A 48,237-nucleotide genomic window follows, 5' to 3' on the forward strand; every position below is an offset into this window, starting at 1 on the left:
CAGGCTGTTGAAAAACGTTATCGAGGCAGCCGAGACAAGGAAATACCCCGAGGGCACAAGAAACAGGCGAAAAAGCGGAGTTTAGTGAACTAAATGAGCATTTGACTCGCTCCGCTCGCCCCTTCGGGGCCGTGCTAAAGCACGTTCAGCCTTTGGCTGTGAGCCTGTTTTTGACACGGTATTCGGCAACGCAGATAGATTTTCAACAACCTGTTAGCGCAGGGCGTCGATACCGACGGGTATACCGCCAAACTCCTCCATGGCATCCAGCACGGCATCCCAGAAATAGTTCAGCGAGGCACGGTCACACAGCAGATGGAAGCAGGGCAGCGGCTCGCTGCCCAGATTGGCGACGATGACATTGATGCGGGCGGCTGAGGTTTGCGCCACGCTGCCGGGTGGGAAAGCCTCGGCGCGCAGGTCGACGCCACAGAGTTTGGCCATCACCTCGGCCACATGGTTGCCGGTGAGCAGCAGCCAGGCGTGGCTGTCCTGACGGGGCAACAGGTACACCGATTCATCGGACAGGCTCCAGGCGGATTCTTCTGCGCGAATGCGCTGGCCCAGATCACCGAGACTGCCGAGCAGGAAGTACTCCGTCTGCGACAGCCGCAGAATGGCGCTGCCATCGCTCTGCCCCAGCGCCTGATTAGGCGCCTGTGGCAGCTGATACTGGCGTGCATTCAGGTAATCCGCCGCCTGACGGCCACGCAGGCCCACCCGGGCCAGCGGGGTCAGGTCCAGCAGGGCGCACTGGCCCAGCTGCTGGCGCTCCTGCTGCGGGTCGTTATAGCAGGTAATGATTTCGGTACTGGCAAAGGCCTGCCGTTGTGCCTGCGGGTAACGGTACGCCAGCGGGCTGACGTCCATCACCGTGCTGGCGAAGGAGAACGAGGCGAGCGCCGCAGCGCTGGTCATCTGGCTCATGCTTATTGCTCCTGACGCAGGTTGCTGGGGTCGTAGAACGGCAGGCTGACCACCTCGGCCTGCACGGTCTGACCGCCTTCGACACGAATGGGGATCTGGCTGCCGGGCTCGCTCTGTCTTACCGAGGCATAGGCCAGACCGATGATGGCATCCACCGTGGCGGAGTATTCACAGGAGGTGACATTGCCGCTGATGTCGTCGCCCTCCAGCACCAGATGGCCTTCCAGCGGTTTGGCGCTGCCACTGGGCAGGCGGAAACCGACCAGTTTGCGTTTCAGCGGCTGGGCTTCGAGGATGTCGATGGAGCGCTTGCCGACAAAGAACGGTTTCTTGCGGCTGATGGCCCAGCCCATGTCGATCTCTGCCGGATGGGTCATGCCATCGGTATCCTGACTGATGATGACGTGGCCTTTTTCCAGACGCAGCAGGCGCTGGGTTTCCACCCCGAACGGGCGGATGCCTTCATCGGCACCGGCGGCCATCAACGCCTGCCACAGGTGGGCGCCGTAACGGGCCGGAACGTGAATCTCATACCCCAGCTCGCCGACAAAGCCGACGCGCAGCAGGCGTGCGGGCACACCGGCCACTGTGCCGCTGCGTACCGCCAGATAGGGGAAGCCTTCCGGGCTCAGGTCGATATCGTCACAGAGTTTGCTCAGCACCCGGCGGGCATAGGGCCCAGCCAGATTGACCGCGGCCAGCGCGGCGGTGACGTTAGTGATATCCACATCCAGCCGCCACTGGGCATTCCATTTCAGCATCTGTTGATAAATACGGTCGACGCCGCTGGTGGTGGCGGAGACATAGAAGTGGTTGTCGGCAAAACGGGCGCATACCCCGTCATCAATGACGACGCCCTGCTCGTTGGTCATCAGCGCATAGCGCGAGCGTCCTACCGGCTGTTTGGCAAAGTTGAAGGTATACAGCCGCTCCAGCAGTTCTGCCGCGTCGGGGCCGCGCACGTCCAGTCCACCGAGGGTGGAGACATCAATCAGGCCGACCTTTTCACGTACATGGCGGGCTTCCTCCTGCATCAGTTGATCGCGGGACGCAGTGGAGGAGGCCGGGGCATAGTACGCCGGGCGTTGCCAGATCCCGGCGGGCATCATTCTGGCACCGGCCTGCTGGTGCAGACGGTGCATGGCGGTTTGACGGTACGGGTCAAAGGCGCGTCCGGCGACGTGCGCCAGTTTCTCCGCGACAAAGGGCGGACGGGCCGTGGTGACGCCGGTTTCACTGACGCTGCGCTGGGTCGAGGCGGCCACCAGACGGGCGGTAGGGAGCGCCGAGTGGCGCCCCTGCGACGGGCCCATGCCGACGGTGGAGAAACGTTTGACCAGCTGCACGTCGCGATAGCCGTGGCGGGTGGCATTGACGATATCGCGCACCTGCAGGTCTTCATCGAAGTCGACAAAATCCTTGCCATCCGGGTGCGGGAAGATCGGCCAGGGGAAGTTGTAACCGCTTTCGCTGGCGGGGGGCTGCTGTTCGGTCGGCGCGACCAGACGCAGGGCGGCACAGCAGGCATGGGCGACCTGCTGGCTGTCCTCCAGTACCTTGTCGAGCTGCTGGTAGCCTTTGACCGAGCCACTGATATGCAGATGTGCGGGCAGGCCACTGATGGTGAAGACGGCCTGAGCATCGTCATAGCTGAGCTTGCCGCCGGCCTGACAGAGCAGCTGATAGACCGGCATATAACCGGCCGACATGCACAGCAGGTCACAGGCGATGCGCTGGCCGCTGCCTGTCACCTGACCCTTGCCACTGATGCGGCGAATATCGGCTGCGACAACACGACCCTGATCCTTACCGGCAATGGCCTCATAGACGGTGCTGCCCTGATGCAGGGGAATCTGACGCTGCTGCAGGGCGGCGGCGAGGGCGGCAAAGCCACTGTCCTGCGCTGCGTCGGCTTCGCTGCGCATATCGACCACGGCCATCACCCTGACGCCCTGCTGGTGCAGGTCGAGGGCGGCCAGATAGCCGTCATCGTTACCGGTCAGCACCACGGCCTGTTGTCCGGGTTTGACGCCATAGAGTTTCATCATGCGCTGGGCGGCACTGGTCAACACCACGCCGGGCAGGTCGTTATTGCGGAAGATCACCGGCTGGTCGAAGGTGCCAGCGGCGACGATGCATTCTCTGGCGCGCACCTTGTACATGCGCTTGCCCTGAATGACCGGCAGGTAGTTGTCGGTGAACCAGGCGTTGCAGGTGGCTTCGGTCAGTACCTGAATATCCGGGTGCTGTTCCACCGCTTCCACCAGCGCACTGCGCAGGCTGGCTGCACGCTCACCGGCGATATCAAAACGGGCCCAGTTGAGGCTGCCACCGAGCAGGCGCTCCTGCTCCACCAGCATGACGCGGGCGCCGTTGTTGGCGGCGGTCAGTGCTGCCTGCAAGCCGGCGGGTCCGGCACCGATCACGACCACGTCAGCAAACAGGTAAGCCTTGTCGTAGTAACCGGGCTTGAAGCCCAAATCGAGCACGCCGAGGCCGGCTTTCTTGCGGATCAGCGGTTCCCACAGCTTCCACGCACCTTTGGGTTTGTAGAACGAGCGGTAGTAGAAGCCCACCGGCATAAACTTCGAGAACTTGCCGAGCAGCGCGTCGCGATCCTTATCAAGGGAGCCGGCATAGTTCTGACCGCTGACCTGCATGTCGGCCTGCAGCTCCTGCAGATCAGCCAGCACGTTGGGCTCATCAGGCAGCTGCACCAGAGTATTGGCATCCTGCCCGGCCATGGTCAGGGCCGCACGCGGGCGGTGATATTTGAACGAGCGTGACAGCAGCCAGCGGTCACTGGCCAGCAGGGCACTGGCAATGCTGTCACCGGCAAAACCCTGATAGGTCTTGCCGTCAAAACGGAAGCTGAGCGGGCGGTTGCGGTCAATCAGAATGCCCATGGGCGCTGGCAGGCGGGTACTGCTCATGCTGTGGTCTCCTTGCTGCCATCGGCGCCGAAGTCGATGCGCTGGGTAAAGATTTCCTTGGGATCAAAGGTGCGGATGATCTCGTCAGTGACGGTATGGCGCTCAGCCAGAAACCAGTAGCTGGAGGCATTGTGCATCCACCATTCAGTGACCAGCCCGGCACGGTTGTCGCTGTTGAACACATAGTCGGCCCATTCGCTGTCGCTGCATTGGCGCGGATCGGGCATGGGTTTGTATTCGCCGCCGTAGGTAAATTCGCTGATGTTGCGTGGCCCGTTCAGAGGGCAGTGCATGATTTTCACGTTCGTTCCCCTTGGATCGAGAGCCGGTTGTCAGTGGCTGGCGGCTGTCGCGCCCATTTCATTGACCTGCTGGAAGGTGGAGAAGCGCGCCAGACTGAAGGGCGCAATCAGCTCCGGCACCTTGCCGCCACTGGCGATCAGCTCGGCCATGGTTTTGCCGCAGATGGGCGTGGCCTTGAAGCCCCAGGTGCCCCAGCCTGCGTCGAGGTAGTAATTGTCCAGCGGTGACAGACCCATGATCGGGCTGTAGTCCGGGGTCATGTCGGTGATACCGGCCCATTGCCGCATCAGTTTGGCATTGGCCATGAAGGGGAACATTTCGATGGCATGGGCCAGCAGGCTTTCCTTCAGATCAAGGGTGGAGCGGGTGTTGTACAGCGGGTAGGGGTCAGAGCCGCCACCGATGACGATTTCACCGCGGCTGGTCTGCTGCACGTAGCAATGCAGGGCCGAGGAGCTGACCAGCGGATCAAGGAAGGGTTTGAACGGCTGGGTCACCATGGCCTGCAGCGGGTAGGTATGAATGGGCGCGCGAATCCCCAGTTTGTTCAGCAGCAGCGAACTGGAGCCTGCCACTGCCTGCACCGCACAGCCACAGCGGACGGTGCCGCGGTTGGTCCTGATGGCGGTGACGTGGTTGTTCTCCACCACGAAATCCTGCACTTCGGTCAGCTGATGGATTTCCACGCCGCGTTTGGCCGCCTGCTTGGCATAGCCCCAGGCCACGGCATCGTGACGGGCGGTCGCACCGTCGATATGCCACAGCCCGGCCAGCACCGGCAAATGGCCGGGGTCGAGATTGAGAGTCGGCACCAGCTCCCTGATCTGCTGGCGGTCGATCATCTCGGTACGGCCACCGAAGTGCTTGTTGACCTCGGCCCGCTGGCGAAAGGCCCGCACCGTGGCATCGGTATGGGCCAGCGTGAGCTGACCACGCTCGGAATACATGATGTTGAAGTCGAACTCGTTGGACAGATCACGGAACAGCTTTACCGACTCGGCGTAGAAGCGCACCCCTTCCGAGGTCAGATAGTTGGAGCGGATAACGGCGGTGTTGCGTGCAGTGTTGCCGCCCCCGAGATAGGCCTTTTCCAGCACCGCGATGTTGGTCACCCCGTGGTACTTCGACAGGTAATAGGCGGTCGCCAGCGCATGGCCGCCCCCGCCGATGATGACCACATCGTAACTGGGCTTGAGTTCCTTCGGTGCCGGCAGATCCACTTCTGCCGGATACTCCGAGGACAGGCCGTATTTCAGGAGACTAAAAGGCATCTTGGCATCCTCACGCGCCGGTCTGTCCGGCTGTTGGTGCGGGTGAAAGCGAATGACGGGATAAATGATCAGGCGCCAGCCCCTGTTGCAGCAGGGTGGCGGTGACGGTATTGCGCATCAGCATGGCAATGGTCATCGGCCCGACGCCGCCGGGGACGGGGGTGATGGCAGCGGCAACCTGCACGGCGCTGTCGAAATCGACATCACCGACCAGCCGTGAGCGGCCATCTTCTTCAATGCGGTTGATACCGACATCAATCACCACTGCGCCGGGTTTGAGCCAGTCGGCACCGATCATGCGCGGGCGGCCGACTGCCGCGACGACAATATCGGCCTGACGGCACAGGGCGGCGGCATTGACGCTGCGGGAATGCAGTACGGTGACGCTGCAGTGGGCCTGCAGCAGCAGGGCGGCCATGGGTTTGCCGACAATATTGGAGCGACCGACTACCACCGCGTGCTTGCCGGACAGGTCGCCGCAATGGTCGTGCAGCAGGCGCATGCAGCCCGCAGGGGTGCAGGGCGCCAGCACCTCACGGCCCTGACTCAGACCACCGACGTTCTCGCTGTGAAAACCATCGACATCCTTGCGCGGGTCGATGGCCTGCAGCACTTTGTTTTCGTCGATATGCGCAGGCAGGGGCAGCTGTACCAGAATGCCGTTGACCTGCGCTTCCTGATTGAGCTGCTGCACCAGATCCAGCACCTCCTGCTCACTACTGTCCGCCAGCAGGCGGTACTCAAAGGAGTTGATGCCGACTTCGTTGGCGCGCAGCACCTTGTTGCGCACATAGACATGGCTGGCCGGATCTTCGCCGACCAGCACCACCGCCAGACCAGGCGTCAGCTGCTGTGCCTGCAGGGCGAGCACATCGGCACGTACTTCTGCCAGCACCTGTGCCGCCGCGGCCTTGCCGTCGATCAGCCGGGCGCCGGGCAGCGTTTGGCTGAGCCCGCTCATCGGAAGATCACCGTTTTGTCCTGATTGAGGAAGACGCGGTGTTCGAGGTGGTATTTGACCGCCTTCGACAGCGCCACGGTTTCGGTATCGCGGCCGACAGCGACCAGATCATCCGGCTGGTAGGAGTGGTCAACGCGCTGTACTTCCTGCTCGATGATGGGGCCTTCGTCCAGATCGGAGGTGACATAGTGCGCGGTGGCGCCGATCAGTTTTACGCCGCGCTCGAACGCCTGATGGTAAGGCTTGGCCCCTTTGAAACCGGGCAGGAAAGAGTGGTGAATGTTGATGGCGCGTCCTTCCAGCTGCTTGCACAGATCGTCGGACAGAATCTGCATATAGCGCGCCAGTACGATCAGCTCGGCGCCGGTTTCATCGATCAGGCGCAGCAGTTCTGCTTCCTGACGGGCCTTGCTGTCTTTAGTGACGGGCAGGTAGATAAAGCGGATGCCCTCGCGCTCGGCCATGGGCCGCAGGTCAAGATGGTTGGAGACCACGGCGACGATTTCCATGTCCATCTCACCCTTGTGGAAGCGGTAGAGCAGATCGGCCAGACAGTGGTCGTACTTGCTGACCATGATCAGCACCTTCATGGGTTTGGCGGTGCTGAACAGCTGCCAGTCCATTGCAAAGCGGGCTGCCACATCCTCAAAGCCCTGCTCGACGCTGGCCAGATCGGCGCTGGCATCGCTGTTGAAGCGAAACACTGCCCGCATGAAGAAGCGACCGTTACCCTCGTCATCGTACTGCGCCATCTCACTGATATAGCAACCCTGGTCGGCCAGGTAAGACGCCACGGCGGCGACAATACCGGACGTAGCCGGGCAGCTGATTTTTATAACGTATTGATTCTGTGCGTGTTGCATAACGAGTCCTCGGGTCAGTGGGCAGCTGGCGCAGGGCGGGGTTATGGGGTGATGTCTAACACTGGTAAAAGCACTCTTCAGATATGAAGAATTTTTAATATCAGGAATATTGTTTTCCTGGTGAGGGATTTTATAAGCGAAGAAGGCGGCAAGCGTCCAGCCTTTTTAGGAATTTATTTTTCCTGTTAAGAATTTTTTATAAGCCGAAGTTGGCAGGTAAAAAGAGTCGTTGAGATATGAAAAACGGCTGCAGAGGCAGCGCCTGCAACCGAAACAGCCCGCGGCTGTCCCGGTGAAGTGGCGCTGCAAGCTGGTGGCGATGATGGGGGCTGTATTCGGGAAAGCGAGACAGGTGAGCAGCGGCTTATGGCCGCTCAGGCACTTTCTCTGGCGACCAGTTCAAAGCCGAGGTCAAAGGCGGTCTGCTCGGGTGTTTGCCCTTCGGCCAGCTGCAGGAACAGCTCGGCAGCGCGTTTGCCGATGGCATAACGCGGGGTGGCGATGCTGGTCAGCGATGGCACCGTCCAGGCGGAGGCGGCCAGATCGTTGAAGCCGACAATGGCCAGCTGTTCAGGCACCCGGATGCCGTGGCGCTGACAGTAAAACAGGGCGCCCTGCGCCAGGTCATCGTTACAGCAGAACACGGCATCCAGATCGGGCGCCTGTTCCAGCATCTGTGCCAGCAGTTCGGCGCCGAGGCCCACACTGGAAGAATCCGGGACATAATATTCGCGGCGAGGGTCGTAGCGGTCAGCCTGCTTGAGACTGTCCTGATAACCCTGCCAGCGTTTCAGTACGCGCGAGTCACCCTGCACTGCCATAAAACCAATGCGCTGATAGCCGCGCTGCAGCAGGTAGTTGGTCATCGCCAGCCCGCATTCGTACTGGGAGAAACCGACGCAGGGGCGCTGGCCCTGTTCATCCATTTCCATCATGTACACCACCGGGCAGCCGGCGTTGGCCAGCAGGCGCTCGACTTCAGCGGTATGTTCAAAGCCGGTGACCAGAATGCCGTCAGGGTTGTGGGTCAGGTAGGCCGACAGCAGGCGCTCTTCCTCTTCCTTTGAGTAGCGCGAGTTGCCGATCAGTACCTGATAGCCGCGTGGGTGCAGGGTCTCGTAGATGCCGCTGAGAGTGTCAACAAAGACCTCGTTGGACAGCGACGGCACCAGTACCACCACCGTGTGCGAGCGTGCCGACGCCAGGGCGCGGGCGGCGTAGTTCGGGCGATAGCCCAGCTCCTGCACCGCTTCATCGATACGCTGGCGCAGAACTTCCGAGACCTTTTCCGGTGTGCGCAGGGCGCGGGAGATGGTAATGGCACTGACGCCTACGCGTTCGGCCACATCATTGAGGGTGACTTTGCCAACCGCACTGCGCTTGGCTCTTGCCGGTGTTTTCATGGTTATTGTCCGGTCCTTGCTGGCTTACCCGGCGGCTGCCGTGCTGGCAGGTCTGATCAGGCGGGGTGATCAGACGGCAGGGTAGTCATGATTGGCGAGCTGCGCAGATGATAATTTTTCTTGTTGCAGTGCCGTTATTAAAACACCCGGGGCGTTGTCCTCTGCCGGGCCTGAATATCACGAGCTGTGTCAGGCGACATCTTACCCCGGCGTGCAGCAACGTGCCGGGGAAATGCAAATCCTTCATTCGCAGGCCGTCGCAGCTGCATCATTATTGTGCGAAGAGGGCGCCTCGTAGCTGTATCGCACAAAAAGTAGGCTTGACAGTCGCCATGTTACCGCTAACATTGGCGCCTATCCAACCAAAAACAACTAAGGTGGAAACCCCGGGAAGCGCCCTTGATAAACGCTCCTCAGCACAGGCTGAGCCGCGTGGTTCGTGGCTTTGATGACACTGGCTTCCCAGTCGCACGGCAATCTAAACCCTTGCCGATTTTTTAGCAAGAAGGATGTTAGCGCTAACATGAAGCACCCTGTGATTGTCGTGATGGGCGTGTCTGGATGCGGCAAAAGCCTGATTGGGCAACGGCTGGCTGACCGCCTGGGTTTGTCTTTCGTCGAAGGGGATGCCTATCACCCCCAGTGCAACGTCGACAAGATGAGCCAGGGGATTCCCCTGACAGATGAAGACCGCCGTGACTGGCTGGCATTGCTGGCTGACAAGCTGGCGGCGGCTGATAGTCAGGGGACGGGGCTGGTGCTGTCATGTTCGTCTCTGAAAGGTATTTATCGCGACCAGTTACGGTCGGGATGTGCATCCCTGCAGTTTGTCTATCTGCAGGGTAGCTACAGCACTATCAAGCAACGGATGGCTGCGCGGCAGGGGCATTTCATGCCGACGTCTCTGCTCGACAGTCAGTTTGGCACACTGGAAGAGCCATTGGAGGAGCCGGGTGTGGCCGTCTGTGACGTGCGCCAGAGCCCGGATGACCTGGTGAGTGATGCCATGGCAAAACTCAGTCTCTGAGTCACTTGTTGTCCTGGCGCCTGCTCCGGCAAGCGCCGCTGCGGCCGAATGAGTGAATGAATGAGGATAAAGATAAGATGACAGCCCTCATCAACCGTGTTGAAAAGCTGATCGAGTATCTGATGGCTGCCGCGCTGGCAGTGATGTTCGTCGCGGTTTTCGGCAACGTGATCCTGCGTTATGTGTTTGGTTCCGGCATTGCAGCGTCGGAAGAGCTTTCCCGTCTGCTGTTCGTCTGGCTGATTTTCCTCGGCGCGGTGCTGGCCACCGGGCGCCATATCCATATTGGTTTTGATCTGGCCCAGCGGGCACTGCCTGCACCGCTGCGCAAGCTATGCATGATCGTCAGCCACGGGCTGATGCTCTATGCCCTGTGGCTGTTCTGGCAGGGGAGCTGGCATCAGTACCAGATCGGCTGGCGCATTACCTCTACCGTGATGAAGTATCCGCTGGCACTGATGGCCGGTGCAGGGCTGGTCGCTGCGCTGGGCATGGCGCTGTATATCTTCGCCAATCTGATGCGCGCCCTGACCGGTAGTAGAAAGGCCTATATTCCCGGTGAAAGCCACCCCTTCCATGCTGACGAGGAGACGCATTAATGACTCTGGGTCTGTTCCTTGTCGCCCTGATGGGCTTCATGGCTCTGGGGATGCCCATTGCCTTTGCCCTGATCATGACCGGCGTGGTGCTGATGTGGCACCTGGATTTCTTCGATGCCCAGCTGGTGGCGCAAAACCTGGTCAGTGGTGCTGACAGCTTCCCGCTGATGGCGGTGCCTTTCTTTGTACTGGCCGGTGAGGTGATGAATGCCGGTGGTATTTCCCGCCGCATTATCGATCTGGCCATCAGCTGTGTCGGCCATCGTCGTGGTGGACTGGGGTTTGTCGCCATTATTGCGTCGGTGATTCTGGCCAGCCTGTCCGGCTCTGCCATCGCCGATACGGCGGCACTGGCTACGCTGCTGCTGCCGATGATGCGTGACAACGGTTATCCGGTAGGGCGCTCAGCCGGTCTGATTGCCTCAGGCGGTATCATCGCGCCGATCATTCCGCCCAGCATGCCCTTCATTATTTTTGGGGTGACCACCAACCAGTCGATCAGTGATCTGTTCATGGCCGGTATCGTGCCCGGCATCATCATGGGGCTGGGTCTGGTACTGGCCTGGCGCTGGAGCATGAAGACCATCGACGTGCAGCCACAGCCACGGCAGAGCATGAAACAGCGTATGGCCACGGCCAAAGACGGCATTCTGGCCCTGCTGATGCCGGTGATCATTATCGGTGGTCTGCGCGGTGGGATCTTTACCCCGACTGAAGCAGCCGTTGTGGCTGCGGCCTATGCCCTGTTTGTCAGCGTGGTGATTTACCGCGAACTGAGTATCAAGGATCTGGTGCCGCTGTTTGTACGTGCTGCCAGCACCACCAGCGTGGTGATGTTCCTCTGCGCCGCTGCCATCGTGTCTTCTTATATGGTGACGCTGGCTGACCTGCCGTCCGAGCTGGTTGACCTGCTGGCACCGGTGATGGACAGCCCGCGCCTGCTGATGGCAACCATTGTGCTGGCCATGGTGCTGATCGGCATGGTGATGGATCTGACCCCGACCATCCTGATTCTGGGGCCGGTACTGATGCCGCTGGTGATCAAGGCCGGGATCGATCCGATTTACTTCGGCGTCATGTTTGTGATGGTAGGTTGCGTCGGTCTGATCACGCCGCCTATCGGTACGGTATTGAGCGTGGTTTCCGGTGTGGCCCGTCAGCCCATGGAAGTCATCGTGAAGGGTGTCATGCCTTTCCTGCTCGTCTATCTGGCCATCATTGTGCTGCTCGTACTGTTCCCGGGCATTGTCACTGTGCCGGCCAGCTTTTTGTAAACGTCAAACCATAACACCGGGGTGGCTACGGCCACACCCGACCGTCACAGGCTGTCAGAACCTGCTTGCGGTTGCGTGATCAGGTTGTATGGATAACCACAACAAAGAGAACAAAAGCCATGAAAAAAACGATGCTGAAAACCCTCACCGCCGCCGCTCTGGGCCTTGCTCTGGGCGTATCTGCGGTCAGCGCCAGCGCGGCTGACATCAGCACCCGCCTGATCCGCTTCGGTTACGGCCTGAACCAGGACAGCAAGCAGGGTCGTGCGGCTGACTACTTCGTGCAGCGCATGAGCGAGCTGTCGGGCGGCAAGTTCAAGGTCAAGGCCTTCGGTGGTGCTTCGCTGGGTAGCGATATCCAGATGCAGAACGCCCTGATCGGCGGCGCACAGGAAATGATGGTCGGCTCTACCTCCACGCTGGTGGGGATCGACAAGCGCATGGGCGTATGGGATCTGCCTTTCTTGTTTGACAGTGCCGAGCAGGCTGACAAGGTGCTGGATGGCCCCTACGGCCAGAAATTGCTGGACAACCTGCAGGATCAGGGTCTGGTCGGTCTGGTGTACTGGGAGAATGGTTTCCGCAACATGACCAACTCCAAGCGCCCCATCGAGAAGATGAGCGATATGGATGGCGTGAAACTGCGTGTGATGCAGAACCCCATGTATCTGGATCTGTTCAAGAGCATGGGCGCCAACGCTGTTCCCATGTCCTTCTCTGAGCTGTTCACCGCACTGGAAACCAAAGCGGTTGATGGTCAGGAAAACCCTGTGACCACCATCGAGTCGTCCAAGTTCTATGAAGTGCAGAAGTACCTGAGTCTGACCCAGCACGTTTACAGCCCCTGGATCGTGCTGATGTCGAAAAGCTTCTGGGACAAGCTGAACGATGACGAAAAAGCTATCGTGATGCAGGCGGCCAGGGACTCACGTGACTTCGAGCGTAAAGATAGCCGTGAGCAGTCCGTCAAGGCCATGGCGTTCCTGAAAGAGCACGGCATGGAGATCAACGAAGTGGCTCCTGAAGAACTGGCCAAGATGCGCGAGAAAGCCGCTGCGGTGATCCAGACCCAGGCCAGCGTGCTAGGTCAGGACACACTGGATGGTCTGAATGCAGCGATTGCAGCGGCCAAGCAGTAAGCCGATCCGCTGATGTCACCCGGCACAGGGTGAGGCCACTGGCCACAGCCTATATCTGCGACAGCAATGCCACCTTCGGGTGGCATTGTGCGTTCTGGTGACAACGGTTTTCTCATCCGTGGGGTGGTGACCTATCTGCAGCGTAATAACGGATACCTATGCTGGGAGCGAGTGCTGTTTTGCACAGAAATTGCTTGGGTTTAACAGTCACTGCAGACGTTCGATAGACGCACAGGTGTCAGCGTCCTGTAAGGTACGTTCAGTGTGCAAAAAAGTGTGCCGGACCGGGTGGTTCTGCGCTTGAAATCTTCGCTTGTTATAGCTAATCCTTTCTAACGCGTTCTATTTTTGGATAAATTTCTTCGTTCGCGCCTTTGTGAAGTCAAAAACGCACTAAAATGTTCTTTTTACGACATTCAAATAATGAACGCTTCGTTAATGTGACAGCTTTGTGACATAACAGTATTGGTTGGCGGGTTGCTGTTATTCCGACGTTATTGAGCCAGATTCTGCCGAGGTCCCCTCATGAACGAACTTATCCACCTTGCTGGTGCTATTGCCCTGTTGTTGTGGGGAATTCGCATGGTGCGAACGGGCTTCGAGCGTGCCTATGGCCGGCGTCTGGAAACCGCCGTGCGGGTGCTGACGCGCCGCCGCCCGATGGCCGCCTTGCTGGGCGTCGGGGCTGCCGGGGCGTTGCAGTCTTCGACGGCAGTGGTGCTGCTGGCCACCGGTTTTGTTGCAACCGGAGCGCTGGGGCTGATGCCGGCACTGGCGCTGTCTATCGGTGCGGAGATCGGCTCCAGTCTGGTGGCGTTGCTGCTCAGTCTGAATCTGTCGTTACTGTCACCGCTGTTGCTGCTGGCGGGCTATCTGGCCTTCAACAATGCCACTGCCCGGCTGACCAAATACTGGGGCCGCATCGGCCTTGGCCTTGGCCTGTTGTTGCTGGCGCTAAAGCTGATTGCCCAGACTACGGCAGTTATGCGCAGCGGCGACGGCATGGAATATCTGACCGCCATCCTGGCTCATGACACGGCACTGACGCTGTTCCTGATGGCATTGTTTACCTGGGTCGTGCATTCCAGTTTGGCGGTGATCCTGATTACCGCCCACCTGACCATGGACGGTGCCATTCCGCCGGAAATGGCCATGATCATGGTACTGGGCGCCAATCTCGGTGGTGCCTTGCCCGCGCTGTCTGCTGGCTGGGCCATGGGGCCACAGGGGCGGGTGGTGATCTGGGGCAATCTGGCCATCCGCCTGTGTGCGGTGCTGATCGGCTTCCTGCTTTATGGCGTCAACAGCCTGCCCAGCCACTGGCTGACTGGCTGGGGGCTGACCTCTCCTGTGCTGTTTCACGTACTGATCAATATGCTCAGCGGTCTGCTGTTGCTTGGCCTGTTGCCCAGACTGTTGCCCTTGCTGGTGCGTCTGGTGCCTGCCCAGCAGCCGGTGGCGCTGGATGAGGCCCAGCCTATGTATCTGTCGCGGGAGGATATCCGTAATCCGGCGCGGGCGATGGCTAATGTGGCCAATGAGGCGCTGCGCATTGCCGATATCGCTTATCGCATGCTGGAAAGTACGCCCCGCGCCTTCGCCGACCAGACGGTGATTGCCCAGATCAAGAGTCTGGATGACGACATCGACCACATTCACCGCGAGGCGACCTATTATCTGGCCGCGATTGATGACAGCGAACGTTCTGACGAAGAGCAACAGCGCTGGCAGGATACCTTCAACTTCGTCACCAATCTGGAGCATGTCGGCGACATCATTGATGCCAGCCTGATGGTGCTGGCACGGCAGAAGCACAAAGCCAATGTGGAGTTTTCACCGACCGGGCAGGAGGAACTGGACAGCCTGTTTGAGGATCTGTTCGAGATTTTCCGCCTGTCGCAGGCAGTATTCCTCAGCCAGAATCCGGCGCTGGCGAAGGAGCTGATCGATGCCAAGCGGCAATACCGCAGTCGCATCTTCAACTGCCGCGAACGCCATGCGGCACGCTTGCGCAGCCGGGTTCCTGCCAGTCTGGGCTCTTCCCGTATTCACATGGACATCCTGCGTGATCTGCAGCGCATCAGTTCACATCTGGTCGCGACGGCCTATCCCATCGTCGAGCGTGCCTGAGCCAGCCGCACAAAACGCAATATCTATGCAGACACCGGGGAAATATCCCGGTGGGCTGGAGTCTGGGTAATGGCTGACTATGCTGGCTGCTGAACTGATCAATCGTGGGAGGGATGGAGAGTGAGCTCAGTACATGATGCGGCACAGAGTGGTTACAGTCAGGCCTCGGCGACCTATCGCCGCGGTCGCCCGGAGTATCCCGCAGAAGTCGACAGCTGGCTGACCGCTACCCTGGGGCTGGGGCCATCCGCCACGGTAGTGGATCTTGGCGCAGGCACCGGCAAGTTTACCCGACGGCTGGTCGCCACCGGGGCAGAGGTGATCGCGGTGGAGCCGGTGGCTGCCATGCGCGCCGAGCTACAACAGGCCCTGCCGCAGGTGCAGGCGCTGGAAGGCAATGCCGCGGCCATCCCCTTGCCCGATGCCAGTGTCGATGTGCTGGTCTGTGCCCAGTCCTTTCACTGGTTTGCCACTGAGGCGACTCTGGCGGAAGTGGCCAGAGTCCTCAAACCCGGTGGTCGTTTTGCGCTGATCTGGAATGTCCGTGATGAGCGGGTGGACTGGGTAGCGGCTATCACCGAGATCATCACGCCGTACGAAGGCGATGCCCCCCGCTTCTACAAAGGCGACTGGCGCCAGCCACTGCAGTCGGCCCTGTTTCAGCAGACGTTCACGCCGCTGCAGCAGCAACTGTGGCCCCATGCCCATATCGGCAGCAGTGAGGAGGTGATTATCGCCCGCAGCCTGTCGGTCAGCTTTATCGCCGCCCTCCCTCAGGCAGAACAGGACAAGGTGGAAGCAGCGCTGCGAACGCTGATTTCCCGTTATCCCCAGCTGCGTGACCAGCAGGAGCTGGCCTTTCCCTATAACACCGAAGCGTACTGGTGTCAGAAGGCTGGTAGTTAGCAGGGGCTAGTGTCAGTAAGGCTGACACCGGTGCGATTCGCGGTGCTCATCGCACCCTACCTGCGCTCTGGTGCAGGGTGGCGGTGAGGATCGAACCGCACCAGAGGGTGAGTCATTAACCGGTTATCTTTTCAACTAATCAGGGTTGCTTTCCATGGATGGAAGTCATGCTGTGCTTGTTTTGTTCTTGTCGCTGGTAATGGTGCCCACAGTGACCTGGTCCGAGCAGACGGATCGTCGGTTTTCGCCTAATCTTGCCAGTGTCACACGACCTCCGGTGCGTTTCGCTTCCGGTGCAACGGCTTCCAATTGTGAGCAGTATCTGCAGGCCAAACGTACATCGGTACTGGCTGAAGACGTCAACAACATCAGGCAGTCTGCTAACTACCTGACCTGCGATACCCTGGTCTTGCTGCAACACGCGAAGGTCAGCCTGCCAGTCGCGGGGCAGGATTATGGCAAGGCTTTGGCAGAGTCTCTGGATCTGCGCAGTTTTCCTTCATCACTTGCACAGAGGCTGGAAGATGATCGCTATACCCTGAGCCAGCTGGACAACCCCGCGTTGCAGTTGAGCAATGAGGTGGTGAGCTATAGCACGGATGAACTGAATTTCAGTTTGCAGCTGATGGCGTTGGCGGATGCAGATGGTGATGGCGTTGATGACTGGATTGTCTGGATGAGCGATGAAGCTAAAGAGGGGAACTATGCCGATTACGAAGTACTGCTGATCCACGACCCTCAGCCCGGAAAGGTGATGACGGTGGCGTTGCCGAATCACTGATGATAGCAACAACAACGGAGCCCGTGGGCTCCGTTGTTGTTTGTGCGCGAATAGCAGGCGGCAGTTACTCCGGCACCAGCCAGTCGATGGTGCAATTGGCTTCTGCGCCGCCCAGATGGCGGGCGAGCCAGTCACCGGCGGGCTGAATACGCTGTTCAATCTGCCATGGCGGGTTGATCATCACCAGACCCGAGCCGGTAAATTCGCCATCGGTGGGGCGCTTCATATTGAGCTCGGCACGCAGGATGCGACGGATGCCGCTCAGCTCCAGACGGCGGTAGAACTGCTGTACCTCGACACGGCTCTTGATCGGATACCACAGGGTGTAGATGCCGGTGGGCCAGCGCTGATAGGCATTCTTCAGGCCATCCAGCAGCTGGCGGAACTCATCGACCTTCTCGAAAGGCGGGTCGATCAGCACCAGCCCGCGCTTTTCCTTGGGTGGCAGGCAGGCAGTCAGGCTCTGGTAGGCATCTTCATTGCGGATGCTGACCTTACGCTGACGGTGGAACAGGTCGCGCAGGGTTTCGACATCAACAGGGTGCAGTTCATTACAGATCAGTGAGTCATCTTCCCGTCGCAGCAGGTTGGCCAGCCAGGGTGAGCCGGGATAGTAGCGCAGGCTGTCGCCTACGTTGTCGTCCGCAATCAGCTGACGGTATTGCTGCAGCAGCTCGGGCAGATCCGTAGCCTGCCACAGGCTGGCGATACCCTTGTCGGCTTCGGCGGTTTTGCGTGCCTCTTCGGCCTGCAGGTCGTAACGGCCAATACCGGCGTGGGTGTCCAGATAGCAGAACGGTTTGGCTTTTTGCTTGAGGGCATCAAACAGGGCAACCAGCACCGCATGTTTCCATACGTCCGCAAAATTGCCTGCATGATAGATATGGCGGTAGTTCAACGGCGCATCTCAACTGACAGAACGGGAAAGCGGCCATTCTACCACAGCCGGATTCACCCGCATGGTTACGATCTGCCTGTCGGGGCAGGGCGTTGGCGCAACAGGCGTATGAGGGTGCGATAGGCATGGCGCAGTCTGGCCGCAGACACCTGCTGGCCGGGCTGGTAGAGCCGCTGTTGCAGCAGTGCGAAAAAGCCATCGATGGCGGGTTGCTGAGCGGGATAGGCCTCCATCAGCATCTGGGCCAGATGCTGTGGCGTCATGCTCATGCTGGCCGTCAGCCCTCGCTGTGCCATGCGTGTACACAGCTGTTCCAGCAGCTGTACTTCCAGTGCCTTGGGCTGGCGCCGCCAGACACCGCTGATGGTGGCAAAGGCGGTAAACAGGCCGAGCAGAGCGGCCAACGGCCACAGCCAGTGACGCCAGTCGCTGCTGAAAAAGCTTTGCAGTTGCTGCCACAGCTGGAATTGCTGGTTGCTGCCGTAGTTGACCACCGCCCGTTGCCAGGCGTACTGCCAGGCATCCATCTGCTGTCTGGCCAGCTGCAGCCAGGGCAGGGCATGCAGAGTGCGGCGCAGTAAGGGCGCGCCTTCCATATCGGCCAGCTGATCGGTGCTGCGTTCGATACGATCCGGTGCCACCATGGCCGTCGGATCGAGCCGCTGCCAGCCTTTGTCACTCACCCAGGCTTCGGCCCAGGCATGAGCTTCTGCCTGACGGACGGTGAGAAAGTTGCCGCGACCATTCCACTCCCCGCCCTGATAGCCGACGACCAGCCGGGTCGGAATGCCAGCAGCGCGCAGCAGATAAACCAGACTGCCCGCGAAGTGAGCGCAGAAGCCTCGCTGTCCGTCGAACATGAAGTCATCAATGCTATTGAGCCCGCTGTAGGTCGGCGGCGTCAGGGTGTAGGTGAACGGCTGCTGACGGTAGAGCGCCATGGCGGCCTGCAGTAACAGTGCGTCGTCGTTGTAACGGTGTCGCAGCTGCTCGGCCAGCGTGCGGGTGCGGGGGTTGCCCATGGCGGGCAGTTGCAGGCTCTGCCGTTTCAGCCAGTCAGGCAGCAGGCGGTCACGCGGGCTGTCAGGGTAGCTGCGCAGCCGTAGTCCGAGGGTGTCGTCCAGACGCTTGCTGGCCTGCAGGGTATCGTCATAGCTGACCGTGGCCTGGCCCTGCAGTATTTCTGCCGGAGCCAGGGCAAACAGCCAGCGCTGGCCACTGGGCTGCATAATGAGTGAATAGCTGACCGCCTGACCGGGGTCGGCATCGGCCAGCGTGCGCAGCTGTGTCTGTGCCAGCTGCTGTTGCTGACTCGGGCCGGGAAAGGGCGCCGGTACCCAGGCACTGCCGTCGTAACGGTTCAGCACCAGACCACGCCAGTACAACTGACGCTGGGCAGGGGGCGCACCATCAAAACTGACCTGAAAGGCCAGTTCGTTGGACTGCGCCAGACTGGCCAGCTCACCGGGTGCCACGCGATCGCTGATGCCCGTCAGACCCTGACCACTTTGCAGGGGCATGGTCCACAGTGGCGGCAGGCGTGGAAATACCAGATACAGCACCACCATCAGTGGCAGACTCTGGGCCATCAGCACAGCCGCTCTGCTGAAGCAGGGCTGCCATGGCGAACGTCGCTGCAGTGGCGGCTGATGCAAGTGCAGCAGGGTGGCCAGGAGTATCCACAGGCAGAAAATCACATAGCAGCTGGCCCACAGCGACTGGTCAAACAGAAAACTGCAGGCCAGCACAAAGCTGCCCGCGAAGATCACCACCAGACCATCACGGCGTGAGCCTACCTCCAGGGTCTTCAGGGCAAAGCCACTGGCCAGCAGGGCGACGACCCCTTCCATGGTTCGTAATGACAGATGGGTGAAATAGAACACGGCGATGCAGGCACCGATCAGCAGCAGCTTGACCGGCAGTGGCGGCATCTGCCAGGCATGGCGCGGGCGTGACAAGCGCCAGCCGGCACAGCTCAGCAGAATCCCCAGCAGCCACAACGGCAGATGGGGAGCGAGGCTCAGCATCACCGCCAGTTGCATCAGGCTGAGGCTATACAGCTGCGGGCGCTGCAGCAGTCCGCCGCCGTTCATCGGGGTTCCTCCAGTCCGTACAGGGCCAGCGCTTTTAAACAGGTCGCCTGATGAGCCGTGCCGTGCCGCGGCGCAAATTGCTGATTGGGCAGGCGCAGCCCGTAAGACTGGTGAAGCTGTTCCATCCGCAGGATTTCACTGCACAGTTGTGACAATCGGGCTTCGCTGCCGGGGCCGGGCATTGCCTGCCAGTCCAGCCAGTCATGCTGACGCAGACTCTGGCTGAAGGTGCGACTGTAGAGGCGACCGCTGCGAGCGTAGGCTGGCCAGTGGATGCGACGCAGACTGTCGCCTGCCTGATAGCTGCGCAAACCATGGAAATCCTGACCGCCGGCACTGAGGGGCTGGCTGTCGCTGTGTTCGCTTTCACTGTCACTGCTGAGGGCGGGCGGCACCGCCATCGGAGCCGGGTAGACCAGTGCCTGCCAGTCGAAGATCAGGTAGGTCCAGGCCCGAATCAAGCCGCCGGGATAGGTGGTCTGCAGGGTGAGCCGTGGTGGACGCAGCCAGCCGCGCTGGGTTGCCGGGTAGGGCAGATCGACGCTCTGGCTGGCATGGTTGAGCAAATCGACACTGATCGCCGGTCCGCCGGGCCAGGATAACGCCAGTACACAGCCACTCTGCTTCGCTTCCCGCTGCAGATGCAGACGGAATAGCGCCGTTTCCCCGGCAAAGCAGGGCTGGCCGGGCAACGTATGTACCTGCAAACCATGCAGACCACGGTAGGTGTGCAAAGTCAGGAGCAGCATGATGGTCGCCAGCCAGAAACACAGACCATAGATCAGCGCATTCTGGAAGTTGATCGCCAGCAATAGCAGCAGCACCAGTAGCGCGATAAAACCCAGCCCGCTGCGGCTGGGCAGAATGAAGATGCGGCGCTGATCGAGACGCACGCGGTCATGGCTGGCCAGACGCTGACGGCTCCAGTCCTGCCAGTAGCGGCGCCAGCTGAGGAGCAGGGAAGGCGGGTTCTGCAGCCAGGAGCGCATCAGGCGACCACCTGTACCTGTTGCAGGCAGAGGCGGGCCAGGTGGGCGCCGGGCTGGTCCCCTGTGCCGTGCAGACGATGCCCGGCCACCGCAACGAATACCGCCTGCACGTCATCGGGCAGCACATAGTCGCGCCCGCTCAGCAGTGACCAGCTGCGGGCGGCCCGCAGCAATGCCTGAGCCGCACGCGGTGACAGGCCCAGTTCAATCTGTTCGTGCTGGCGGGTGTAATTGACCAGACGCTGGACATAGTCCAGCAGCCCTTCACTGACGCTCGCGTGCTGGACATCCTGCTGCAGCAGCTGCAGCTGTTCGGCACTCAGCACAGGCTGCAGGCTGTGCAGGGCTTCGCGGCCGGAATCACCGCGCAGCAGGCGTCGCTCAGCCGCCGGATCGGGATAGCCGAGCGACAGGCGCATCAGAAAGCGATCCAGCTGGGATTCAGGCAGGGGATAGGTACCGGCATGGTGCTGGGGGTTCTGGGTGGCAATGACAAAGAAGGGTTGCGGCAGCGGCCAGCTTTCGCCTTCGATGCTGACCTGATATTCCTCCATGGCCTCCAGCAGAGCGCTCTGTGCCTTGGGCGTCGCCCGGTTGAGCTCATCGGCCAGGACCACCTGACTGAAAATAGGGCCGGGATGAAAGCGAAAATGCTGCTGCTCAGGGTGATAGACCGATGCGCCCAGTATGTCGGCGGGCAGCAGATCGCTGGTGAACTGGATGCGGCGATAACTGAGCCCGAATACTTTGGCCAGAGCATGAGACAGGGTGGTCTTGCCCATCCCCGGCAAGTCTTCCAGCAGCAGATGGCCGTTTGCCAGCAGGCAGGTAGCGGCCAGCTTGAGCGTTAGCTCCTTGCCAAGAATGATCTGATTTAACGCCGGCAACAGGGTGTCGCGCAGGGTGGCGACGGGCACAGAGGATGGGGCTAGGGTCATAGTGCTCTCAATAGTCGGCATAGAAGAACGTGTTCATGAGTTGCTGCACATCGGCCATACGGTGTTGAAAGGTGGAAGCTCATCCGTGTCTGCAGCCCTGTGTCACGGATATAAAGGCGCTACCTCAGCGCTTTTCGCCCTGTCTGGCTCGTGAATACGTTCTGGGGCTGATCCTGTTTCCTTTATAGAGTCGGACTCCGGCACCGATCAACCCTCTTTGCACTAATCCGTGGCGCGGTGGCGGATTCGTCCTGCCAGCAGGCTGCTAATTCGCGCCAATATGTTTCTTGTCATAGGGAAGCTGCGGGCAAGGGTCTACAATTCGGCATCACTTTACGGCAATGATCTGGAACCGGCAGGCACGGCAAGCTGACTGCGCTATGTGAACAGTGGCGGTTAATGGGTGGCTTGGCGCTGTTGCGACCAGTCGCCAGCCGCAATAACGGTATTCACCCGGTTTCATGACCCGTGGCGAGGATGAACTATCCTTGCAACTGGCGGCCTCAGGCGTATTCTTGCCGGGCCATGTCATGCTGCTGTCATAATTTTGTCAAAGAATAGAGCCCGTGCGTGTAGGAGGCCTCAAGTGCGTTTTAATTCCAGCCAGCGTTTTTATCCGGAAACCCGTATGCGCCGTAATCGAGCGGATGATTTTTCCCGCCGACTGGTGCGTGAGAACGTGCTGACTACCAACGATCTGATCTACCCGGTATTTATCCTTGAGGGTGACAACCAGCGTGAGCCGGTGGCCTCCATGCCCGGCGTTGAGCGGATGAGTATCGACTTGCTGGTGCGTGAAGCCAAAGAGCTGGTCAGTCTGGGTATCCCGGCCATGGCACTGTTTCCGGTCACCCCTGCTCATCTGAAAAGCGAGCTGGCCGAAGAGTCCTACAATCCTGACGGCCTGGCCCAGCGTGCCACCCGCGCCATCAAGGACGCCTGCCCTGAACTGGGCATCATTACTGATGTGGCTCTGGACCCGTTCACCACCCATGGTCTGGACGGCATCATCGACGCCAGCGGTTATGTCCTGAATGACCGTACTGTCGATACGCTGATTCGTCAGGCGCTGTCCCATGCCGAAGCCGGTGCCGACATCGTGGCACCTTCCGACATGATGGATGGGCGTATCGGCGGTATCCGTGATGAGCTGGAAGAAAACGGCCACATCAATACCCGCATCATGGCCTATTCCGCCAAGTATGCCTCAGCCTACTACGGCCCTTTCCGTGATGCGGTGGGCTCAGCCGCCAACCTCGGCAAAGGCAACAAATTTACCTTCCAGATGGACCCTGCCAACTCCGACGAAGCACTGCATGAAGTGGCACTGGATCTGGCGGAAGGCGCTGACATGGTGATGGTCAAGCCCGGCATGCCTTATCTGGATATTGTGCGTCGCGTGAAGGATGAGTTTGGTGTGCCTACCTTCGTTTATCAGGTTTCTGGCGAGTACGCCATGCACATGGCCGCCGGGCAGAATGGCTGGATTGACGCCGATGCCTGCCTGATGGAAGCGCTGGTAGGGATGAAGCGAGCAGGCGCGGATGGCATCCTGACCTACTTTGCCAAGCGCGCGGCGCAACTGATTAACAACTGACGCAGAAAGCCCGGCTACGGGAGGCCGGGCTGCTGTCAACGATAAGAGTTTAAGTGAGGAGCGCTATGAACACGGTCGCACAGGAAATGGTAGCGGAGCAGGTGCCCGCGGCGGTTGAAGAGCCTACTGCCGAACAGGATACCCTGCCGGCGGTGGAGCCGGAAAAGGACACCGTGGTTGAGGAAGTGGTCGAAGAGCCGGTGCCCAGCATCGATTTGTCTTCACCCGAGCTGTATATCAACCGCCACCTCAGCCATCTGCACTTCAACATTCGTGTGCTGGAGCAGGCTCTGGATGAGCGTTACCCGCTGCTTGAGCGTTTGCAGTTCCTGCTGATCTTCTCCAGCAACCTGGATGAGTTCTTTGAGATCAAGGTGGCCGAGTTACAGCGTCAGGTACGCTTCGGACGTGAAAAGGTCGGTCCTGATGGCCTGCAGCCACACGAAGTCCTGCGCCGTATTCGTGAAATGTGCCATGAGCAGACCAAGCGTCAGTACGAGATCCTCAATGACACGCTGATCCCGCAGTTGCAGACGGAAAATATCCGTTTCCTGCGCCGTCGCGAATGGACCAAGGCACAGCGTGAGTGGATTCGTGAATACTTCTTCAACACCCTGATGCCGGTCATGACGCCCATCGGGCTGGACCCGGCGCACCCCTTCCCGCGTCTGGTCAACAAGAGTCTGAACTTTATCGTGGCACTGGAAGGGAAGGATGCCTTCGGTCGTGATTCAGGCATGGCCATTATTCCTGCTCCGCGCTCCATGCCGCGCCTGATTCGTCTGCCCGATGAACTCTGCCGCGGTGGTGACAATCTGGTGTTCCTGTCATCGGTGATTCACGCCTTTGCTGACGAGCTGTTCCCCGGCATGGAAGTGCTGGGTTGCTACCAGTTCCGCCTGACCCGTAACGCGGACCTCGATTTTGACTCGGAAGAAGTCGACGATCTGGCCCGCGCCCTGAAGGGTGAACTGCAGCATCGCCAGTTTGGTCAGGCGGTACGTCTGGAAGTGGCGGATAACTGCCCCGAGGACATGATTGCCTTCCTGCTCAAGGAGTTTGGTCTGGGCGAGACCGAGCTGTACAAGGTCAATGGCCCGGTCAACCTGACGCGTATGGGCGCGGTGCGAGAGCTGGTGAACCGTTCTGAGCTGAGCTACGCCTCATTCTCGCCCGGTCTGCCCAAGCGCCTGCGTGATCGCAAGTCCATGTTTGAGACCCTGCGCCAGCGTGACCTGCTGCTGCAGCATCCCTTCGAGTCCTTCACTCCTGTAGTCGATCTGCTGCGTGAAGCCGCCCGTGATCCCAAGGTGCTGGCGGTCAAGCAGACCCTGTACCGCACGGGTAATAATTCGGAAATCGTCGCGGCGCTGATTGAAGCAGCACGTAACGGCAAGGAAGTGACCGCTGTTATTGAGATCCGTGCCCGCTTCGATGAGGAGAACAACCTCAAGCTCGCCAGCCTGTTGCAGGAAGCCGGTGTGGTCGTGGTGTATGGCGTGGTGGGCTACAAGACTCACGCCAAGATCATGATGATCGTCCGTCAGGAAGATAACGAGCTGCGCCGTTATGTGCATCTCGGCACGGGTAACTATCACCAGGGCACTGCCCGTGTGTACACCGACTACAGTCTGCTGACCGCGGATCAGGAAGTAGGTGAAGATGTGCACAAAATCTTCCAGCAGCTGACCGGCATGGGCAAGATTCTGCGTCTGAGCAAGGTGCTGAATGCGCCGTTCTCGCTGCATCCCAAGATGGTGGAGTTCATTCTGCGGGAAATGCGCCATGCGCAAGCCGGCAAGGATGCGCACATTATCATCAAGGTCAACTCCATGACCGAGCCACGTTTGATTCGTACCCTCTATCGTGCTTCGCAAGCTGGGGTGAAAATTGATCTGATCGTGCGTGGTATGTGCTCATTGCGCCCTGGTGTACCTGGGGTGTCAGAGAATATCCGTGTGCGTTCTATCATCGGTCGCTTCCTTGAGCACAGCCGGGTGTGCTACTTCCTCAATGACGGTGCGTCGGAAATCTATGCTGCCAGTGCCGACTGGATGGAGCGCAACATGCTCTACCGTGTGGAAACCTGTTTCCCCATGGAGCCATTGCGTGTCGCGCCGCGTGTGAAGAAAGACCTGGACCTGTATCTGGAAGACAATACTCAGGCATGGGAGCTGCAACAGGATGGTTCCTATGTGAGAGTGCAGATGCAGGAAGGCGAAGAACCCATTTCCGCCCAGCAGATCCTGCTGGAACGTCTGGCCGCCGCAGCTAACTGATTATTGTCGTCAACCTTTTACCCAAGTAAGCCGGTGCCTCAGGGCACCGGCTTTTTTACGTCTGTTGATGCCGGTGATGTGTGGCGTGTGTGATAAGGTCGGTGGCTGTTATGCCGTCTGTGCTGGCGTATCGTGCCCCATACGGACGACCAGAAGGTCTTGGAAGGGAGAGTTCAGGTGAAATCATGGCAACTGTCGACGGTTGTGCTGACAGCCGTAATGGCGCTGGGAGGCTGTTCAGACAAAAACGAGGTAGGAGATGTCAGCCTCGGGCTGTTCACCACCAAGGACATCAAGCTGGAAATGCTGTCTGACCCCAAAATCGAAGGTGTGACCTGCTATATCAGCCACATCAAGGCTGATTTGGATCTGGCTGATCCATCGGATATGTCCATTGCCTGTCGTCAGACCGGGCCGATCACGCTGCAGATGCTGCAGGGCATTGATCGTTCAAAGAGTGGTGAGGTGATTTTCTCGACATCGAAAAGTGTACTGTTCAAAAGCCTGAAAGTACGGCGCATCTATGATGAGGCTAACCGGACACTGCTCTATGTCAGCTATTCCACCAAGGAAAGCAATGGCAGCCCCAAGCACTCGCTGTCGGCCGTCCCCTTGTGGGGCAACCCGGTGTGGGAGCAGCTTGAGCAACAGAAACGCGAAGTACAGAGCAAAAACTGATTCAGCCTGACGGGCTGATAAAGGGAAGGTGGTGACGTTCGCAAATGCGGTCGTCACCATTCAGAGGAGTGGGGCGCTGCGCCTCAGGCGATCTCCAACACCATACCTGCATCACGCCAATAGCTGGCCTCTTCGGTCAGTTCGTCACGGGTAAGCGGACGACTGTCCAACCAGCCGACCGGGAAGGACACGGTAACCTTGTTGCCATCGACACTGAGCGTGAATGCCGGCTGGCGCTGTTTGTTGCGATTACGATGCAGCAGGACTGACAGCCGCAGCAGCAGACAGAGTTTGAAGCAGGCTTCACGGTAGTTGCCCGGCAGAGATTCGAATACGCTCTTGCTGATCTTGCGGCGATGGCAGCGCACCAGACTGGCCAGCGCCATTTGCTCCTGTTTGGTAAAACCCGCCAGATCGGCATTTTCCAGAATATAAGCACCATGCTTGTGGAAGTTGGAGTGGGCAATGGCCAGTCCCATCTCGTGGACCCGGGCGGCCCAGCTCAGCAGGCTGTGGAACTCTTCTTCGTCCAGCAGCTTCCAGTGTGGTTTCACCTGCGCCAGCGCGATCAGGGCTGAGTTTTCCACGCGTGCTGCCTGACGGCGGTCGACATGATAGCGGCGCATCTGCACATCAACGGTCTGCTCACGGATGTCCTCATGGTGCATACGGCCGAGCATGTCATACAGCAGGCCTTCACGCAGGGCGCCATCAGACTTGCGCATCAGCGTAATATCGAGGCTGAAGAAGGTGGCCCACAGTATGGCCAGACCTGCTGGCAGCAAATGCTGGCGGTCAGGTTTGAGACCTTCGAACTTCAGCTCGCTGATATGCTTGCAGGTCATCACCTTTTTGCGCAGCTTTTGCAGCGCCTCGGGGGTAATACCCTCAGTAGTCCAGCCTTGCGCAACGCAGATGGCTTCAATGGATTTGATGGTGCCGGAGGAGCCAATTACGCTGTTCCAGCCAACCCGACGGAACTGGTTGCGGATCGTCATCAGCTCACGCTGAGCAGCTGACACAGCACGGCGGAAGGCTTTGTCGGAAATGACGCCATCGGCGAAAAAGCGCTGGTTATAGGAAACACATCCCATATGCAGGCTTTCAAGATGCATCGGCTCGAAACGTTCGCCAATGATGAACTCGGTTGAGCCGCCGCCAATGTCGATGACCAGACGACGGCCTTTGTCATCGGCCAGCGCATGGGCTGCGCCCAGATAAATCAGGCGTGCTTCCTCACGACCGGCAATGACTTCGATGGGGTGCTGCATGACTTCTTCAGCACGCAGGATGAATTCTTCACGGTTGCGGGCTGCACGCAGGGCATTGGTGCCAACAATCTTGACCGCTGTCTTGGGCATACCAGCAATGCGCTGGGCAAAGCGAGTCATGCACTCCAGACCACGCTGTATGGCCTCTTCTGACAGGTGGTCCTGATCATCCAGGCCAGCTGCAAGCTGCACCTTTTCACCCATCTTGTCGACGATCTGGATGTCATCCTGCACCAGGCGGGCCAATACCATGTGAAAACTGTTGGAGCCTAGATCGATTGCGGCGACGAGAGGTGAATCAGTGGTGTCTTGAGAAAAAAGCGTATCAACTACCATCGTTTCCCTTGAAATAGCTTGGGCAGGCCATATTTAAGGAGTCACTGATTGTAGAGGCATTAGAACTGCTGCCTTTCAGACAGGCTCCTGAATGAGTCGTAGAGTAGCAGAATAGCCTTTAAACCCAAGCAAAAATTATCTTCTGGTCGTCCCATATCATGCTTTTGACCTCTTTGTTGTCGATGCTAAGATGTTGACCAGTCGCCTTTGCTAAGTCCATCCATCTGGAGACAAGATTCATGAGCGAGATTGTTAACGTTTCTGATGCATCCTTCGAAGAAGAAGTGCTGAAGGCCGCTGGTCCTGTGCTGGTTGACTACTGGGCAGAGTGGTGTGGACCCTGCAAAATGATCGCTCCCGTACTGGCAGAAGTGGCCAAAGAGTACGGTGACCGCCTGAAAGTGTGCAAACTAAACATCGATGAAAACCCCGATACTGCGCCCAAGTTCGGTATTCGTGGCATTCCTACTCTGATGATTTTCAAGGATGGCAACGTCGAAGCCACCAAAGTTGGCGCACTGTCCAAGTCTCAGCTGAGCGCCTTCCTTGACGCTAACCTGTAATAGCGCAAGTGTTACAAGGGTTCTGCCTGTGCAGGACTCTTGTTGTTTATGATGTAGCCCGGATTCCCTGCCATATATCAACATCGGGCAGAAATTAGCGCGGAAATAAGCGCTCATTGAATAGACAGCCTGTTATTTTTTACCTATTATCGCTCAACCAGTCTGGACATCAGTCGTCGATATGTTCCTTTCCTCGGCACCAGTACTGATCTCCGTTACTAGCTACACATACTTATCGAGAAACTCGTTCTTTTAACCTCGCCTTGGTTTCTCCGGCGTCTTCTCAGTCATCTAAGACTTTGCTTTTCACCAGTCATTTGACCTCGATCTCGTTTCCGGAAGGCCTAAGCTACTCGTTATTCGTAGGCTGCATGGCGATCCCGTCCGTTATTTAACTGCGACCATTCGCGTCTCTGACTGCAAGTTATGAATCTAACCGAGCTCAAACAAAAACCTGTTCAAGAACTGCTGGAAATCGCCAACCAGATGGGCTTGGAAAACATGGCCCGTTCCCGTAAGCAGGATGTGATTTTTGCCATCCTCAAGTCGCACGCCAAGAGTGGCGAAGACATCTACGGTGATGGCGTTCTGGAAATCCTCCAGGATGGCTTTGGTTTCCTCCGCTCTGCCGACAGTTCCTACCTGGCAGGCCCAGACGACATCTACGTCTCGCCCAGCCAGATCCGCAGATTCAACCTGCGCAAGGGTGACAGCATCTCTGGCAAGATTCGCCCACCCAAGGATGGCGAGCGCTATTTCGCCCTTCTCAAGGTCAGCGAAATCAACTATGACCGCCCTGAAGCCTCCAAGAACAAAGTCCTGTTTGAAAACCTTACTCCCCTGTTCCCCAATGAGCGTTTGCTGCTTGAGCAGGGTAACGGCAGTACAGAAGACCTGACCTCCCGTGTAATTGATCTGATCTGCCCCATCGGTAAAGGCCAGCGTGCTCTGATCGTGTCACCTCCCAAAGCGGGTAAGACACTGATGCTGCAGACCATCGCCAACTCCATCTCGCGCAATAACCCTGAATGTTACCTGATCGTTCTGCTGATCGATGAGCGTCCTGAAGAGGTGACCGAGATGCAGCGTACCGTGCGCGGTGAAGTGGTGGCATCGACCTTCGACGAACCTCCTGCGCGTCACGTTCAGGTCGCAGAGATGGTTATCGAAAAAGCCAAACGTCTGGTTGAGCACAAGAAGGATGTTGTCATCCTGCTGGACTCCATCACGCGTCTGGCCCGTGCCTACAACACCGTTATTCCTTCCTCAGGTAAGGTACTGACCGGTGGTGTGGATGCCCATGCCCTGGAAAAACCCAAGCGCTTCTTTGGTGCTGCCCGTAACATCGAAGAGGGCGGCAGCCTGACCATCATCGCAACCGCGCTGGTGGATACTGGCTCGAAGATGGACGACGTTATCTTTGAAGAGTTCAAAGGTACGGGTAACGCGGAAATCCATCTGGATCGTCGTATTGCTGAGAAGCGTACCTTCCCGGCCATTAACATCCGTCGTTCCGGTACTCGCCGTGAAGACCTGCTGACCAGCGATGAAGAGCTGCAACGCATGTGGATTCTGCGCAAGCTGCTGGATCCGATGGAAGACGCTGCTGCTATCGAGTTTGTGCTCGACAAGCTGAAGGACTTCAAAACGAATGATGAGTTCTTCCTGTCCATGAAGCGGAACTGATCTGCCGGACCGCGAAAGCAACAGGTACCAATGCGTCGACAGGCGTATACAGAGAGGGTAAGCACTGCTTACCCTTTCGCTTATGTGAACCCATCACGTAGCAACCAGGACACTGTCACCCCATGAAATATCAGGACTTGCGCGATTTCATCCGTGAGCTGGAAGCACGCGGACAGCTCAAGCGCATCAAGGTCGAAGTTGACCCCTATCTGGAAATGACCGAAATCTGCGACCGCACATTACGTGCTGGTGGCCCGGCATTGCTGTTCGAGAATCCCAAGGGTTTTGACATCCCGGTACTGGCCAACCTGTTCGGTACGCCCGAGCGCGTGGCCTTGGGGATGGGCGCCGAGAATGTGGAAGCGCTGCGTGAAGTGGGTAAACTGCTGGCCTTCCTTAAAGAGCCCGAGCCACCCAAAGGCTTCAGGGATGCCTGGGAAAAACTGCCGATATTCAAGCAGGTCCTCAATATGGGGCCCAAGGTTGTGCGCTCCGCCCCCTGTCAGGAGGTGGTGCTGGAAGGGGATGCCGTTGATTTGCACAAGCTGCCCATCCAGACCTGCTGGCCGGGGGATGCGGCGCCGCTGGTCACCTGGCCGCTGGTTATTACTCGTGGCCCGGCCAAGGAGCGACAGAACCTTGGTATCTACCGGCAACAGCTGATCGGTCGTAACAAGCTGATCATGCGCTGGCTGGCTCACCGAGGTGGCGCACTGGATTTCCGCGAATGGTGCCAGGCTCATCCCGGCGAGCGATTCCCGGTAGCGGTGGCGCTGGGCGCTGATCCTGCCACTATTCTGGGAGCAGTGACACCGGTACCGGATACGCTGTCTGAATATGCCTTTGCAGGCTTGCTGCGCGGTAGCAAGACAGAGGTAGTGAAGTGTATCGGCAATGATCTGAGTGTGCCTGCCAGCGCGGAGTTTGTGCTGGAAGGCTATATCGAGCCCGGCGAAATGGCTGACGAAGGTCCCTTTGGCGACCATACCGGCTATTACAACGAGGTAGATCGCTTCCCGGTCTTTACCGTAGAACGTATCACCCATCGCAAGAAACCCATCTACCACAGTACCTACACTGGCCGTCCGCCGGATGAACCCGCTGTGTTGGGGGTGGCGCTGAATGAAGTATTTGTCCCCATCCTGCAGCGCCAGTTTCCTGAAATCGTCGATTTCTACCTGCCGCCAGAAGGCTGTTCCTACCGGCTGGCAGTGGTCAGTATGAAGAAGCAGTATCCCGGCCATGCCAAGCGGGTCATGCTGGGAGTGTGGTCGTTCCTGCGACAGTTCATGTATACCAAGTTTGTTATCGTGGTCGATGAAGACGTCAATACCCGTGACTGGAAGGACGTTATCTGGGCGATTACCACCCGTATGGATCCTGCTCGGGACACCGTGCTGATTGAAAATACCCCGATTGATTATCTCGACTTTGCCTCACCGGTGTCGGGGCTTGGGTCGAAGATGGGGATGGATGCGACCAACAAATGGCCGGGGGAAACCCAGCGTGAATGGGGCGAACCGATCAGGATGGACGACGCCGTCAAGCAGCGGGTGGATGATATCTGGCAGGAGCTGGGTATCGATTTAACATAGCCTGCACCCAGGTATTTGCTTGCATGATCTCTGCACAGGCCTGCTGGCTGTGTAGAATCATGCCACTTGTTAGCAGCGACATGCCGCCAGTCCAAGGGAAAAATGAGCGGATGCGACTGCACACCAGAAGCACACTACCCCGTTGGCCGTGACCGAGGGGCGAAAGAGTCAGAGGAATTGAGAGTGATAAAGCTGGAGTGCCAGATCGTCTGTGTAGACGCCATGAGCGATGATGTGTTTCGCGTGCGTTTGCAGGCACCCGATGTAGCGTGCCCCTATCAGGCCGGTCAGTATGTATTGCTGGAACTGGAAAGCGGCGAAAAGCCTGCCTTTTCGCTGGCCAGCAGCCCCGTTAACTGGCCTCAGCTGGAGCTGCATGTGCGTGTGATGGCAGGTAATGGCCTGTCTGGCCGGGTGGTGGCGCGCATGCAGGAAGGTGGCAGTATCAGCCTGCATGTGGCAGCGGGTGATGCCGTCTGGCAGGCGCCGCTGGATGCAGAAATTCCGCTGATCATGCTGGCAGCCTCCACCGGTTTTTCGCAGGCCAAGTCACTGGTCGAGACGGCACTGGCGGAAGCGGTACCTAACCCCATTTACATCTATTGGGGAGCGCGTGAAGCGGCTGATCTGTACTGGAGTGGTCTGCCTGAACTGTGGGCCAGTCAGCATGCCAATGTGCACTTTATTCCCGTGGTCAGCGATGGTCTGAACAGCGATGACTGGCAGGGCCGGACAGGTCTGGTGCACGAAGCCGTACTGGCTGACAAGCATGACCTGTCGCGTGCACTGGTGTGGGCCTGTGGCTCGCCGGGCATGGTCTATGCTGCCTTTGATGCTTTTACTCTGGAAGGTTTGCACAAGGCACAGATATTTTCTGATGTTTTTGCCTATGCGCCACGTGACTGAGTAAACCGTATCCTGGCCGGGTCAACAAAGGGCATCCATCGGGTGCCCTTTGCTTTTCTGAACATGTTGTTCTGAGGAGGCTTCTCCGAAGAAACCGGCAGCCGGCGAACTGAGCGGATTGCAGGAGCAAGGCGGTAAAAGCCTGTTCAAATCCACAGTGGTCACTATACAATGGCCCGGTTTGCAATGATTGGGCAGTGAAGGGGCTTATGACAGATAGCACGACTGATAACAGCTCGTTCGACAGCGGCGGGTTCGAGCGTTTACCCCTCAAGGCATATACCGAGAAGGCGTATCTGGACTACTCCATGTATGTCATTCTGGACCGCGCCTTGCCACATATCGGCGACGGCATGAAGCCGGTGCAGCGCCGTATCATTTATGCGATGTCCGAACTGGGGCTGAAAAACAGCGCCAAGTACAAGAAGTCGGCCCGTACCATCGGGGACGTGCTGGGTAAGTTCCACCCGCACGGCGACAGCGCCTGCTATGAAGCCATGGTGCTGATGGCGCAGCCTTTCTCCTACCGCTATCCACTGGTCGATGGTCAGGGTAACTGGGGCTCAGCTGATGATCCCAAGTCCTTTGCCGCCATGCGTTATACCGAAGCCCGTCTGGCTGCCTTTGCCGAGCTGTACCTGAGTGAGCTGGGGCAGGGCACGGTCGACTGGGGCCCCAACTTCGATGGGACGCTGGATGAGCCGCTGGTGTTGCCAGCCCGCTTGCCCGGTGTGCTGCTCAACGGTACGACCGGTATTGCCGTGGGTATGGCCACCGATATTCCTCCGCATAATGCCCGTGAAGTTGCCTCCGCCTGCATCCGCTTGCTGGATCAGCCACAGGCGACACTGGAAGATGTACTCACCCATATCAAGGGGCCGGATTACCCTACGGAAGCCGAGATCATCACGCCTCGTCGGGACTTGCTGGACATGTACCGACAGGGACGCGGCAGCGTCAAACTGCGTGCCCGCTATATCATCGAAGACGGTGACGTTGTGATTACCGCGTTACCGCATCAGGTCTCCGGTGCCAAGGTACTGGAGCAGATTGCGGCGCAGATGCAGGCCAAGAAGCTGCCGATGGTCGCGGATCTGCGCGATGAGTCAGATCACGAGAACCCCACGCGACTGGTCGTTATTCCGCGCTCCAATCGGGTAGATACCGATGCGCTGATGAATCACCTGTTCGCGACCACCGACCTGGAAAAGAGCTACCGGGTCAACCTCAATATGATCGGTCTGGACGGCCGCCCACAGGTCAAGGATCTGCTTGGTCTGCTGAAAGAGTGGCTGGTGTTCCGTGAAGGCACCGTACGCCGTCGTCTGGAATTCCGTCTCAACAAGGTCAATGATCGCCTGCATATCCTGGCAGGCTTGCTGATTGCCTATCTCAACATCGACGAAGTGATTGCCATCATCCGCCATGAGGATGAGCCCAAGGCCGAGCTGATTCGTCGTTTCGAGCTGTCAGAGATTCAGGCCGAAGCCATTCTGAACCTGCGCCTGCGTCATCTGGCCAAGCTGGAAGAGTTCCAGATCCGTACCGAGCAGGAAGAGCTGGAGGCGGAGCGCAAGCATCTGGAGCATCTGCTGTCTGATCAGGCTGCGCTGCGTGGTCTGATCAAGCAGGAGCTGACCGACGATGCTGAAAAATATGGCGACGCCCGCCGTTCACCGATCAAGGAGCGGGAAGAGGCCAAAGCCTTCAGCGAGACGGACCTGCTGAGTAATGAGCCGGTGACCGTGGTGCTGTCCAAGCAGGGCTGGATTCGCTCCGCCAAGGGCCACGACGTTGATGCTGAAGGCTTGAGTTACAAGAGCGGTGATGCCTTTATGCTGGCAGTCAAAGGCCGCAGTAACCAGCCTACGGTGCTGTTCGATAACCATGGTCGGGCCTACACCCTGGCGACCCATACGCTGCCTTCTGCCAGAGGGCAGGGTGAACCGCTGACCGGCCATATCAAGCTGGATAGTGGTGGCCAGATCGTGCATGCCTGTCTGGCTGACGATAAGCACAAGGTGTTGCTGGCCAGCGATGCAGGCTATGGATTCGTAACCGAAATGGCCGAGCTGACCGGTAAGAACCGGGCGGGCAAGGCGGTGCTCAGTTTGCCGAGTAACAGCCAGATGCTGGCGCCGGCACTGATTCCGTCCGGGGAGGAGTTGCAGGTGGTGGCAGTCAGTAATGAAGGCCGCATGCTGGTGTTCCCGCTGGCGGAGCTGCCTGAACTGGCCAAAGGCAAAGGCAACAAGATGATCAATATTCCCTCGGCCCGTTCTGAGGCTCGTGAGGAGTTTGTTGTTGCCGCCATGGTCATGCCGAAGACGGCAGTGCTGATCATCACCAGTGGTAAGCGTGATATGCGTATCAAGGCCGATGACCTTGATCATTATCGCGGAGAGCGCGGACGGCGTGGCAGCATGCTGCCCCGTGGCTATCAGCGTGTGGATGCTCTGGGCTGGGAGTAATCCCCCAAAGCGTTTCTACGGTTGGTATATGCAGCAGAAAGGGCACCTCGGGTGCCCTTTCTGCTATTCGCGTCATCACTGGCGACGTCGGTAGATCAGTTCAGGTCACTGGCAATCTGATACTGCGGATCCTCGATCAGGTTGATCTCTACCAGCCCCTGAGCCTTGGCGTTGAGCAGCGCCCGGCACTTGGTGCTGAGGTGGCGCAGTAGCAGGGTTTTGCCTGCCTGACTGTAACGCTCCACCAGTTGCTCGATTGCTTCCAGACCGGAGTGGTCATATACCCGTGAGAAACGGAAATCGATCACCACCCGGTCCGGGTCAGAGCCGGGCTGAAATAATCCCTGAAAAGACTGGGCTGAGCCAAAAAACAGCGGGCCATGCAGTACGTAGACCCGGGTATCGCCCTCAAGGTGGGCAAAAACCCTGACGTGTTTGGCATGCTCCCAGGCAAAGCCGAGTGCTGACAGGATGACGCCCACCAGCATACCCAGGCTCAGGTTGGTGGTCAGGGTGGTCACGGCGACCAGCAGGGTGACCATCTGTTCCCGGCGCGGGACCTTGCGGACGATACGGATAAACGCCAGCTCGAAGGTAGAGAAGGCGATCATCAGCATGATGCCGACCACAACGCCGACCGGAATATCATCCATCCACTGGCGGCCGGAGGTACTGAAGTAAATGATCAGGGCCACGGCAACCAGTGTCGACAGGCGGCTGCGGCCACCGTTCTGCAGGTTGACCATGGACTGGCCGAAGTGACCACTGCCGGGCATGCCGCCCAGACAGCCGCTGGCCAGATTGGCAATGCCCTGTGCCAGACATTCCTGATTGCTACGGCCACGGGTGTTGGTGGCTTCATCGGTGACGTTGAGGGTAAACAGCGTTTCGCTGAGGCCGACGATGGCCATCAGCAGGGCATAGGGCATGACGATGGCCAGCGTCGGCATATCCAGTGGCAGGCTGGGCCACTGCAGGTGCGGTGGGGCTCCTGACCAGGCGGTGACTTCTGCCAGCGTCTGCACATCGATATGGAAGCCAATGCAGATCCAGCTCAGCACCACGATGGCGATAAAGCCGGGAGACAGATAAGGCACATAGCGTGGCAGGAAGCGGATCAGCAGCATGGTGACCAGACAGATTGACAGCATGCTGACCAGCGTAGTGCCGGTCATCCAGGTGCCGGATGCGGTCGTGGGGGTATGGAAATAGCCCATCTGCTGCCAGAAAATTTCCACTGTCAGGCCGCAGATACAGCCCAGCACCACGGGTTGCGGCAGGATGCGGATAAATTTACCCAGCCGCAGTACCCAGGCCCCCAGTTGCAGCAGACCCATCATGATGACGCTGGCGAACAGATAGCGCAGGCCGTGGGTGACGGCCAGATCGGCCATGATCAGTACCAGTGCCGGCGTGCTCATTGCTGCCATGGCAGGGCGACCGCCGAGCAGAGAAATCACCAGCAGCATCAGTGCCGCGCTGTAGAGGCCGGTCAGGGGGGCCAGCCCGGCAGCAAAGGCCAGGGTCATGGCTTCGGGGATCATGGTCATGGCCAGGGTTGTGCCGGCCATCAGGTCCGCCCCCAGGCGCTGTACTCCCAGCCGAATCGGCTCAATCATCAGCATGCCTCTTTATGGTTCCAGACCATGGATTCTAGTGTACCCGGTTCATCTGTCTCAAGTTTGCAGCGGTTGCAATCGGCGACAGCGACCGTCAGCCCTGTGTTGCGACACTGATCTGGCGCAAGCAAGATCGCCACGGCAGTGGCCGGGGTTGCGCCCTTTTCAGTAGCATGAAGGCACGGTCGCTCTGAAAGTACCTGGCGATCATTAACCGGTGCTGAGCAGGTTCTGCCTGTTCAGGCAGTATCCCGACTTCTTGCGGTAGAGCATAGATGAGTATTGCCGATGGTCTGATTTCGGGCGCGGGCGTGTGGCTTGCCCATCTGCTCTACGGGCTGATGCTGCTGGTGGCCCTGTGGCGTGCGCCCTGGGCAATCCTGCACCGTAATAGCACCCTGCAGCATCTGGTACTCGGTGCCACGGTGCTGGTCATGATGATGTGGCTGCTGCGTGCCGGTATTTCCCCCGGCATGAGTGTGCACTTTCTCGGAGTGACGACGCTGACCCTGATGTTCGGCTGGGAGCTCGGCATCCTCTGCTCCTCACTGGCTCTGCTGGGGATGACGCTGATCGGCAAGGAAGCGCTGGATGGCATCAGCATCAATGGCCTGTGCGCGTCGGTGATACCGGCCTGCTGGTCCTACTGGGCATTGCGTCAGGTTGAGCGCTGGCTGCCGCAGAACTTCTTTGTCTATCTGATCATCGGGGTGTTTCTCAATGCCGCCTGTGCTGCGGCCCTGTCGGGTATCGCCATGATGGGCGTGCTGTGGGGCAGCGGTACCTACAGCTTCTATAAGATCTGGCAGGAGTACGTCATCTTGCTGCCGCTGATCATGCCGCCGGAAGGATTGCTTAATGGCATCCTGATGACGGCGATGATGGTTCATCATCCGGACTGGATCAGAACCTTCGATGCCCGCCGTTACATCGATGAGCAGTAAGCCAGGTTACTTCCCCACCACCAGCGAGTGTGCCGGGCACAGCCGCATGATGTCCTGCTTGAGCTGTTCGGCCACCTCCTGCAGATGCGGCGTAGCGGTATGCTGATGGCCCTGCACGATAAACAGCGCCGCACTGGTGTTGATGTTCACTGCACTGAATGCCGCCTGCCGATAATCCATGCGACACAGCACCTGCTGGTGCGCATCCAGATAGGCATATTCTCCTGCCGGTAAGGTGGTGGCGCCGTGGCTGCCAATGCCGGTGAAGGATTCGTCGCCGCGGGTCAGGCCCAGTCGTACAGGCAGATGCAGATGCAACAGATCGTGAGCGCCGATGGACAGGCCGGTCACCAGCGACCAGTGATTGTAGAGATCGACCAGCGGTGAGATCGGGCGCAGCTTGCCGTTGCGCTGATACTGCTCATGCAGGGCGACCGGAGAAGGGGGGAAGCGTTTGGCGGAGCGGTTGATGCGCTGGCGCAGGCTGAGAAATCCCTGATGCTGCATCTGGCTCTGCTCAGCGTCATAGTGCTGGCAAAGCTGCTGGATATGCTGCTTCAGCTCGGCGGAATAATAGTCATTGGCCAGACCATGCAGGGTAAAGGCAACGGCCTTGAGGCCGAAGTGACTGGGTAGATCGAATACAAAGACAGGATTCATCCCTGGAAGCCTCACGTCAAACCGGTGCCACCCCGGTTACGGGCCTTGCCGCTGGTTCAGTACCAGCTGAGAACGTGCTTGTGATCCTGCGCGCAGCCAGAGCGGGCGGAAAGAGCGGAAGAGGCGCTGCTTACATAACGCATTCCTAATATCCTTTCAGCACCGTCAGACGGCGAGCAGCGGATCGTGCACAGGTTCTGAGCCCTTACGCATGTTTCCGCCTCTGTGGAAACGCCAGTCAGGGAGCCTGACCGGCCTGTTCCTCAACAAGGCGACTGGAGGAGTCGTTGCACCCCTGGCTGGTCCCTCGAACCTGTTCTCGCAACAGCGAGAGCAGGTTCCTGATCGTACGTCAGGTCTCCCTGAACGCTACTTCTTGGTCTTCGGCATGGGGCTGCTATAGCTATGCTTTTCATGGCGCACGGTGGCCCAAATGGCAAACACCGTGACGGCCACTGCCACCAGCAGGATAAAGCCCATGATGGCGGGTTTGTCGGCGTAGGTGAAAACGGTGCTGGCACCGTCCCAGCTGGTAATCGGACTGCTCATCTTACGACTCCTATCTGTACCCGGTGCAGGATGCTTGCCATGTACCGGGTACTTTGATTTCAGTGCATTTCAGCGTTGGTCACACAGCCTGCATGATTGCCCTGGCGAGCGGATCAGGCAGGCTTGGCGTCATGCAGCTTGTCGTAGCTGCCGGTGTCGCTGCTGGTATTGGCCACCGTGGTGCTGGCACCGGTGATAGCCCACTCGGGATAGGCCTGAGCAGGTACTTCGACCAGATCCAGACCGCGCTCTTCTGCATGAGCAGGTACACGCAGCACACCCATTTTCTTCATGACCAGAGAGATGGCGTAACCAGGGATGAAGCCCAGCAGTGCCAGTACGATGGCACCACCAACCTGACCGAGGAAGTTCACCACAGGGGCTCCTTCCATCACGTTGGGATAGCCGCCGATGAACAGACCGCTCAGCACCAGACCGGCGAAGCCACCGTAACCGTGCACCGCAAAGGCGCCAACGGCATCATCCAGCCCTTTCTTGACCATGTATTTCTGCACCAGCGGCGCAGTGGCGGCCACACCCATACCGATGACATAGGCAAAGGGTGGGTAGTAAACGTCCAGGCCGGGAGCAACAGAAACGATACCGATCAGACCACCGGACATCATCCAGAAGGGTTCACGGGTGGTCAGATAGGCACCGATCAGACCACCGGCAAAGCCCATCAGGGTGTTGAAGGCAAAGGCTGACAGGGTAGTGTGCTGACCATAGATGTTGGTCCACTGCTCACCCGGAACATAGATGATGCAACCGCCGAGGAAGCCAAAGAAGCCAACGATAACCAGCATCAGACCGACCACGCTCATGGGCATGGAGTGACCGACGATATCGTTGGCACTGCCATCGGCATTGAAGCGACCGATACGGGCACCGACGTTGATGACCACACCCAGGGTAAAGAAGCCCGCGACTGTGTGTACGCAACCGGCAGCGCCGACGTCATGGAAGCCCCATTCCGTGGTCAGCCAGCCGCTGGGATGCCAGCTCCACGCTGCTGCCAGAATCCACACCACCGAACCGAGGATGATCGCCAGCACGATAAAGGCGCTCATGCGGGTACGCTCGATGATGGCACCGGACATGATGGAAGCGGTGGTGGCCGCGAACATCACAAACGCACCCCAGAAAATGCCGGTGGCGTTGTCGGTCACATCAGGGCCCATGCTCTTGGCCCAGGGCAGGGCACCGGCCGCACCGGCCAGATCAGGCGTGAAGCCGCCGTAGAAGGCGTTATAGATCCACCAGCCGAAGAAGAAAAAGGTCGGCACGATAAAAGCGAAGGCAAGGATGTTTTTCACCCCGGCGGTCAGGGCGTTCTTCAGGCGTGACGCCCCGATCTCGTAGGACAGAAAGCCCGCATGGATAACCACCATCAGGGCGATACACCACCAATAGAAGATTTCCATATTGATGGTGTCGGACATCTGGAGGAGCTTATGCAGCTCTTCCAGGGTGGGAGTAGCCTGGTCCATTACTGAATCCTCTTGCGTTTGTCAGAAATTTCACTGCAGAACGTCGCAGAAGCGTTTTGGTTGAACGTGCTTCCGGATGCGTCTGTTGCTCTCGGTGAATCTGGTATTGCTTAAGGGCGCACTCTTGTTGGAACCTGCTCACGATCTGCTGCGCGTCGGCCTCACGGGGTGAAAAAGAGGTCGGAGTGCTGATTCATGACAACGCCCCGTTGTCACCTTTACCAGGCACTTCCCCAGCCTTTTCGCCCTTTCTGGCTGTCGCTCGTTATATCGTCAGCACCTTCCCGCAAAGCGTGCCTTGGTTCAGTCGATTAGGGTGATCTATTTTTATTGTGGGTTATAAAAAGTTCTTTATATGAAAAGCAAGTCGTGTGCCAGTTAGCTCATCTGCCGCCGTGCCGCGTGCATTCACACTCGCACTGTCTTCGCGGTCTGCTGTGCGCGGGCCGCACCATGCTGCTCAGATGCCCTGAATACTCACTCAGCCCCTGAAGCGCATCTCATCAGATCGTGTCGCCCGGTCTGGTGCGGGTGCGTGAGTACAATCCTTTTCGTACCTGAGCACCTGAATGTGCCCCTTTTCTGTTCAACATCATGGCGATGCGCCTGAAAATGGTTCGCCTGTGGTACACCCGCTCAGTCTCTTTTGTTGAGCATGGTCTGGATTTGCTGCACCGAGTCCTGTGTACGTTTGGCCAGATTACGCACCTCATCGGCAACCACCGCAAAACCGCGCCCCTGCTCACCGGCACGGGCCGCTTCGATGGCGGCGTTGAGTGCCAGCAGATTGGTCTGCTCGGCAATGCCCTTGATGCCGCTGGCTACCTGCGCAATCTGTGCATAGGTCTGCTGAATGCTGGCCTGCTCCTGATGGCGCATGGCCTCGGCTGACTTCTCATCACTGATGTCGCGCACGGCACCGATCACCCGTACCAGCACGCCCTGCGCGTTCTGCAGGGCGCGGCCACGCTCGCGGAACCAGATCTCGCGGCCATCCTTGTGGCGCATGCGGTACTCCACGACATAGGCGCTTTTACTGCGGTTGGGGTCCGCCAAATACTGGTTGAATACCTGCATGACCTTCTTCACATCCTCGCTGTTGGCCACGGCAAAAAAGCTGTCCCAGCCATCGGGAAAGTCTTTGGCGCTGTAGCCGATCAGCTGGCGGAACTGTTCTGACCAGCGGATCACATTCCTGGCATGGTCTGCATCACCGTCCACCACAGTCAGATCCCAGCAGCCCTCGGTCAGCGTCTGTTTGGTCAGTTCCCATGCCTGCTGCTCCAGCTGCCAGTGCGCCTGTTGCTGTTTGGCTTCGGCCAGTTGCTCCTGCTGGCGTTCGAGTTGATGCTGCCACTGTTGTTGCTGCAGCCTTGCCTGTTGCAGCTCCTGCTGCAGCTGCGCATATTGCTCCGCGCTGCAGGGGGCGGCAGCGGTCGTCTGTGCACTGCGGCGAAACTGCAGCTGTTCCTGCCAGCGTTGTCCCAGCTGCTCGACGAAGCGCTGCAATTCAGGATGGCGCTGCAGCAGGGTCGTGCTGGTCGCTGCCGGACTGTCACTGATCAGCGAGCGCAGCACACCGGTCATTTCACTGGCTAGCTCGGCTGAGGTGTCTTTGAACCACATCAACGGATACTCCTTGAGACTGCTTCGAGATAATGGGGCTATGGATTGTCATGCTGCTTTGCAGCAACCAAGCAATTCTCTGGCCAGCTCGCCGTTATCCGTTTCCCGGCTGTATACCCATGTGGCCGATGCGCAGCAGATCGTTAACACACCCTAACTGCGTACCCGGGACTTGTCCGGGTCATAAAACACCGTGCCACAGACCTCCGCGCCGATGCGTTTCTGCTGACCATCCAGCTTGCCGATCTGTAACCGGGTGCCCGGCTGGGCATAGCCCGCATCAACCCGGCACAGGGCAATGTTGCGTTGCAGTACAGGGGAGCGGGTGGCACTGGTGATCACCCCAATCTGGGCGCGCTGATCTTCGGCATGTACACAGTCACCGTGGGCAGCGGTTTCATTACCCTCCAGCAGCAGACCGACCAGTTTGCGTTGTGGATGAGCCTGCCGCTGTTCCAGAGCGCTGCGGCCGATAAAGTCATCCTGCTTGGATTTGAGCGGTACGCAGAAGCCGATACCAGCTTCGTAGGGATCGGTCTGATCGCAGAATTCATATCCGGCAAAGATCAGCCCGGCTTCGATGCGCAGCATGTCCAGTGCCTGCAATCCCAGCGGCACCAGTCCCAGTGGTGCGCCCAGCTGCCACAGCCGCTGCCATACCGTCATGGCATCCTGCGGATGGCACCACAGCTCATAGCCCAGCTCGCCGGTGTAGCCGGTGCGGGTGACCATCAGCGGGCAGCCGTTATAGTCATCAAGGCGGCCCGTCAGCAGGCGGAACCAGCCCAGCTCAGTCAGCGCAGGCTGGCTGCCGGGCGTCCACACCAATTGGCTGAGCAGCTCACGGCTGAGTGGTCCCTGTACGGCGATATTGTGAATCTGCTCGCTGGCCGACTTGATCCATACCTTCATGCCCAGCTGCTGGGCCTGCTCGCGCAGCCAGATCCCGGCGTAGTCTTCACCGCAGACCCAGCGGAAATTATCCGGGCCAAGGCGCAGCAGGGTGCCGTCATCCAGCATGCCGCCGTGGGAATAGCACATGGCACTGTAGACCACCTGACCGACGGCGAGCTTGCGCACATCACGGGTCAGGCAGTAGTTGAGTAGGGCCTCGGCATCGGGGCCGATCACCTCAAACTTGCGCAGGGCGGAGAGGTCCATGACGGCGACTTTCTCGCGGCAGCCATAGTATTCCTCGATGGCACCAAAGCCGTTGAAGTGGCTGGGCAGCCACCAGCCGCGATAATCGGCAAAGTGACTGGTGAGGGCGGAGGTGCCGGGGTGGAAGCCGCTTTCTCGGGTCAGCACCGGTTCGGCGTCGGGGGTTTTACGATGGGCCATGGCGATACTGAAGCGCTCCTTGGCTGAGTAGATGCGGATATGAATATCAGTGGGCTGCCAGCCGTTGGCCGGATCGATATCGTCGGGGCAGGAGCTGCTGGCGCAGACCAGATCGTTCATGGCCTTGAGCAGCACATAGTCGCCCGGACGTGACCAGGGCTCATCGAGCGTCAGCTGCTGCTCGGCGTTGACTCCGGTATTGAAGAAGAAATTGATGGCGGGCCAGCCGGGGCGGCCTTCGACACCATGCCGGGCCAGTACGCGGCTGAGGTTATCGCTGCAGTTGGCGTGGCCAAAATAGCCCTGGCTTTCGTAATAGCGTGCGGTGCAGGCGAGGGCAAAGGTGTCGTGGCGGCCCACGGTATCACGCACGACTTCCAGCATCGGCTGCATGTGCCGGTCGTAGAAGCGGCTGTAGAGGCCGGGGCCGGGGTAAGCGCTGCTGTTGAGGGTGCGGGTGACGGTCGGGTCAAGGTCGATCTCGCGGCCGCGGTCGAGACTCCGCTGATCAAAGGCAACAAAGTCGGAGCACTGCCGCCCGGCCACATCCAGCACCTGAATGTACTGTCCGGCCTGCACCTGATAATCCCGTGCCGTGCCGGGGTGAATGGTGAATTCATCCACCACCTCGGCCAGCGGTTCAGGCAGGGGTGGCAGCCATAGCGCAGAGGGATGGGCGCGCTGGATGATCAGCTGCAGCTCGCTGGCGCGTTGCTGCTGGTTGACGTCTTCTGCACTGCCGGGCGCCGCTACCAGCACGGTGACAGGGTGTTCTGCCAGCAGGGTGCGCTGGCTGCCTGCGGGTTGCTCGGCAGGCCACAGCAAGGTGCCGGGGGGTAACTGTGCTGGCTGCAACTGATGCCGGGCCAGTCGTCGCTGCCAGTCGCGGTCGGCCTGCGCTCTTTGCTGCAGCGCCTCGGGGATGTAAGTGGCCGCGGCATTCGGCGCCAGACCGAGACTGGCCAGCGCCTGCAGCCCCTGTTCATCCACTGCTATCAGTTCCGCTGCCTGCAGGCCTTCGACATCAATGACGGTCAGGCGGTCACCGGCGGCCAGAGCCACAACGGTGACACCCGCGGGCGCTACCCGGTGGTATTCGACACCGGGAGCGCGGGCAAAGAGGGCTGGCTCCCGTGGCCGGGAGATGACCGGAGGCAACATCATGATCCGTTTTCCCTGAGTTGGAAGGGCGGCTGATTCAGGCCGTGCTGCGGTGCGCGGAGGCAGACCATGGTTCAGCCTGCCTTCTTGATCTGCTGCGGGCCGGGGGCCAGATAGGCTTCGAGGGAATCATCCAGTGCCTCCAGCCACGGCGTGTGGTGAGCCACAGCCATGGTGCCGGTCATCAGCGAGCGATAGCTCTTGTTGCGGTAGCCCATGATGTCTTCGTACTTGTCGTGCTTCCATTCCAGAAAGGTCTGGTTCACGGCGGCGATATCGAAGCTGGGGTAATCGGTGGCGTCGATCAGCTCCTGAATATAGGCGCCCTGGTATTCAAACATCTGCTGAGCGGTTTCCAGCTGCTCTTCCCGTGCCCGCCATTGCAGGTTTTCGCTGTGCATGTTGGCCTGCTCGGGCAGCGCAATCCGCTGCAGAATCACATCGCGGGCATACCAGGCCTGAGCATCAAACATGTTGAATGAGTACCACTGATCCTGCATGCCGAGGTACATCAGCTGCGGATTGCTCTCCCAGAAGATGCCCTTGTACAGGTTCAGCGGCCACAGACGGTTATTGGTCTTCAGACACAGCTCATCAGGCAGGAAAGGGAAATGATGCTGGTAGCCGGTGCAGAGAATCACCGCGTCAATATGCTTCTGGCTGCCATCAGCGAATTAGGCGGTATTGCCATCGACCTTCTGCAGCAGCGGTTTTTCTTCCCAGTTGGCAGGCCACTGGTAGCCCATCGGCGCGCTGCGGTAGCAGCTGGTGATGGAGCGCGCGCCGTACTTATAGCACTGCGAGCCAATGTCTTCGGCGGAATAGCTGCCCCCGACGATCAGCACATCCTTGCCCTTGAACTCCAGCGCATCGCGGAAGTCGTGGGCGTGCAGCACGCGGCCGCCAAAGGTTTCAAAGCCGGGGAAGAAGGGCACGTTGGGCGTGGAGAAGTGACCGCTGGCGACGACCACGTAGTCGAAGGTCTCGCTGTACTGGGCGTCCTGGCTGTAGTCCTGCACGGTGACGCTGAACTGCTGGCTGGCGGTGTCATAGCTGATCTGCCGCACGGCGGTATTGAAGCGGATATAGTCACGTACACCGGCTTTCTCTACCCGCCCCTTGATGTAGTCCCACAGCACGGCGCGGGGAGGATAAGAACCGATGGGGCGGCCAAAGTGCTCATCGAAGGTGTAGTCGGCAAACTCCAGACACTCCTTCGGGCCGTTGGACCAGAGGTAGCGATACATGCTGCCATGCACCGGTTCGCCGTTTTCATCCAGACCGGTACGCCAGGTGTAGTTCCACATGCCACCCCAGTCTTTCTGCTTCTCGAAACAGACGATGTCGGGGATATCAGCACCCTTGTCCTTGGCTGACTGGAAGGCTCGCAGCTGTGCCAGACCGGAAGGGCCGGCGCCGATAATGGCCACGCGTTTGCTCATCATCCTCTCCTCTCGTTGTTGTCAGAATCTGTGCTCAACAGGTGTGATATGCCTTTTAACCTATTACAGCTGCGCCGCTGGTGAACTCGGCTGGAGGAGATAGACCATTAGGGGGAGAGCAGGCCTTTGCCCGTTGCCGTCAACATGCACCAGAAGCAGGCTGCATCAGCTCTGGCGCGTCTGATTTCAGGGCATGGCGGGGAGCAGGAAGGGGATCGTTATTTTTCTTTTCAGGAAAGTTACTTTCTTATCAATAAGATAAAACGCAGTCGAGGCGATCCGTGTGAGCGGCATGGAAGTTGCTGAACAGCTCTATTCAGCCCGGACATAACGCTGCCGCGGAGGGACGATGACCGCTGCCCATTCCAGCCTTTACAGCAAGCCCGTCAGCCATGCCGTAGCCACCCGGCAGGCGGAGGAGCATCTGACCGAACGTGAACGCCAGACCCTGTCACTGATCGCCGAAGGCCTGAGCAACAAGCTGATTGCCCGTCGGCTGGGGATCAGCGATGGCACAGTGAAAATCCATGTGCGTCACCTGCTCGGCAAGCTCAATCTGGGCTCCCGTCAGGCGCTGGCCGCCTGGGCTTTGCAGGCCGGATTGTCGCGGGCTGCGCGGGTGCCGCGTTATCTGGATGAGGTCAGCCTGACCGAGCGAGAAGCCCAGACGCTGGCGCTGATTGCCGATGGCCACAGTAATCGTGTGATTGCTGACAGGCTGGGGATCAGTGATGCCACGGTGAAAACCTATGTCAGCCACCTGCTGCTGAAGCTGGAAGTGCATTCCCGTCTGGAACTGGTCAGCGCTGCCCATCAACTGGGGCTGGCAGGCCATCACCCGCGCGATGCGTTCAGCCCGCCGCCGCTGGATACGCTGATGCAGGCGCTGCCGGTCATGCTCTATCGCTGCCATAACAACCGGCTGTGGAGCATGGAGTATGTCAGCCCCGGTTGCCTGAACCTGATCGGTTATCAGCCGGAGCATCTGGTGGCGGATCAGCGGCTGGCCTATAACTCGCTGATTCATCCTGATGATCGGGAGCTGGTATGGCGGGCGGTGCAGAGTGGCTTGCGGCGGCACCTGCCGATCAGTGTCGAATACCGTGTGCGCTGTCTGGACGGTCAGGAAAAAACCGTGCAGGAACATGCCTGCGGGGTCTATTCCGCCAGTGGTGAAGTGCTGGGGATTGAAGGGCTGATTGTGGAGAAGCTGCTGCAACCGGCCCTGTCTGCTGGCAGCACAGCCTGAGTGCTGCGGGCTGTGCTCTTCTGTTTACCTGCGTTTCGCCTTAATGGCCTGTCGCTGGCCGCTTGCTAGCCGTTCACCTACAGAATCAGCGGCGCATAAAGATTGTGATCCCTGTTGCCCAGCTGGCTGCCGCCCTCACTGGCGTCATGGCCGGGTCGCTAGAGTCCGAGCAGCGGAATGACCGTCAGCTTCTCCGTCGCCTGCCAGACCCCGTAAAGATCCACCTCATTGCCGTCCAGATTGATGCTGTTGGTGTCGATGGTATCAAAGCGACAGGCCAACACCCCCAGACTCAGCTGGTCAGTGGGGGTGAGTTTCAGCCCCAGATGGCGGGCGGTTAACCGTGCTGGCTGATAATCGGGTTGAGCCAGGGCCGCAGGCCGCCAAGGGTGTAGCCACCGTCAACGGTCAGACACTGGCCGGTGACAAAGCGGGCATCCTCAGACAGCAGCCACAGCACTGCATCAGCCACCTCTTCCGGCGTACCGATGCGGGCCAGCGGTGTATGGCGGATAAAGGGGCGCTGACTGGCCTCGGAAGACAACACCCCCTCCGCCATCGGCGTGGCGATAATGCCGGGGCAGACATTGTTGACACGGATCTGATGGGCGCCAGCCTCCACCGCTACGGTACGCATCAGGCCATCCAGTGCACTCTTGCTGGCGGCATAGGCGGCAATGCCGGGCATCGCCCCCTGCGCCGTCCACGATGAGGTGTTGACGATGGCACCGGCGACGCCCTGTTTGCGCATGGCGTCGATCTGATACTTCAGACAGCAGAATACGCCGCGCAGATTGGTGGCGATGATGTGGTCAAAATCCGTCAGCGAGAAAGCTTCCACAGGAGCAAAGGCACCCAGCGTTCCGGCGTTGTTCCAGGCCAGATCAAGCTGGCCAAAATGCTGCACCGTCCGTTCGATCATGGCGCAGACCTGAGCCTCGTCACTGACATCGGTGGCGATGGCCAGCGCGCGGCCACCTTCAGCCGTAATGGCACTGACCACCTGTTCCAGCTCGGCAGTGCGGCGCCCGGCGACCACCACCTGAGCCCCTTCGCGCCCGAGACGTAATGCCGCCGCCTTACCCATACCGCTGCCACCACCGGTGATCAGTACGGTCTTGCCACTGAAGCGTGAAGGAATGTGTGTGGAACTGGAAGTGGATTGCATGATGTGACCTCGTTAGCCTGTTGGCGTTCGTCAAAGTGAATGCCGTTTCGGGGAGGTCTATTATTGGCTGACGGTCAGAAGAGATAACGGGGGCGCTGGTTGGTTGATTCTTAACTGGTGGTTTGGAGTGGCTTTGTTGCATAAATAGAACACAGCTTACAAAGCCCCTTT

The 48,237-nt window shown here is 59.0% G+C and carries 37 protein-coding genes and 2 pseudogenes; 17 read left to right on the forward strand and 22 right to left on the reverse strand.

What is annotated here, in order from left to right; all coding sequences use genetic code 11:
* Window positions 1-213: 213 nt before the first annotated feature.
* The 7 genes from WH50_RS02550 to gntR all read right to left on the reverse strand — a co-directional run bounded on the left by WH50_RS02550 (window position 214) and on the right by gntR (window position 8,661).
* Window positions 214-927 carry a sarcosine oxidase subunit gamma gene (locus WH50_RS02550; protein WP_243409963.1) on the reverse strand — a complete coding sequence of 238 codons (714 nt, stop codon included), beginning with the start codon at window positions 925-927 and terminating at the stop codon, window positions 214-216.
* A gap of 2 nt (window positions 928-929) precedes the next feature.
* Window positions 930-3,860 (reverse strand): 2Fe-2S iron-sulfur cluster-binding protein, encoded by a 2,931-nt coding sequence (locus tag WH50_RS02555; RefSeq protein WP_110185884.1) that lies wholly within the window; start codon window positions 3,858-3,860, stop codon window positions 930-932.
* The gene (locus tag WH50_RS02560) at window positions 3,857-4,153 is read right to left on the reverse strand and encodes a sarcosine oxidase subunit delta (RefSeq protein WP_243409968.1); all 297 of its coding nucleotides are present in this window, start codon (window positions 4,151-4,153) and stop codon (window positions 3,857-3,859) included. Before WH50_RS02560 ends, WH50_RS02555 begins: the two co-directional genes overlap by 4 nt.
* Window positions 4,154-4,192: 39 nt before the next feature.
* Window positions 4,193-5,434, reverse strand: coding sequence for an FAD-dependent oxidoreductase (locus WH50_RS02565; RefSeq protein ID WP_110185886.1), 1,242 nt, complete (start codon window positions 5,432-5,434; stop codon window positions 4,193-4,195).
* Window positions 5,435-5,444: 10 nt separating this feature from the next.
* On the reverse strand, window positions 5,445-6,395 hold the full coding sequence (gene folD, locus WH50_RS02570) for a bifunctional methylenetetrahydrofolate dehydrogenase/methenyltetrahydrofolate cyclohydrolase FolD (protein ID WP_110185887.1): 951 nt from the start codon (window positions 6,393-6,395) through the stop codon (window positions 5,445-5,447).
* Window positions 6,392-7,258 (reverse strand): formyltetrahydrofolate deformylase, encoded by an 867-nt coding sequence (gene purU, locus WH50_RS02575; RefSeq protein WP_110185888.1) that lies wholly within the window; start codon window positions 7,256-7,258, stop codon window positions 6,392-6,394. Before purU ends, folD begins: the two co-directional genes overlap by 4 nt.
* A gap of 374 nt (window positions 7,259-7,632) precedes the next feature.
* Window positions 7,633-8,661 (reverse strand): HTH-type transcriptional regulator GntR, encoded by a 1,029-nt coding sequence (gene gntR, locus WH50_RS02580; protein ID WP_110185889.1) that lies wholly within the window; start codon window positions 8,659-8,661, stop codon window positions 7,633-7,635.
* 523 nt (window positions 8,662-9,184) lie between these two features.
* Between gntR and WH50_RS02585 the strand changes: the two genes are divergently transcribed.
* The 7 genes from WH50_RS02585 to WH50_RS02615 all read left to right on the forward strand — a co-directional run bounded on the left by WH50_RS02585 (window position 9,185) and on the right by WH50_RS02615 (window position 16,517).
* Window positions 9,185-9,688, forward strand: a complete 504-nt coding sequence (locus WH50_RS02585) for a gluconokinase (RefSeq protein ID WP_110185890.1) — start codon at window positions 9,185-9,187, stop codon at window positions 9,686-9,688.
* Window positions 9,689-9,765: 77 nt separating this feature from the next.
* Window positions 9,766-10,287: a TRAP transporter small permease gene (locus WH50_RS02590; protein WP_110185891.1), complete on the forward strand. Its 522-nt coding sequence runs from the start codon at window positions 9,766-9,768 to the stop codon at window positions 10,285-10,287.
* The gene (locus WH50_RS02595) at window positions 10,287-11,561 is read left to right on the forward strand and encodes a TRAP transporter large permease subunit (protein WP_110185892.1); all 1,275 of its coding nucleotides are present in this window, start codon (window positions 10,287-10,289) and stop codon (window positions 11,559-11,561) included. The genes WH50_RS02590 and WH50_RS02595 overlap by 1 nt, the downstream gene beginning before the upstream one ends.
* 119 nt (window positions 11,562-11,680) lie before the next feature.
* Window positions 11,681-12,700: a TRAP transporter substrate-binding protein gene (locus tag WH50_RS02600; protein WP_110185893.1), complete on the forward strand. Its 1,020-nt coding sequence runs from the start codon at window positions 11,681-11,683 to the stop codon at window positions 12,698-12,700.
* A 525-nt stretch (window positions 12,701-13,225) separates the two neighbouring features.
* A complete protein-coding gene (locus WH50_RS02605) occupies window positions 13,226-14,830 on the forward strand; it encodes a Na/Pi cotransporter family protein (protein WP_110185894.1) in 1,605 nt (534 codons plus the stop codon).
* A gap of 120 nt (window positions 14,831-14,950) precedes the next feature.
* Window positions 14,951-15,736, forward strand: a complete 786-nt coding sequence (locus WH50_RS02610) for a class I SAM-dependent methyltransferase (protein ID WP_110185895.1) — start codon at window positions 14,951-14,953, stop codon at window positions 15,734-15,736.
* Window positions 15,737-15,908: 172 nt separating this feature from the next.
* Window positions 15,909-16,517 carry a hypothetical protein gene (locus WH50_RS02615; protein WP_133251221.1) on the forward strand — a complete coding sequence of 203 codons (609 nt, stop codon included), beginning with the start codon at window positions 15,909-15,911 and terminating at the stop codon, window positions 16,515-16,517.
* A 64-nt stretch (window positions 16,518-16,581) separates the two neighbouring features.
* On the opposite strand, the gene WH50_RS02620 is transcribed toward WH50_RS02615, so the two are convergent.
* The 4 genes from WH50_RS02620 to WH50_RS02635 all read right to left on the reverse strand — a co-directional run bounded on the left by WH50_RS02620 (window position 16,582) and on the right by WH50_RS02635 (window position 21,435).
* A complete protein-coding gene (locus tag WH50_RS02620) occupies window positions 16,582-17,415 on the reverse strand; it encodes a 23S rRNA (adenine(2030)-N(6))-methyltransferase RlmJ (RefSeq protein ID WP_110185897.1) in 834 nt (277 codons plus the stop codon).
* A gap of 65 nt (window positions 17,416-17,480) precedes the next feature.
* On the reverse strand, window positions 17,481-19,508 hold the full coding sequence (locus WH50_RS02625; RefSeq protein ID WP_110185898.1) for a transglutaminase TgpA family protein: 2,028 nt from the start codon (window positions 19,506-19,508) through the stop codon (window positions 17,481-17,483).
* Window positions 19,505-20,497 (reverse strand): DUF58 domain-containing protein, encoded by a 993-nt coding sequence (locus WH50_RS02630; RefSeq protein ID WP_110185899.1) that lies wholly within the window; start codon window positions 20,495-20,497, stop codon window positions 19,505-19,507. The genes WH50_RS02625 and WH50_RS02630 overlap by 4 nt, the downstream gene beginning before the upstream one ends.
* Window positions 20,497-21,435, reverse strand: coding sequence for an AAA family ATPase (locus WH50_RS02635; RefSeq protein WP_110185900.1), 939 nt, complete (start codon window positions 21,433-21,435; stop codon window positions 20,497-20,499). Before WH50_RS02635 ends, WH50_RS02630 begins: the two co-directional genes overlap by 1 nt.
* 586 nt (window positions 21,436-22,021) lie before the next feature.
* Here WH50_RS02635 and hemB point away from each other — a divergent pair.
* From hemB to WH50_RS02650, 3 genes are all read left to right on the forward strand, one after another.
* Entirely contained in the window at window positions 22,022-23,032 is a 1,011-nt protein-coding gene (gene hemB / locus WH50_RS02640; RefSeq protein WP_110185901.1) for a porphobilinogen synthase, read from the forward strand.
* 65 nt (window positions 23,033-23,097) lie between these two features.
* A complete protein-coding gene (ppk1, locus tag WH50_RS02645; RefSeq protein WP_243409964.1) occupies window positions 23,098-25,311 on the forward strand; it encodes a polyphosphate kinase 1 in 2,214 nt (737 codons plus the stop codon).
* Between the two features lie 177 nt (window positions 25,312-25,488).
* Entirely contained in the window at window positions 25,489-25,989 is a 501-nt protein-coding gene (locus WH50_RS02650; protein WP_341476817.1) for a CreA family protein, read from the forward strand.
* A gap of 83 nt (window positions 25,990-26,072) precedes the next feature.
* On the opposite strand, the gene ppx is transcribed toward WH50_RS02650, so the two are convergent.
* Complete coding sequence (gene ppx / locus WH50_RS02655; RefSeq protein ID WP_110185903.1) at window positions 26,073-27,596, reverse strand: exopolyphosphatase; 1,524 nt, start codon at window positions 27,594-27,596, stop codon at window positions 26,073-26,075.
* Window positions 27,597-27,835: 239 nt separating this feature from the next.
* Between ppx and trxA the strand changes: the two genes are divergently transcribed.
* The 5 genes from trxA (at window position 27,836) to parC (ending at window position 34,817) form a co-directional block, all read left to right on the forward strand.
* On the forward strand, window positions 27,836-28,159 hold the full coding sequence (gene trxA, locus WH50_RS02660; protein ID WP_104152171.1) for a thioredoxin TrxA: 324 nt from the start codon (window positions 27,836-27,838) through the stop codon (window positions 28,157-28,159).
* A 426-nt stretch (window positions 28,160-28,585) separates the two neighbouring features.
* Window positions 28,586-29,845: a transcription termination factor Rho gene (rho, locus tag WH50_RS02665; RefSeq protein WP_104152170.1), complete on the forward strand. Its 1,260-nt coding sequence runs from the start codon at window positions 28,586-28,588 to the stop codon at window positions 29,843-29,845.
* 122 nt (window positions 29,846-29,967) lie between these two features.
* Window positions 29,968-31,440 (forward strand): 4-hydroxy-3-polyprenylbenzoate decarboxylase, encoded by a 1,473-nt coding sequence (gene ubiD, locus WH50_RS02670; protein WP_110185904.1) that lies wholly within the window; start codon window positions 29,968-29,970, stop codon window positions 31,438-31,440.
* A gap of 183 nt (window positions 31,441-31,623) precedes the next feature.
* Entirely contained in the window at window positions 31,624-32,346 is a 723-nt protein-coding gene (locus tag WH50_RS02675; protein ID WP_165838280.1) for an NAD(P)H-flavin reductase, read from the forward strand.
* Between the two features lie 209 nt (window positions 32,347-32,555).
* Window positions 32,556-34,817 carry a DNA topoisomerase IV subunit A gene (gene parC, locus WH50_RS02680; RefSeq protein WP_110185906.1) on the forward strand — a complete coding sequence of 754 codons (2,262 nt, stop codon included), beginning with the start codon at window positions 32,556-32,558 and terminating at the stop codon, window positions 34,815-34,817.
* A 95-nt stretch (window positions 34,818-34,912) separates the two neighbouring features.
* On the opposite strand, the gene WH50_RS02685 is transcribed toward parC, so the two are convergent.
* On the reverse strand, window positions 34,913-36,436 hold the full coding sequence (locus WH50_RS02685; RefSeq protein WP_165838281.1) for a SulP family inorganic anion transporter: 1,524 nt from the start codon (window positions 36,434-36,436) through the stop codon (window positions 34,913-34,915).
* Between the two features lie 275 nt (window positions 36,437-36,711).
* Here WH50_RS02685 and WH50_RS02690 point away from each other — a divergent pair, with 275 nt between their 5' ends.
* The gene (locus tag WH50_RS02690; protein WP_110185908.1) at window positions 36,712-37,380 is read left to right on the forward strand and encodes an energy-coupling factor ABC transporter permease; all 669 of its coding nucleotides are present in this window, start codon (window positions 36,712-36,714) and stop codon (window positions 37,378-37,380) included.
* A gap of 6 nt (window positions 37,381-37,386) precedes the next feature.
* Here the strand turns inward: WH50_RS02690 and WH50_RS02695 are convergent, their stop codons facing one another.
* The 7 genes and pseudogenes from WH50_RS02695 to WH50_RS26810 form a co-directional block, all read right to left on the reverse strand.
* Window positions 37,387-38,040, reverse strand: a complete 654-nt coding sequence (locus WH50_RS02695) for a phenylalanine--tRNA ligase beta subunit-related protein (protein WP_110185909.1) — start codon at window positions 38,038-38,040, stop codon at window positions 37,387-37,389.
* A gap of 369 nt (window positions 38,041-38,409) precedes the next feature.
* A complete protein-coding gene (locus WH50_RS02700) occupies window positions 38,410-38,589 on the reverse strand; it encodes a hypothetical protein (protein ID WP_110185910.1) in 180 nt (59 codons plus the stop codon).
* 113 nt (window positions 38,590-38,702) lie between these two features.
* Window positions 38,703-40,079, reverse strand: coding sequence for an ammonium transporter (locus tag WH50_RS02705; RefSeq protein WP_110185911.1), 1,377 nt, complete (start codon window positions 40,077-40,079; stop codon window positions 38,703-38,705).
* 651 nt (window positions 40,080-40,730) lie between these two features.
* Window positions 40,731-41,705, reverse strand: a pseudogene (locus WH50_RS26800) (methyl-accepting chemotaxis protein); the annotation flags it as partial.
* Window positions 41,706-41,858: 153 nt separating this feature from the next.
* Entirely contained in the window at window positions 41,859-44,210 is a 2,352-nt protein-coding gene (locus tag WH50_RS02715; protein WP_207780145.1) for a trimethylamine N-oxide demethylase, read from the reverse strand.
* Between the two features lie 71 nt (window positions 44,211-44,281).
* Window positions 44,282-44,869 (reverse strand): annotated as a pseudogene (locus WH50_RS26805) (NAD(P)/FAD-dependent oxidoreductase); the annotation flags it as partial.
* A 12-nt stretch (window positions 44,870-44,881) separates the two neighbouring features.
* Entirely contained in the window at window positions 44,882-45,649 is a 768-nt protein-coding gene (locus tag WH50_RS26810; RefSeq protein ID WP_243409967.1) for an NAD(P)-binding domain-containing protein, read from the reverse strand.
* 349 nt (window positions 45,650-45,998) lie between these two features.
* Between WH50_RS26810 and WH50_RS26820 the strand changes: the two genes are divergently transcribed.
* Window positions 45,999-46,898, forward strand: a complete 900-nt coding sequence (locus WH50_RS26820; protein ID WP_207780146.1) for a LuxR C-terminal-related transcriptional regulator — start codon at window positions 45,999-46,001, stop codon at window positions 46,896-46,898.
* A gap of 158 nt (window positions 46,899-47,056) precedes the next feature.
* On the opposite strand, the gene WH50_RS27100 is transcribed toward WH50_RS26820, so the two are convergent.
* Both WH50_RS27100 and WH50_RS02740 read right to left on the reverse strand, forming a co-directional pair.
* Window positions 47,057-47,182 (reverse strand): hypothetical protein, encoded by a 126-nt coding sequence (locus WH50_RS27100; RefSeq protein WP_279305899.1) that lies wholly within the window; start codon window positions 47,180-47,182, stop codon window positions 47,057-47,059.
* A 53-nt stretch (window positions 47,183-47,235) separates the two neighbouring features.
* Window positions 47,236-48,066: an SDR family NAD(P)-dependent oxidoreductase gene (locus WH50_RS02740; RefSeq protein ID WP_110185914.1), complete on the reverse strand. Its 831-nt coding sequence runs from the start codon at window positions 48,064-48,066 to the stop codon at window positions 47,236-47,238.
* Between the last annotated feature and the right edge of the window lie 171 nt (window positions 48,067-48,237).

This window comes from Pokkaliibacter plantistimulans, assembly GCF_003194385.1.
In the GTDB taxonomy this organism is placed as follows: domain Bacteria; phylum Pseudomonadota; class Gammaproteobacteria; order Pseudomonadales; family Balneatricaceae; genus Pokkaliibacter; species Pokkaliibacter plantistimulans.

Bases quoted from the DNA above. Each gene is read 5' to 3' on its own strand.
- WH50_RS02550 (WP_243409963.1), bottom strand. From the start codon at position 927: ATGAGCCAGATGACCAGCGCTGCGGCGCTCGCCTCGTTCTCCTTCGCC.
- WH50_RS02555 (WP_110185884.1), bottom strand. From the start codon at position 3,860: ATGAGCAGTACCCGCCTGCCAGCGCCCATGGGCATTCTGATTGACCGC.
- WH50_RS02560 (WP_243409968.1), bottom strand. From the start codon at position 4,153: ATGCACTGCCCTCTGAACGGGCCACGCAACATCAGCGAATTTACCTAC.
- WH50_RS02565 (WP_110185886.1), bottom strand. From the start codon at position 5,434: ATGCCTTTTAGTCTCCTGAAATACGGCCTGTCCTCGGAGTATCCGGCA.
- folD (WP_110185887.1), bottom strand. From the start codon at position 6,395: ATGAGCGGGCTCAGCCAAACGCTGCCCGGCGCCCGGCTGATCGACGGC.
- purU (WP_110185888.1), bottom strand. From the start codon at position 7,258: ATGCAACACGCACAGAATCAATACGTTATAAAAATCAGCTGCCCGGCT.
- gntR (WP_110185889.1), bottom strand. From the start codon at position 8,661: ATGAAAACACCGGCAAGAGCCAAGCGCAGTGCGGTTGGCAAAGTCACC.
- WH50_RS02585 (WP_110185890.1), top strand. From the start codon at position 9,185: ATGAAGCACCCTGTGATTGTCGTGATGGGCGTGTCTGGATGCGGCAAA.
- WH50_RS02590 (WP_110185891.1), top strand. From the start codon at position 9,766: ATGACAGCCCTCATCAACCGTGTTGAAAAGCTGATCGAGTATCTGATG.
- WH50_RS02595 (WP_110185892.1), top strand. From the start codon at position 10,287: ATGACTCTGGGTCTGTTCCTTGTCGCCCTGATGGGCTTCATGGCTCTG.
- WH50_RS02600 (WP_110185893.1), top strand. From the start codon at position 11,681: ATGAAAAAAACGATGCTGAAAACCCTCACCGCCGCCGCTCTGGGCCTT.
- WH50_RS02605 (WP_110185894.1), top strand. From the start codon at position 13,226: ATGAACGAACTTATCCACCTTGCTGGTGCTATTGCCCTGTTGTTGTGG.
- WH50_RS02625 (WP_110185898.1), bottom strand. From the start codon at position 19,508: ATGAACGGCGGCGGACTGCTGCAGCGCCCGCAGCTGTATAGCCTCAGC.
- WH50_RS02630 (WP_110185899.1), bottom strand. From the start codon at position 20,497: ATGCGCTCCTGGCTGCAGAACCCGCCTTCCCTGCTCCTCAGCTGGCGC.
- WH50_RS02635 (WP_110185900.1), bottom strand. From the start codon at position 21,435: ATGACCCTAGCCCCATCCTCTGTGCCCGTCGCCACCCTGCGCGACACC.
- ppk1 (WP_243409964.1), top strand. From the start codon at position 23,098: ATGAACACGGTCGCACAGGAAATGGTAGCGGAGCAGGTGCCCGCGGCG.
- ppx (WP_110185903.1), bottom strand. From the start codon at position 27,596: ATGGTAGTTGATACGCTTTTTTCTCAAGACACCACTGATTCACCTCTC.
- trxA (WP_104152171.1), top strand. From the start codon at position 27,836: ATGAGCGAGATTGTTAACGTTTCTGATGCATCCTTCGAAGAAGAAGTG.
- rho (WP_104152170.1), top strand. From the start codon at position 28,586: ATGAATCTAACCGAGCTCAAACAAAAACCTGTTCAAGAACTGCTGGAA.
- ubiD (WP_110185904.1), top strand. From the start codon at position 29,968: ATGAAATATCAGGACTTGCGCGATTTCATCCGTGAGCTGGAAGCACGC.
- parC (WP_110185906.1), top strand. From the start codon at position 32,556: ATGACAGATAGCACGACTGATAACAGCTCGTTCGACAGCGGCGGGTTC.
- WH50_RS02685 (WP_165838281.1), bottom strand. From the start codon at position 36,436: ATGATTGAGCCGATTCGGCTGGGAGTACAGCGCCTGGGGGCGGACCTG.
- WH50_RS02690 (WP_110185908.1), top strand. From the start codon at position 36,712: ATGAGTATTGCCGATGGTCTGATTTCGGGCGCGGGCGTGTGGCTTGCC.
- WH50_RS02695 (WP_110185909.1), bottom strand. From the start codon at position 38,040: ATGAATCCTGTCTTTGTATTCGATCTACCCAGTCACTTCGGCCTCAAG.
- WH50_RS02700 (WP_110185910.1), bottom strand. From the start codon at position 38,589: ATGAGCAGTCCGATTACCAGCTGGGACGGTGCCAGCACCGTTTTCACC.
- WH50_RS02705 (WP_110185911.1), bottom strand. From the start codon at position 40,079: ATGGACCAGGCTACTCCCACCCTGGAAGAGCTGCATAAGCTCCTCCAG.
- WH50_RS02715 (WP_207780145.1), bottom strand. From the start codon at position 44,210: ATGATGTTGCCTCCGGTCATCTCCCGGCCACGGGAGCCAGCCCTCTTT.
- WH50_RS26810 (WP_243409967.1), bottom strand. From the start codon at position 45,649: ATGAGCAAACGCGTGGCCATTATCGGCGCCGGCCCTTCCGGTCTGGCA.
- WH50_RS26820 (WP_207780146.1), top strand. From the start codon at position 45,999: ATGACCGCTGCCCATTCCAGCCTTTACAGCAAGCCCGTCAGCCATGCC.
- WH50_RS02740 (WP_110185914.1), bottom strand. From the start codon at position 48,066: ATGCAATCCACTTCCAGTTCCACACACATTCCTTCACGCTTCAGTGGC.